General features: G+C 63.0%; 53 protein-coding genes (2 of these 53 running past the window's edge). 26 read left to right on the top strand and 27 right to left on the bottom strand.

The genetic code is table 11. The annotated features are described in order from the left end of the window. The 4 genes from rpsR to IB277_RS03295 form a co-directional block, all read right to left on the bottom strand. Window positions 1–218: the 5' portion of a 30S ribosomal protein S18 gene (gene rpsR / locus IB277_RS03280; protein ID WP_025426448.1), read on the bottom strand. Its footprint begins 31 nt before the window's first position; 218 of the gene's 249 nt are visible here — the first part of the coding sequence; it begins with the start codon at window positions 216–218; the stop codon falls past the left edge of the window. A gap of 26 nt (window positions 219–244) precedes the next feature. Further along, window positions 245–691 (bottom strand): 30S ribosomal protein S6, encoded by a 447-nt coding sequence (gene rpsF, locus IB277_RS03285; RefSeq protein WP_034803973.1) that lies wholly within the window; start codon window positions 689–691, stop codon window positions 245–247. A gap of 274 nt (window positions 692–965) precedes the next feature. Further along, complete coding sequence (locus IB277_RS03290) at window positions 966–1,478, bottom strand: ClbS/DfsB family four-helix bundle protein (protein WP_090294609.1); 513 nt, start codon at window positions 1,476–1,478, stop codon at window positions 966–968. 19 nt (window positions 1,479–1,497) lie between these two features. Beyond that, window positions 1,498–2,541 carry an aldo/keto reductase gene (locus tag IB277_RS03295; protein WP_090294607.1) on the bottom strand — a complete coding sequence of 348 codons (1,044 nt, stop codon included), beginning with the start codon at window positions 2,539–2,541 and terminating at the stop codon, window positions 1,498–1,500. A gap of 339 nt (window positions 2,542–2,880) precedes the next feature. Between IB277_RS03295 and fabD the strand changes: the two genes are divergently transcribed. The 7 genes from fabD (at window position 2,881) to gmk (ending at window position 10,006) form a co-directional block, all read left to right on the top strand. After that, complete coding sequence (fabD, locus tag IB277_RS03300; RefSeq protein ID WP_089043928.1) at window positions 2,881–3,825, top strand: ACP S-malonyltransferase; 945 nt, start codon at window positions 2,881–2,883, stop codon at window positions 3,823–3,825. Between the two features lie 39 nt (window positions 3,826–3,864). After that, window positions 3,865–4,602 (top strand): 3-oxoacyl-[acyl-carrier-protein] reductase, encoded by a 738-nt coding sequence (fabG, locus tag IB277_RS03305; protein WP_034803959.1) that lies wholly within the window; start codon window positions 3,865–3,867, stop codon window positions 4,600–4,602. Window positions 4,603–4,935: 333 nt separating this feature from the next. Next, entirely contained in the window at window positions 4,936–5,172 is a 237-nt protein-coding gene (locus IB277_RS03310; protein WP_003531676.1) for an acyl carrier protein, read from the top strand. Window positions 5,173–5,393: 221 nt separating this feature from the next. Next, window positions 5,394–6,659: a beta-ketoacyl-ACP synthase II gene (gene fabF / locus IB277_RS03315; protein ID WP_034803942.1), complete on the top strand. Its 1,266-nt coding sequence runs from the start codon at window positions 5,394–5,396 to the stop codon at window positions 6,657–6,659. A gap of 463 nt (window positions 6,660–7,122) precedes the next feature. Beyond that, window positions 7,123–8,322, top strand: coding sequence for an endolytic transglycosylase MltG (gene mltG, locus IB277_RS03320; protein ID WP_034803938.1), 1,200 nt, complete (start codon window positions 7,123–7,125; stop codon window positions 8,320–8,322). A gap of 133 nt (window positions 8,323–8,455) precedes the next feature. After that, complete coding sequence (locus IB277_RS03325; protein WP_090294799.1) at window positions 8,456–9,343, top strand: YicC/YloC family endoribonuclease; 888 nt, start codon at window positions 8,456–8,458, stop codon at window positions 9,341–9,343. Window positions 9,344–9,346: 3 nt separating this feature from the next. Continuing rightward, window positions 9,347–10,006: a guanylate kinase gene (gene gmk, locus IB277_RS03330; RefSeq protein WP_034803935.1), complete on the top strand. Its 660-nt coding sequence runs from the start codon at window positions 9,347–9,349 to the stop codon at window positions 10,004–10,006. Window positions 10,007–10,088: 82 nt separating this feature from the next. Here the strand turns inward: gmk and rsmA are convergent, their stop codons facing one another. From rsmA to lptF, 6 genes are all read right to left on the bottom strand, one after another. Then, window positions 10,089–10,916, bottom strand: a complete 828-nt coding sequence (gene rsmA / locus IB277_RS03335) for a 16S rRNA (adenine(1518)-N(6)/adenine(1519)-N(6))-dimethyltransferase RsmA (protein ID WP_089043930.1) — start codon at window positions 10,914–10,916, stop codon at window positions 10,089–10,091. After that, on the bottom strand, window positions 10,916–11,944 hold the full coding sequence (gene pdxA, locus IB277_RS03340) for a 4-hydroxythreonine-4-phosphate dehydrogenase PdxA (protein ID WP_060522124.1): 1,029 nt from the start codon (window positions 11,942–11,944) through the stop codon (window positions 10,916–10,918). Before pdxA ends, rsmA begins: the two co-directional genes overlap by 1 nt. A 13-nt stretch (window positions 11,945–11,957) precedes the next feature. Continuing rightward, window positions 11,958–12,899 carry a peptidylprolyl isomerase gene (locus IB277_RS03345; protein ID WP_034803927.1) on the bottom strand — a complete coding sequence of 314 codons (942 nt, stop codon included), beginning with the start codon at window positions 12,897–12,899 and terminating at the stop codon, window positions 11,958–11,960. Window positions 12,900–13,083: 184 nt separating this feature from the next. Then, window positions 13,084–15,432 carry an LPS-assembly protein LptD gene (locus IB277_RS03350; protein WP_060580928.1) on the bottom strand — a complete coding sequence of 783 codons (2,349 nt, stop codon included), beginning with the start codon at window positions 15,430–15,432 and terminating at the stop codon, window positions 13,084–13,086. Then, window positions 15,432–16,511 carry an LPS export ABC transporter permease LptG gene (gene lptG, locus IB277_RS03355; protein ID WP_034803924.1) on the bottom strand — a complete coding sequence of 360 codons (1,080 nt, stop codon included), beginning with the start codon at window positions 16,509–16,511 and terminating at the stop codon, window positions 15,432–15,434. The genes IB277_RS03350 and lptG overlap by 1 nt, the downstream gene beginning before the upstream one ends. Next, window positions 16,508–17,677: an LPS export ABC transporter permease LptF gene (gene lptF / locus IB277_RS03360; RefSeq protein ID WP_034803922.1), complete on the bottom strand. Its 1,170-nt coding sequence runs from the start codon at window positions 17,675–17,677 to the stop codon at window positions 16,508–16,510. The genes lptG and lptF overlap by 4 nt, the downstream gene beginning before the upstream one ends. 421 nt (window positions 17,678–18,098) lie before the next feature. Here lptF and IB277_RS03365 point away from each other — a divergent pair, with 421 nt between their 5' ends. Together IB277_RS03365 and IB277_RS03370 are read left to right on the top strand one after the other, a co-directional pair. Continuing rightward, window positions 18,099–19,592: a leucyl aminopeptidase gene (locus IB277_RS03365; protein WP_110818459.1), complete on the top strand. Its 1,494-nt coding sequence runs from the start codon at window positions 18,099–18,101 to the stop codon at window positions 19,590–19,592. 35 nt (window positions 19,593–19,627) lie between these two features. Continuing rightward, window positions 19,628–20,077 carry a DNA polymerase III subunit chi gene (locus tag IB277_RS03370; protein ID WP_034803915.1) on the top strand — a complete coding sequence of 150 codons (450 nt, stop codon included), beginning with the start codon at window positions 19,628–19,630 and terminating at the stop codon, window positions 20,075–20,077. A gap of 72 nt (window positions 20,078–20,149) precedes the next feature. On the opposite strand, the gene IB277_RS03375 is transcribed toward IB277_RS03370, so the two are convergent. Beyond that, window positions 20,150–21,076 (bottom strand): Gfo/Idh/MocA family protein, encoded by a 927-nt coding sequence (locus tag IB277_RS03375; RefSeq protein ID WP_090294601.1) that lies wholly within the window; start codon window positions 21,074–21,076, stop codon window positions 20,150–20,152. A gap of 224 nt (window positions 21,077–21,300) precedes the next feature. Between IB277_RS03375 and IB277_RS03380 the strand changes: the two genes are divergently transcribed. Then, entirely contained in the window at window positions 21,301–22,143 is an 843-nt protein-coding gene (locus IB277_RS03380) for a GNAT family N-acetyltransferase (protein ID WP_090294600.1), read from the top strand. 32 nt (window positions 22,144–22,175) lie between these two features. Here the strand turns inward: IB277_RS03380 and IB277_RS03385 are convergent, their stop codons facing one another. Continuing rightward, the gene (locus IB277_RS03385; protein ID WP_110818457.1) at window positions 22,176–24,065 is read right to left on the bottom strand and encodes an ABC-F family ATP-binding cassette domain-containing protein; all 1,890 of its coding nucleotides are present in this window, start codon (window positions 24,063–24,065) and stop codon (window positions 22,176–22,178) included. 312 nt (window positions 24,066–24,377) lie between these two features. Here IB277_RS03385 and IB277_RS03390 point away from each other — a divergent pair, with 312 nt between their 5' ends. From IB277_RS03390 to IB277_RS03400, 3 genes are all read left to right on the top strand, one after another. Further along, entirely contained in the window at window positions 24,378–24,665 is a 288-nt protein-coding gene (locus tag IB277_RS03390) for a hypothetical protein (RefSeq protein WP_034803904.1), read from the top strand. Window positions 24,666–24,810: 145 nt separating this feature from the next. Beyond that, window positions 24,811–25,086, top strand: a complete 276-nt coding sequence (locus IB277_RS03395) for a hypothetical protein (protein WP_060522129.1) — start codon at window positions 24,811–24,813, stop codon at window positions 25,084–25,086. Between the two features lie 90 nt (window positions 25,087–25,176). Continuing rightward, window positions 25,177–25,629 (top strand): MarR family winged helix-turn-helix transcriptional regulator, encoded by a 453-nt coding sequence (locus IB277_RS03400; protein ID WP_060604252.1) that lies wholly within the window; start codon window positions 25,177–25,179, stop codon window positions 25,627–25,629. 10 nt (window positions 25,630–25,639) lie between these two features. Here IB277_RS03400 and IB277_RS03405 read toward each other — a convergent pair whose 3' ends face one another. Next, complete coding sequence (locus tag IB277_RS03405) at window positions 25,640–26,713, bottom strand: GGDEF domain-containing protein (protein ID WP_090294595.1); 1,074 nt, start codon at window positions 26,711–26,713, stop codon at window positions 25,640–25,642. 278 nt (window positions 26,714–26,991) lie between these two features. On the opposite strand from IB277_RS03405, the gene IB277_RS03410 reads away from it, so the two are divergent. Beyond that, window positions 26,992–29,592 (top strand): AMP-binding protein, encoded by a 2,601-nt coding sequence (locus tag IB277_RS03410; protein WP_090294593.1) that lies wholly within the window; start codon window positions 26,992–26,994, stop codon window positions 29,590–29,592. Here IB277_RS03410 and IB277_RS03415 read toward each other — a convergent pair. Next, on the bottom strand, window positions 29,578–30,087 hold the full coding sequence (locus IB277_RS03415; protein ID WP_060522133.1) for a DinB family protein: 510 nt from the start codon (window positions 30,085–30,087) through the stop codon (window positions 29,578–29,580). The genes IB277_RS03410 and IB277_RS03415 overlap by 15 nt on opposite strands. A 148-nt stretch (window positions 30,088–30,235) precedes the next feature. Here IB277_RS03415 and IB277_RS03420 point away from each other — a divergent pair, with 148 nt between their 5' ends. Beyond that, entirely contained in the window at window positions 30,236–30,925 is a 690-nt protein-coding gene (locus tag IB277_RS03420) for a glutathione S-transferase family protein (RefSeq protein ID WP_090294591.1), read from the top strand. Between the two features lie 101 nt (window positions 30,926–31,026). Then, window positions 31,027–31,449, top strand: coding sequence for a nucleoside-diphosphate kinase (gene ndk, locus IB277_RS03425; RefSeq protein WP_034803877.1), 423 nt, complete (start codon window positions 31,027–31,029; stop codon window positions 31,447–31,449). 91 nt (window positions 31,450–31,540) lie between these two features. On the opposite strand, the gene IB277_RS03430 is transcribed toward ndk, so the two are convergent. Continuing rightward, entirely contained in the window at window positions 31,541–32,050 is a 510-nt protein-coding gene (locus IB277_RS03430) for a hypothetical protein (protein WP_034803874.1), read from the bottom strand. After that, on the bottom strand, window positions 32,047–32,607 hold the full coding sequence (locus IB277_RS03435) for a CGNR zinc finger domain-containing protein (protein ID WP_034803871.1): 561 nt from the start codon (window positions 32,605–32,607) through the stop codon (window positions 32,047–32,049). The genes IB277_RS03430 and IB277_RS03435 overlap by 4 nt, the downstream gene beginning before the upstream one ends. Before the next feature lie 67 nt (window positions 32,608–32,674). Here IB277_RS03435 and IB277_RS03440 point away from each other — a divergent pair, with 67 nt between their 5' ends. After that, window positions 32,675–33,571: a branched-chain amino acid ABC transporter permease gene (locus tag IB277_RS03440; protein ID WP_110818456.1), complete on the top strand. Its 897-nt coding sequence runs from the start codon at window positions 32,675–32,677 to the stop codon at window positions 33,569–33,571. 16 nt (window positions 33,572–33,587) lie between these two features. Here IB277_RS03440 and IB277_RS03445 read toward each other — a convergent pair whose 3' ends face one another. The 5 genes from IB277_RS03445 to IB277_RS03465 all read right to left on the bottom strand — a co-directional run bounded on the left by IB277_RS03445 (window position 33,588) and on the right by IB277_RS03465 (window position 37,816). Continuing rightward, entirely contained in the window at window positions 33,588–34,052 is a 465-nt protein-coding gene (locus tag IB277_RS03445) for a molybdenum cofactor biosynthesis protein MoaE (RefSeq protein ID WP_034804281.1), read from the bottom strand. Between the two features lie 4 nt (window positions 34,053–34,056). Continuing rightward, the gene (gene moaD, locus IB277_RS03450) at window positions 34,057–34,317 is read right to left on the bottom strand and encodes a molybdopterin converting factor subunit 1 (protein ID WP_034803865.1); all 261 of its coding nucleotides are present in this window, start codon (window positions 34,315–34,317) and stop codon (window positions 34,057–34,059) included. Continuing rightward, window positions 34,314–34,901, bottom strand: a complete 588-nt coding sequence (gene pgsA / locus IB277_RS03455; protein WP_034803862.1) for a CDP-diacylglycerol--glycerol-3-phosphate 3-phosphatidyltransferase — start codon at window positions 34,899–34,901, stop codon at window positions 34,314–34,316. The genes moaD and pgsA overlap by 4 nt, the downstream gene beginning before the upstream one ends. 129 nt (window positions 34,902–35,030) lie before the next feature. Continuing rightward, entirely contained in the window at window positions 35,031–37,055 is a 2,025-nt protein-coding gene (gene uvrC / locus IB277_RS03460; RefSeq protein ID WP_089043939.1) for an excinuclease ABC subunit UvrC, read from the bottom strand. Next, window positions 37,052–37,816, bottom strand: a complete 765-nt coding sequence (locus tag IB277_RS03465; RefSeq protein ID WP_060522139.1) for an SDR family oxidoreductase — start codon at window positions 37,814–37,816, stop codon at window positions 37,052–37,054. Before IB277_RS03465 ends, uvrC begins: the two co-directional genes overlap by 4 nt. A gap of 368 nt (window positions 37,817–38,184) precedes the next feature. On the opposite strand from IB277_RS03465, the gene IB277_RS03470 reads away from it, so the two are divergent. Next, window positions 38,185–38,823, top strand: a complete 639-nt coding sequence (locus tag IB277_RS03470) for an outer membrane protein (protein WP_060522140.1) — start codon at window positions 38,185–38,187, stop codon at window positions 38,821–38,823. A 60-nt stretch (window positions 38,824–38,883) separates the two neighbouring features. Here IB277_RS03470 and IB277_RS03475 read toward each other — a convergent pair whose 3' ends face one another. From IB277_RS03475 to IB277_RS03490, 4 genes are all read right to left on the bottom strand, one after another. After that, window positions 38,884–39,474: a glutathione S-transferase gene (locus IB277_RS03475; protein ID WP_034803852.1), complete on the bottom strand. Its 591-nt coding sequence runs from the start codon at window positions 39,472–39,474 to the stop codon at window positions 38,884–38,886. 61 nt (window positions 39,475–39,535) lie between these two features. Further along, window positions 39,536–40,252: a ribonuclease T(2) gene (locus IB277_RS03480; RefSeq protein WP_090294587.1), complete on the bottom strand. Its 717-nt coding sequence runs from the start codon at window positions 40,250–40,252 to the stop codon at window positions 39,536–39,538. Between the two features lie 2 nt (window positions 40,253–40,254). Beyond that, the gene (locus IB277_RS03485) at window positions 40,255–40,695 is read right to left on the bottom strand and encodes a hypothetical protein (RefSeq protein WP_034803848.1); all 441 of its coding nucleotides are present in this window, start codon (window positions 40,693–40,695) and stop codon (window positions 40,255–40,257) included. Between the two features lie 51 nt (window positions 40,696–40,746). Further along, window positions 40,747–41,616, bottom strand: coding sequence for a 23S rRNA (adenine(2030)-N(6))-methyltransferase RlmJ (locus IB277_RS03490; protein WP_090294586.1), 870 nt, complete (start codon window positions 41,614–41,616; stop codon window positions 40,747–40,749). Between the two features lie 69 nt (window positions 41,617–41,685). Here IB277_RS03490 and IB277_RS03495 point away from each other — a divergent pair, with 69 nt between their 5' ends. The 5 genes from IB277_RS03495 (at window position 41,686) to IB277_RS03515 (ending at window position 49,482) form a co-directional block, all read left to right on the top strand. Continuing rightward, entirely contained in the window at window positions 41,686–43,821 is a 2,136-nt protein-coding gene (locus IB277_RS03495; protein WP_090294584.1) for a molybdopterin-dependent oxidoreductase, read from the top strand. A 32-nt stretch (window positions 43,822–43,853) separates the two neighbouring features. Beyond that, on the top strand, window positions 43,854–44,747 hold the full coding sequence (locus tag IB277_RS03500; RefSeq protein WP_090294583.1) for a cation diffusion facilitator family transporter: 894 nt from the start codon (window positions 43,854–43,856) through the stop codon (window positions 44,745–44,747). A gap of 43 nt (window positions 44,748–44,790) precedes the next feature. Continuing rightward, the gene (locus tag IB277_RS03505; protein ID WP_060522145.1) at window positions 44,791–45,387 is read left to right on the top strand and encodes an NUDIX domain-containing protein; all 597 of its coding nucleotides are present in this window, start codon (window positions 44,791–44,793) and stop codon (window positions 45,385–45,387) included. A 103-nt stretch (window positions 45,388–45,490) separates the two neighbouring features. Continuing rightward, window positions 45,491–48,100, top strand: a complete 2,610-nt coding sequence (gene mprF / locus IB277_RS03510; protein ID WP_090294581.1) for a bifunctional lysylphosphatidylglycerol flippase/synthetase MprF — start codon at window positions 45,491–45,493, stop codon at window positions 48,098–48,100. A gap of 59 nt (window positions 48,101–48,159) precedes the next feature. Further along, the gene (locus IB277_RS03515; protein ID WP_244546714.1) at window positions 48,160–49,482 is read left to right on the top strand and encodes a virulence factor family protein; all 1,323 of its coding nucleotides are present in this window, start codon (window positions 48,160–48,162) and stop codon (window positions 49,480–49,482) included. A gap of 301 nt (window positions 49,483–49,783) precedes the next feature. Here IB277_RS03515 and purN read toward each other — a convergent pair whose 3' ends face one another. Both purN and purM read right to left on the bottom strand, forming a co-directional pair. Then, complete coding sequence (gene purN, locus IB277_RS03520) at window positions 49,784–50,452, bottom strand: phosphoribosylglycinamide formyltransferase (RefSeq protein ID WP_034803831.1); 669 nt, start codon at window positions 50,450–50,452, stop codon at window positions 49,784–49,786. Then, a complete protein-coding gene (gene purM / locus IB277_RS03525) occupies window positions 50,449–51,519 on the bottom strand; it encodes a phosphoribosylformylglycinamidine cyclo-ligase (RefSeq protein ID WP_060522148.1) in 1,071 nt (356 codons plus the stop codon). The genes purN and purM overlap by 4 nt, the downstream gene beginning before the upstream one ends. A gap of 259 nt (window positions 51,520–51,778) precedes the next feature. On the opposite strand from purM, the gene IB277_RS03530 reads away from it, so the two are divergent. The 3 genes from IB277_RS03530 to IB277_RS03540 form a co-directional block, all read left to right on the top strand. Further along, on the top strand, window positions 51,779–52,900 hold the full coding sequence (locus tag IB277_RS03530; protein WP_090294578.1) for an AI-2E family transporter: 1,122 nt from the start codon (window positions 51,779–51,781) through the stop codon (window positions 52,898–52,900). A gap of 26 nt (window positions 52,901–52,926) precedes the next feature. Next, complete coding sequence (hdaA, locus tag IB277_RS03535) at window positions 52,927–53,616, top strand: DnaA regulatory inactivator HdaA (RefSeq protein ID WP_090294577.1); 690 nt, start codon at window positions 52,927–52,929, stop codon at window positions 53,614–53,616. Window positions 53,617–53,680: 64 nt separating this feature from the next. Further along, window positions 53,681–55,623, top strand: the 5' portion of a protein-coding gene (locus IB277_RS03540; protein WP_034803821.1) for an RNA degradosome polyphosphate kinase. Its footprint extends 244 nt past the window's final position; the window shows 1,943 of its 2,187 coding nt (coding positions 1–1,943); the start codon lies at window positions 53,681–53,683; the stop codon falls past the right edge of the window.

Raw genomic sequence — 55,623 nt, forward strand, 5'->3', positions numbered from 1 at the left:
AAGCGTGCACGCTTGATCGCCTGGGCGAGTTCGCGCTGCTTCTTCTGGGAAACGGCCGTGATGCGGGAAGGAACGATCTTGCCGCGCTCGGAAATGTAGCGCTGCAGAAGACGGATGTCCTTGTAGTCGATCCGCGGAGCGTTTGCGCCCGAGAAGGGGCAGGTCTTGCGGCGGCGGTGGAACGGGCGACGAACCGGAGCGGAAGAAACTTCAGCCATTGTCTTAATCTCCTAAAGCTTCTTGATTACGCACGGTCTTCGCGCGGACGGCGCGGGCGGTCTTCGCGGTCGCCACGGTCCGGACGCGGACCACGGTCGCCGAAGCCACGCTCCGGACGGTCGCCATCGCGGCGCGGACGGTCGTCGCGGTCGCGCTTCTGCATCATGGCAGACGCGCCTTCCTCGTGCTTCTCGACGGCGATCGTCATGTAGCGCAGGATGTCTTCGTTGATGCGCATCTGGCGCTCGATTTCGTGAACAGCCGCTGCCGGAGCATCGATGTCCATGAGAACGTAGTGAGCCTTGCGGTTCTTCTTGATGCGGTAGGTGAGGGACTTCAGGCCCCAGTTCTCGACGCGACCGACCTTACCGCCGTTTGCTTCGAGCACGCCCTTGTACTGCTCGACGAGACCGTCGACCTGCTGCGGCGTGATGTCCTGGCGGGCCAGGAATACGTGTTCATAAAGAGCCATTGTGGCTTGCCTTTCTTGCGTTAATCAGCCCGGACCTCGGCGGCTAAGCCTCAACGACTGTTCTTAGTGGCTGCAGGCAGCCGGCAAGAAAGTGTTGTATCGAGACGGTCGAGAGCGGAGACACGGGAGGCCGGAAAGACGTGCAATCCTAACGGCTCCCCTCGAGGAAGCCGGCCCTCCGTTCAGCCACCAGCCAGAAGACCGGGCATTTCGAACAGCGCGCTTATACGCATTTTTCCGCGGAAGGCAAGGCTTGCCGCGTCTTTTCCGCTTTCTACGCCAGCCCGTTCACCTTTTTCCATTTGCGCAGGCGGCCGTGGGCGTTGGCATAGGGAGAGGAAGTGTTGAACTGGATCATGCGTCCGAGCGTGAATTTTCCGTACCATGGCCGCCCGTAAAGCGTCTGCTCGTCGCGATCCCTGATGAGTACCTCGAGCGTCTCCTTGCTGCGCCTCAGTCTGGCGACAAGCTCGCCCGGCGAAAGAGCGTGGAAGTCCGCATAGAATTTCTGCGCAAGCCGTCCGAGTTCGTTCCATTGATAGCCCGTCTCGGGGAAGTCGACCAGCTCGCCGCGCTGATCGCGATCGATCCATTTGATCACCAGTTCGCCCCAGCCGATGAGGTAGGCGACGAGGTCGCCGACGCTCATCATCGTGCCCTTGGCGTGGCCTTCTAGCGACGGTTCGCGGTAGCGCTCGTCAGGAACCCGTTCCAGCTCGCGCATCAGCCTGGCGAACTGGACGTCGATCGCCGCAAGCAGTTCCGCTTTCGTCTGGGGTACCGGCATCGGCGATCTGGTCTCACGCTCAGATCGGCATCGGGTAGATCCGGTGCAGCCGCCGGATCCCGTTCACGATGTCCTGCGACAGCGTAAGGTCGACGGCGCCAAGGTTGGTCTTCAACTGCTCCATCGAGGTCGCGCCGATGATGACGGAAGCCATGAACGGCCGCGCCAGGCAGAAGGCGATGGCCATCTGCGCCGGATCGAGGCCGTGCTCGCGTGCCAGTTTGACATAGCCTTCGACGGCCGGTTCCTGGTGCGGCGTGAAGCGGCCGCCGAGATCGCCGTTGATCGAAAGTCGCGAGCCCTTCGGCTTCGCGCCATCGAGGTACTTGCCGCTTAAGAGGCCGGCGGCGAGCGGCGAATAGGCGAGCAGGCCCACGTCTTCGTGGTGCGACAGCTCCGACAGGTCGAGGTCGTAGGCGCGGTAAAGCAGGTTGTATTCGTTCTGGATCGAGGCGACGCGCGGCAGGCTATGACGCTCTGCCATGTCGATGAACTTCATCGCGCCCCAGGCCGTTTCGTTGGAGAGGCCGATGGCGCGGACCTTGCCGGCCTTCACGAGGTCGCCGAGCTTGTCGAGGATTGCCCGGAGGTCACTCGCGACATGATCCTTGTCCTGCTTGGACGGGTCATAGGACCAGGCGTTGCGGAAATGGTAGTGGCCGCGGTTCGGCCAATGAAGCTGATAAAGGTCCACATAATCTGTCTTCAGCCGCTTGAGGCTGGCGTCGATCGCCTGGTCGATGCCCTCGGGTGTCGTCGGGTTGCCGTTGCGGATATAGGGGCGGCCGGGGCCGGCGACCTTGGTCGCAACGACGACCTCATCGCGCCGGCCGCGCCTGGCCAGCCATTCGCCGATGAAGCGTTCCGTGTCGCCATAGGTCTCCGGCGAAAGCGGGGTCGTGGGGTAGAGTTCGGCCGTGTCGATGAGGTTGACGCCCTTTTCGAAGGCGTAATCCAGTTGCTCGTGCGCCTCGGCGATGGAGTTCTGTGAACCCCAGGTCATGGTGCCCAGGCAGATTTCCGAGACCTTGATGCCGGTGCGGCCAAGCGTGTTGTAGCGCATCTAGATAAGTATCCTTGTGAAGGGCGGCGCCGACCTGGGAGGGAAGGGGCGCTGGCACCGGGAATGGAGCGGTCGCCTCGACCCTGGTGATCGGGTAGGGCAGAGCGACATCGGGCGGCAAACTTACGCCTTGATTGTTGAAGATCAAGGGCAAAAGGCCTCGTCGGCCGTGTCCGTGCCGGCCTCCAAGCTTGACTCGTCGGTAAGGAATGTGAATGGAGAGGAAGCCGGAGATGTATGGTTTCTGCCTGCATCCCGCTCTAACTCATAAGAACCGATCACTAGGATTTCGTGTCGCGCCGACCCGAAATCCTAGTGATCTAGGGAAGGGACGATCCCATGAGCATTGCATTCACGTTTCCAGGCCAGGGCAGCCAGGCTGTCGGCATGGGCAAGGATCTGGCCGACGCTTTTCCGGAAGCGGCAGCCGTCTTTGCCGAAGTCGATGAAGCACTCGGCCAGAAGCTGTCCGAGATCATGTGGAACGGCCCCGAGGAAACACTGACGCTGACTGCGAACGCCCAGCCGGCGCTGATGGCCGTATCTATGGCCGTCATTCGCGTGCTCGAAGCCAAGGGCCTCGACCTCAAGTCCAAGGTTTCCTTCGTCGCCGGCCATTCGCTCGGCGAATACTCGGCGCTCTGTGCCGCCGGTACCTTCTCCATTGCCGACACGGCGCGTCTCCTGCGCATCCGCGGCAACGCCATGCAGGCGGCGGTTCCCGTCGGCAAGGGCGCAATGGCGGCGATCATCGGCCTTGAACATGCGGATGTCGAAGCCGTCTGCCGCGAAGCCTCCGCGCTCGGTTCCTGCCAGATCGCCAACGACAATGGTGGCGGCCAGCTGGTGATTTCCGGCGAGAAGGCTGCCGTCGAGAAGGCCGCAGCACTCGCTTCCGAAAAGGGCGCCAAGCGCGCTCTGATGCTGCCGGTCTCTGCCCCCTTCCATTCCGCGCTGATGGCGCCGGCTGCCGACGCGATGCGCGAGGCGCTGGCCAAGGTCGAGAAGCGTAATCCGGTGGTGCCTGTCATCGCCAACGTGCTCGCCGCCCCGGTCAGCGATTCCGACGAGATCGCCCGGCTGCTGGTCGAGCAGGTCACCGGCCAGGTCCGCTGGCGCGAGACGGTCGAATGGTTTGCCGCCAACAATGTCACGACGCTTTATGAACTCGGCTCCGGCAAGGTCCTGACCGGGCTTGCCCGCCGCATCGACAAGACCGTCAACGGTATCGCCGTCAATACGCCCGCCGATATCGACGCAGCACTCGCCGCCTTGCTCGCCTGAGCGAACGCCTAGGCGCTCCAGTTATAAGGAATCAAAGAGATGTTTGATCTTTCCGGCCGCAAGGCTCTCGTTACCGGTGCATCCGGTGGTATCGGCGAAGAAATCGCCCGCATGCTGCACGCCCAGGGCGCGACCGTCGGTCTGCACGGCACCCGCGTCGAAAAGCTGGAAGCGCTTGCCAACGAACTTGGCGATCGCGTGCAACTCTTCCCGGCAAACCTTTCCGACCGCGCCGAAGTCAAGGCGCTCGGCGAGAAGGCCGAAGCCGAGCTTGGCGGCGTCGACATCCTCGTCAACAATGCCGGCATCACCAAGGACGGTCTCTTCGTGCGCATGAGCGACGAGGACTGGGATGCCGTTCTCGAAGTGAACCTGACGGCCGTGTTCCGCCTGACGCGCGAACTCACCCATCCGATGATGCGTCGCCGTTTCGGCCGCATCGTCAACATCACCTCCATCGTCGGCGTCACCGGCAACCCCGGCCAGGCGAACTACTGCGCCTCCAAGGCCGGCATGATCGGCTTCTCCAAGTCGCTGGCCCAGGAAATCGCGACGCGCAACGTCACGGTCAACTGCGTGGCTCCGGGCTTCATCGAAAGCGCGATGACCGGCAAGCTCAACGACAAGCAGAAGGACGCGATCATGGGCGCGATCCCGATGAAGCGGATGGGCACCGGCGCTGAAATCGCTTCGGCGGTCGTTTACCTCGCTTCCAACGAAGCGGGCTACGTCACCGGCCAGACAATTCACGTCAATGGCGGCATGGCCATGATCTGATCCGGTTTCCGGGATGGGCCGCCCGCCGAGATTGTGCGGTGGGCGATCTTCAACGTCCCGGGACGCCGCCTGCCAAATGCCTGAAATTCAATGTTGAGCAAGCGAATGACAGGCATTTTCGGACTTTGCGACAGCGTTAAACCGTGTTAATCGGGCCATGACTGTTAGCAGTCGACCGGTCCCGCCAGGTGCCCGGCAGCCTTGGCTGCCTTGGGTTTGCCGCAGTTCCGGTTGGATGGATTGCCGGGTGGGCCGTCTTGGTCTATCAGGCTTACAGAAGAGTACCGGTGCCGGAATAGGCGCCTACAGAAACGAAGGTCGAGGAACTCCGACATGAGCGATATCGCAGAACGCGTAAAGAAAATTGTTATTGATCATCTTGGCGTCGACGCCGAAAAGGTCAGCGAAGGCGCAAGCTTCATCGACGACCTCGGCGCGGACTCGCTCGACACCGTCGAACTGGTCATGGCTTTCGAAGAAGAATTCGGCGTTGAAATCCCGGACGACGCTGCTGACTCGATCCTGACTGTCGGCGACGCCGTCAAGTTCATCGAAAAGGCTCAGGCCTAATACCTTAAAGCGGCTTCGGCCGTGGACGGGCCGCCTAAAGCGGCCCGTTTCAGCCCAGGGAAGTGGGCTATCCCGCGCTGAGCGGGGATTTCGATCAGCAAGCGTTTCCCGCATATCCCTCTGATCGTGAATAAGAACCTTAAAATGGATGCCCGGATCGGGTTCGTTACACGTGGTCCGATCCGGCTCTGAAATGGAAAAGTCAGGGTGGGTCGCGGACTATGAGACGTGTCGTTATCACCGGTACCGGCATGGTATCTCCCTTGGGTTGCGGAACTGAGGCGACGTGGGCGCGCCTGCTTGCCGGGCACAATGCCGCGCGCAAGGTGACCGAATTCGAGGTCGAGGACCTTCCTGCCAAGATTGCCTGCCGCATTCCCTTCGGCGACGGCACCGATGCTACCTTCAATGCCGACGACTGGATGGAGCCGAAGGAGCAGCGCAAGGTCGATCCGTTCATCGTCTACGCGATGGCAGCGGCCGACATGGCGCTGGCCGATGCCGGCTGGAAGCCGGAGAACGATGAAGACCAGATCGCGACCGGCGTGCTGATCGGTTCGGGCATCGGCGGTCTCGAAGGCATCGTCGAAGGCGGCTACACGCTGCGCGACAAGGGCCCCCGCCGCATCTCACCGTTCTTCATTCCCGGCCGGCTCATCAATCTTGCCTCGGGCCAGGTGTCGATCCGCCACAAGCTGCGCGGTCCGAACCACTCTGTCGTCACCGCCTGTTCGACCGGCGCGCATGCGATCGGCGACGCGAGCCGCCTGATCGCGCTCGGCGATGCCGACGTCATGGTGGCCGGTGGTGCGGAATCGCCGATCTGCCGGATTTCGCTCGCCGGCTTTGCCGCCTGCAAGGCGCTATCGACCCAGCACAATGACGATCCGCAGAAGGCCTCGCGCCCCTACGATATCGACCGTGATGGTTTCGTCATGGGCGAGGGCGCTGGCGTCGTCATCCTCGAAGAGCTCGAGCATGCCAAGGCCCGTGGCGCCAAGATCTATGCGGAAGTCGTCGGCTACGGCCTTTCGGGCGATGCGTTTCACATCACCGCTCCGTCGGAAGATGGCGACGGTGCCTATCGCTGCATGCAGATGGCGCTGAAGCGAGCCGGCCTGACGGCTGCCGATATCGACTACATCAACGCCCACGGCACCTCCACCATGGCCGACACGATCGAGCTTGGCGCCGTCGAGCGCCTGGTCGGCGAACACGCGTCGAAGATCTCGATGTCCTCGACCAAGTCGGCCATCGGCCACCTGCTCGGCGCTGCCGGCGCGGTGGAAGCGATCTTCTCGGCGCTGGCGATCCGCGACAACATTGCGCCGCCGACGCTGAACCTCGACAATCCGTCGATCGAGACGAAGATCGACCTCGTGCCGCATGTCGCGCGCAAGCGCGAAATCAACGTGGCGCTCTCGAATTCCTTCGGCTTCGGCGGCACCAACGCCTCGTTGGTCCTGCGCCGCTACACCGGCGCCTGATCGCGCGCCTGGAGCGTCGCTTGAGCCAATTGTCGCGCCGACCGTCAAAGGCGGCGCGATGATCCAGCTTTTGCCGTATTGCTCGCTACAAGCATGTGGTGGGAGGAGGCGTCGTCGCGGAAGACGGCGCTCGCCGACCGCGATGTTCGCGCAAGGCAAATCTGTCAGATTGCCCTTCAGTCATTGCCTGGAATTGCGGTTTGCCGGGTTTTTGCCGCGGGCCGTGGTTCCGGATTAAAGTGTCGGTCGTCCGCCGCGTTCTCTTGAACGGACGGTGATTCGACACATTTCTGTGGTTCTTCGGTGAGATTGCACCGACTGCGGATTTTTGAGTAACTGCGGACGTCGGCCTTCTGGGCGGCACCGTTTTATAAATTTGACCTATGCCTGCCACGGTCCAGTCCGAAATTCGCACCGGAAGCAGGAAGAGAATGAGGCCGCGAATTTCGGGTTCGGGATAATCGTGAGCGACTCAAACGATAACGGCGCGGCGCAATTTGGCCGCAGTGAAAACGCGAGCAACGGACCGATCATTCCGAAATCGGCAAACGAGGCCCTGCGTCCGGAAAAAGTGCCGCAACCGCCGAAACGATCGCGCAAGGCCCGCAGCCAGGTCGTGATCTTCCTGAACTTTGTCATGACCGTCATTGTCTTTGCAGCGCTCGCCGCTGCCGGCACGGTCTATTATGCGATGCACCAGTACGAAAAGCCGGGTCCGCTGCAGGCGAACCAGAACTTCATCGTCCGGGGCGGCGCCGGCATGAGCGAGATCGCCAGCGGGCTCGAGCGCGGCAACATCATCACCGATGCGCGCGTTTTCCGTTTCGTTTCCGAAGCCTACCTCGACAACGAGACGCTGAAGGCCGGCGAATATGAGATCAAGGCCGGCTCGTCGATGCAGGAGGTCATGCAGCTCCTGAAGTCGGGCAAGTCGATCCTCTACTCCGTCTCCCTGCCGGAAGGCCTGACCGTCAAGCAGATGTTCCACAGGCTGGCCGACGATCCAGTGCTCGTCGGCGACCTGCCGACGGAGCTGCCGCCGGAAGGCACCCTGATGCCGGACACCTACAAGTTCACGCGCGGCACCAAGCGCGGCGAGATCGTTCAGCAGATGGCCGCAGCCCAGAAGGTGCTGGTCGGCCAGATATGGGAAAAGCGCGATCCCAACCTGCCGGTGTCGACGGTTGAGGAGCTCGTGACGCTTGCCTCGATCGTGGAGAAGGAAACCGGTCGCGCCGACGAGCGTCCGCGCGTCGCCTCCGTCTTCATCAACCGGCTCGACAAGGGCATGCGGCTGCAATCCGACCCGACGATCATCTATGGCATCTTCGGCGGTGACGGTAAGCCGGCCGACCGGCCGATCCTGAAGTCGGACATCGACAAGCAGACGCCTTACAACACCTATATCATCAAGGGGCTGCCGCCGACGCCGATCGCCAATCCTGGTCGTGCAGCGCTGGAAGCGGTCGCCAATCCGTCGCGCACGCCTGAGCTTTACTTCGTTGCCGATGGCACGGGCGGCCACGTCTTTGCCGAGACGCTCGACGAGCACAATGCCAATGTCCGCCGCTGGCGCAAGGTCGAGGCAGAGCGGGCGGCAGAAGCGGCGAAGGCTGCGGCTGACGCGGGCACCGCCGAGCCGGCAGCCACGCAGCCGCAATAACGCCGGCTGCTGGCGGCGCATAGCCGCGCAGCGGTGCTTGCATTGTGGACGGACGAATCACGGCGCGGATATCCCTTGCGGGATGCCGCGCCGTCGCCTTATTGCTTCTGCTGAAACCGCAACGGAGGTGATGATGCCGCTCCAATCGATGACCGGCTTTGCCCGGAGAGAAGGCAGCAGCGGCCGCCGTCGTTGGGCCTGGGAGCTGCGCTCCGTCAACGGCAAGGGCCTGGACCTCAGGCTGCGCCTGCCGCAGGGGCTCGAGCGCTTCGAGCCCGAGGTGCGCAAGCTCGCAGCGGAGTATTTTTCCCGCGGCAATCTTCAGATCGGCCTCTCCGTCAGCGGCGGCGAGGCGGCCGTCGAGGCCGTGGTCAACCAGGCAGCCTTGACGGCGGTGCTGAACCTGCGCGGCCAGCTCGGTGATCTCGTCGATCCCGCGCCGCTCCGGTTCGACACGCTTCTCTCGATCCGCGGCATCGTCGACTTCCGCGAGCCGGAAGAAAGCGAAGAAGAGCGTGCGGCGCTCGATGCCGGTATCCTGGCAGGTCTGGCGGGTGCGCTCGCCGATTTGCGCGCGATGCGAGCAGACGAGGGCGCGGCACTCTGTCAGATCCTGCTGGGACAGGTCGAGACGATCGAGCGGCTGACGGCGACGGTCGAGTCCGACCCGTCACGTAGCGCCGCTGCGATTGCCGATCGGCTGGCGCAACAGGTAGCTCTGGTGATGGACAACGGCTCGTCGCTCGACCGGGACCGGCTCCACGCCGAAGTCGCTTTGCTCGCCACCAAGGCGGATCTTCGCGAGGAGATCGACCGGCTTGGTTCCCACATCGTTGCCGCCCGGGAGCTTCTGTCGAAGGGCGGTCCCGTCGGGCGCAAGCTCGATTTCCTCGCACAGGAATTTAACCGAGAATCGAATACGATCTGTTCCAAGTCCAACGCGGCCGCTGTGTCTGCCGCCGGCATCGAGCTGAAGGTCGTCATCGACCAGTTCCGCGAACAGGTCCAGAATCTGGAGTAAGGTATGAACCCGGCGACCCCTTCGCCCATCAAGATCGCCCGTCGTGGGCTGATGCTCGTCATTTCCTCGCCGTCGGGCGCAGGCAAGTCGACCATTGCGCGCAACCTCCTGGAAGCCGATCCGGAGATGAGCATTTCGGTCAGCGTGACGACGCGTCAGCGGCGACCAAGCGAGATCGATGGACGGCACTATCACTTCAAGTCGATCCGCGAGTTCGAGGCGCTGAGGTCCACCGACTCGCTGCTCGAATGGGCGGAGGTGCACGGCAACTTCTACGGCACGCCGCGAGATGCGGTCGAGGCGGCCATGGCCGCGGGCCGGGACATGCTGTTCGATATCGACTGGCAGGGCGCTCAGCAGCTCCAGGAGAAGATGGCGGGCGACGTCGTCTCGATCTTCATCCTGCCGCCGTCAATGGCTGAACTGCAGTCACGCCTGCATCGTCGCGCCGAAGACAGCGAAGAGGTGATCGCCACGCGCCTTGCCAACTCGCGCGCCGAGATCGAGCACTGGCGGGAGTATGATTACATCGTGCTCAACGACGACCTCGACCGCGCCTTTGCATCCGTGCGTGCGATCGTCGAGGCCGAACGCCTGCGCCGCGACCGGCGCCCCGGCCTGTTCGATTTCGTCAACGGGCTGCTGACCGAAAACCCGTTCTAAGGCTTCAAAAGAAATGGCTCCGTGAGGAGCCATTTTTGATTCACGCTATTTGTAGCGCGCGCCTTGCGATCCATATGCCCGCTCAGAGGCAGTTGGCCAGGCGACAGAACTCTTCCACCGAAAGTGTTTCGGCGCGTCGCTGCGGGTCGATATCGGCCTTGGCAAGCAGCGCCTCGCCACCGAGTGGCTTCAGGCTCTGCCGCAGCATCTTGCGGCGCTGGCCGAAGGCTGCATGCGTCACTTTCTCGAGCGCCGCGACCGAGCAGGGGATCGGGTTTTCCACCGGCTCCAGATGGACCACGGACGACGTCACCTTCGGTGGTGGCGTAAAGGCCTGCGGCGGCACGTCGAATGCCATCCGCGCCTTTGTGCGCCAACCACAGAGCACGCCGAGGCGGCCATAGTGGTCGTCATCCGCGTCGGCGACGATCCTCAGGCCCACTTCGCGCTGGAACATCAGCGTCAGCGACTGCCAGAAGGGCGGCCAGCGCTCGGGCAGCAGCCAGTTAACGAGTAACTGAGTGCCGACATTGTAGGGCAGGTTGGCGATGATCTTGACCGGCCCATCGTCGGCAAGCGTCTCGAACGACGTCTTCAAAGCATCGCCTTCGATGACCTGTAGCCGATCGGGATAATGCGCGCCGATTTCGGCAAGTGCCGGCAGGCAGCGCGCGTCCCGCTCAATCGCAATGACCTTCTTGGCACCGAGCGCGAGGATGGCGCGGGTGAGGCCTCCCGGTCCGGGGCCGACCTCGATGACCGTTGCCCCTTCGAGCGAACCGGCGGTCCGCGCGATCTTCTGCGTCAGGTTGAGATCGAGCAGGAAGTTCTGGCCGAGCGCCTTCTTGGCATCGAGGCCGTGACGCTGGATGACGTCGCGTAGCGGAGGAAGACCGTCAAGGGCGGCCATCAGCGGGTATCTCCTGGCATATTGGCCGCAAGCGATGCGGCAAGGTCGAGCGCGGCCCGAAGGCTGTCGTCGCGGGCGACGCCCTTGCCGGCAAGGCCGAAGGCCGTGCCGTGGTCGGGCGACGTGCGGATGAAGGGAAGACCGAGCGTGACGTTGACGCTATCGTCGAAGCCGAGCGCCTTGGCCGGGATCAGCGCCTGGTCGTGATACATGCAGATGGCCACGTCGTAGGTGGCGCGTGCGCGATCATGGAACATCGTATCTGCCGGCAGCGGGCCGACCGCATCGATACCCTCCGCACGCAGCCTGTCGATGACGGGCCGGATGACGGCGTCGTCCTCGAGACCGAGCGCACCGTTTTCGCCCGCATGCGGGTTCAGCCCGGCGATCGCGAGCCGTGGCTGTCGAAGTCCGAAACGATTGCGAAGGTCGGCCGCAGTAATCGCGCAGGTGCGGTAGATGAGGTCCGGCGTCAGTTGCTCCGGCACGTCCTTCAAGGGGATATGGATGGTGACGGGAACGGCGCGCAGCTTCGGTCCGGCCAGCATCATCACCGGCAGCACCGGCTGTCCCGTCGCCTTTTCGGCAAGATCGGCGAGATATTCGGTATGGCCCGGGAAGCGGAAGCCGGCGTCATAGAGAACCGCCTTGGCGATCGGGTTCGTGACCACGGCCGAGGCCTGTCCGGCGGTCACCAGTCGCACGGCCGTGTCGATCGCCCCGATCACGGCGCTGGCATTGACGGTGTCGGGCTCGCCGGCCTTGACCGGGGCAGGGCAGGCAAGCGGCAGGACCGGCAGCGCCGTGTCGAAGAGGGAGAGGGCGCCGGCGCAATCCGTCTCGCGGATGGACACCGTGTAGCCGAGCATCGAGGCGCGCGCGGCAAGGACTGCGGGGTCGCCGATGAAAAGGAAGGGGGCCGTCGCATGGTCGCGGCGGCCGAGCCAGGTCGAGAGGCTGATGTCCGGCCCGATACCGGCCGGGTCGCCCATGGTCAGGGCGAGAGGCCCGCCGGTAGTTTCGCGCATGTTTCCGTCGTGATTACTTGTTGACGATTTGCGCCTTCTTGCGCAGCTCCTCGAGGTACTTCTCGCTGTTCGGGTCTTCGCCACCGGCCTTCTTCTTGCCGATATCCTCGGCGCGGAAGACGATTTCGGCGGCGGTGTCGTCGTTGACCTCACGCTTCTTGCAGATCGCCAGGTACTCGACGCCCTTTTCTGTCACGCGGGTTCCGGTGGTGCCATTCTCGCCGGCCTTCTCGATCAGCGGCTTCCATTCGTCAGGCAGCTGCTGGGCAAGCATGCGGCCGAGGCTGCGGATCGACACGTCGCGATAGTTGGCGGCAAACACCTTCGAGGTTTCGCAGCCCGGGAACTGAGCGCGCGAGGCGTTGGCTTCCGCCTGCCGCTTCGCGGTGATCGCGCCGCGCTTCTTCTCGGGAATGACGAAGATCACCTGCTGCAGGAAATACTCGGTGGTCACCGGCTTCTGTCCGCCGCCTTCCATCATGCGCTTGACGAGGTCGGCGCCCTGGAGGCGGTTAGAGCTGCCGTAACGGAAGTTGACCGCACGCGGCCAGCTCATCTGCACGGCGATGAATTGCTTGAAATGTTCGGAGCCGACGCCGGCCTGATCGAGAATCTTGCCGAGCTGCTCGGTCGAAAGCTTGTTGCCCGAGGCGAAGCGCGCATAGGCGGCATCGACTTCCTGCGTGCTGACGGACTGGCCGATGCGTGCGATCTCGGCACGCTTGAGAACTTCGTCGACGAGTTGCTTCTTGGCTTCGTCGTTGCCGCCCTTCTGGCGCTGCAGGCGAAGGAAGGCCACGCGCTTGGCGATGTCGCCGGAGGTAATCACCGTGTTGTTGACCGTTACCTTGACCGTGCTCGCTGCTGCCTGAGCTCCGGAGCATATTGCAACGCTCAAGGTGCCGGCCAAAGCCAGTACCGACAGTGTCCTCAAGATCGACATTTTCCCGCCCATTCTCTTTTCCTATATCCCGGACTATCACCGTCGACAGGCTTTGTCCGCCTGCCGGCCTTGCGCCGTTGCCTTATCTTGTCGGAGGGAATGCATAATACATGCGGCCAAACGATGACAAGACCGTTTGACGGTGCCGATATCGACGAATGGGCGAACTTTTGACCCGCCCACTCGCTTGACGATATCAATAATAGTCGAGCTCTTCGAACTTGGTGTCGCCGACGTTCACGTCGCCGAGTGTACGGAAGCTGATTCTCGCGCCGATCGACCAATCGTTCGCGACATTGGCATCGGTATCGCGTTCCTGCTTGTAGACGATCGAGAACAGCGTGTCCTGATCGTCGTAGGTGATGCCGAAACCGTTGCGTGAGATGACATCCTTGTTGATGTCATAGGTGATCGCGCCGAACACCGACCAATAGTCGTGGAACCGGTAGGCGGCGGCGGTCTGGATTTCGTCCTGGTTGGACAGAGATCCGTAGAGCGGCTGCGCTTCGATGCGCGTATAGGTCATCGCGGCCTGCCAGGTCGTGCCGAGATAGCCGACGGTGGTATCGGCACGGCGCAGCGACAGGTCCTTTTCGTCGAGGCGGCCGGAAACGCTCGCCATCAGACCGGACGGTGCGTCGATGCCGAACATGGCAACGTAGTCAGAGCTCTTGGTCTCAAGACCGGAATTCGCCCCGGCCTTGACCAGGTCGTCCGTCGCAAACGAGTTCAGGCCACCCAGATGGAACGACTGGCCAACGATGCCACGCAGGCCGTAGCCGCTGTCGAAGGTCCCCGTGTAGCGGAAGCCGACATTGGCGCGCGTGCCGCCCTCGATCCGGTCGAAACCGGAGAACTTGTCACGGTCAAAGAGGTTCGTTGCGTCGAACACGAAGCTCTGCGCGTCTTCGTTCGGCAGGCCGCCGGCATATTGCTCGTTCGGGCGCGCGTAGAGCTGTGCGATCGGCTCGACGACGTGACTGCTGTCCTCACCGACGAACAGGATCGGGTAGCGGGCTTCGAGGCCCGCGGTCAACATGCGCCGCGTTGCCGCATCGCTCGTGTTGAAGTCGCCGGTATAGGCCGGACCGGGATTGTCCATGTTCAGCCCGATGGCATCGCCGCGCGCTGCCAGCAGCGGCGTGAGGACCAGGCCGCCCGGGGCGATGAAGGTGCGCTTCCACTCGAGTTCGCCGGTCAGGCGGTGCGAGGTGCCTTCTAGGCCGCGGAAGCGGACCACGCCCGGTTGGGTAAACGCGTCGAGCCGGTTGCGCTTCACGTTCGTGAAGTTGAACGTCGCGGAAAGCTCGCCGCCCAACACGGGATCAGGCGCCTTGTAGGAATAGTCGAGGACCTGCGCCGCCGGCTGCTGGTTTTCCTCGATGCTGTTGGCGTCGGCGTCCTGAATGTCGAAGTAGAAGGCGCGCAGATCGAAGTAGTTCCGCTTGCCGAGCCCCGTCAGGTAGGCCTGGTTGGTATAGGTGGTGCCGTCGAACGTCGACAGCTCGTAGGTTTTGGCGAAGTTGGCGTCGGACTGGACGAGTACGTTCCAGCCGAAGGTCCAGCGCGGATTGATCTCGAACTCAGCCTTCGACGCGATCATGCCGCGATTGGTATGCATCGCGTCGACGGTGCCGGGCGTGAACTTGCCCTTATCGAGCTGGCTGATGCCGGCGAAGTTCAGCGTATGGAAGCCGTTGTGGAACCGCTGGCGGAATTCTCCCTCCAGCAGGAAGCCCTGTCGCGTCAGGCCGGTAAGCGTCGCCGTCGCGTCCATATAGGGCGAGATCGCCCAGTAGTAGGGGACGCCGACGCCAACTCCGAGTTTCTGGGCCGAGCGGAACGTCGGAAACAGGAAGCCGCTCTTGCGCTTGACCGTATGGTCAGGCAGCTCCATGACCGGAATATAGGCGATCGGCTTGCCGAACAGCTCAAAGCGCGCGTTCTCCAGACGGATGGTCCGCGTGCGGCCGTTCTGGATGACGCGCTGGGCCTTGATGTGCCACAGCGAGCGATGTTCCGGCTTGGTCGAGCACGGCGTGCAAGCCGTATAGACGGCCTCGTTCAGGATGAATTCTTCGCCGTTCCGGCGCTCGCCGCTCGTGGCAGCAAGCCGCGTCAGATCGGTGGTTTCGATGCGCATCTGCTCGAGGAAACCGTCCCCGAAATCGTCGGTGACATCCATCTTGTCGGCATAGACGACATTGCCGCCCGGCTCAATGAACTGGATTTCCCCGGATGCATAGATGCGGCCATTCTTCTGGTCGTACTCGACCTGACGGGCCACCATCTTGTAGCCGCCGTAATCGATCTGCACGTTGCCGCGCACGATCACTTTTTCGGCGTCCTTGTTGTAGACGAGCTCATTGGCGGACAGAAGCAGCTTGGCGTCTTCCGGCATGTTCGGGCGCAACGAATCGAGGCGGTCCGAAGCCTGCTGCGCCATTGCAGGCGCACTCATTCCCATGGCAAGTGTCTGCAGCGCCACGCCTGCAAGCAGGGCAGCGTTGATCAGCCTTATACGTTTGCGGTTCACTACCGCCACTAGCCATCCTCCTGATTTAAAAGAATCGTCGAGCCCAGCGCCATCGCTACAACAACTGGCAACCAGGCTGCAACGAAAGGAGGCACAATGCCGCTGCTCCCGAATGCTTTGACAAGCACGGTGACGACATAAAGCACGAAGCCTGAAAGGATGCCACCGAGAATTACGGAGCGCGATTGGTTAAACCGGCTAAATTTCAGCGACACACAAGCGGCGATCAGCGTCATGGCGACGAGCAGCAGCGGCAACGACAACATTGAGTGGAATTGAGTTTCCATGCCGTTGGTCGAAAAACCGAAGGAGCGGGCCACTTCGATCTTGCGCGGCAGGTCGAAAAACTGAATGGAATCAGCCTTTGCAAGACGTTCCTGAACAAACTCCGGCTTAAGATTGGTGGCCAGCTGTGCTGTTTTCAAACGTTGCGGAAGCTGTCCGTTGCGCGTTTCCGTGACGTCGTTAAGAAGCCAGTAACCATCTTCGAGTTTCGCCGACGCCGCATCCTGTCTCAGAATGATCGTGCCCTGTGGATCAAAGTGGATGACGGTGACGTTGAGAAGCGTCGTGCCGTTGTCCTGAACCGAGCGCGCGCCAATGATCGTGTCCGTGCCGTTATAGATCTGCCGCAGCCACGGGATCGAGCCGGCATCGGCGTTCCGCGTGGAGCCCCATTCGGCCAAAAGCGCCTCGCCGCGCTTCGTTCCCCAGGCAGCAAGCGGGTTGAGCGCCACGACCGCCAGCACGCCGAAGAGGAAGGAGCCGAGGATGAAGGGCCGCAGGAACTGCCAGACGGAGATGCCGGCTGCGCGGGTCACGACCAGCTCGTAGCGGCGGTTGAGCGAAATCAGCGCCGCCATGGCCGAAAACAGCGCGACGAAGGGTATCGTCTGCTGCAGGATCAGCGGGATTCGGAGCGCGGTCATCAACAGGGCGCCGGAGATGCTGTAGCGCGGCAGGTTTGCCAGCCGGCTTGCCTGTTCGCTGAAGTCGATGATGAAGACCAGCGAGAAGATCCCGACGAGGAACCAGAACGTCGTGATAACGTAGCGCATGAAGAAGTAGCGGCCGAGCGTGCCCATCATGACGGCTGCCCTTTCTCGGCGTCAGGCCGCATCAGGCGCAGGCGAACCAGGAGTTCCTGCAGCTTTTCCTGCCCGGTCATCGGAATGTCCAGTCGCCTGTTGCTGACGAGCTGGTGAATGCAGAGGGCGCCCGCCATCAGCGGCACGGCATACATCAACGGCACGAACCACACGGAGTCCTCGGCGCTGTTGCCGGCATAGAACGTCATCCAGCGGATGAGCAGGGCCGTGCCGAGCGCGCTGACCATCGGATGAAGCCGCGCTTCGCGATGGGAGCGTGCGTCACTGCTGAAGACCAGCGCAATCAGGCCGAAGAGCAGCGGGAAGGTCCATTCCGTGAAGCGACGGTTGAGTTCGGCGGTAAAGGCGAGCGGATTGTTCTTGTAGACGTGATCTTCCGGGTCCGGATTGATCAGGCCGGGAAGGTCGCGGTCCTTCGCTCGAATGGTCGCCTCGCGCGTCGTCTTGGTCATGTCGGCGAGATCGAAGGCATATGAGTCGAACTTGATGATCGACACGCTACCGTCGGGGAGCTTGCGCTGCACTTCCCCGTCTTTCATCACCAGCGCCGAGCTCTTGTCGTCGATGGCGCCTTCGCGGGCATAGTAGACGAGCTCGAAGCTCGGATTGCGCGAATCGGCGACGAAGATGCCCTGCAGCACGCCGCCGCCCCGCCGCGCGCCAACCTGGACGTATAGATTGTCTGCGACCTTGCGGAAGGTGTTCTCCTGCACGACGGACGACAGCAGATCGGCGTTGGCGGTCGCAAGCATCTTGCGCAAGGCCATACGCGAATAGGGCTCGACGAAATTGTCGACCACGAAGGAAAGCACGCTGAGGCCCAATGCCAGGTAGACCACCGGCCGGATGATCGCCATGCGCGAGCTGCCGGCGGCGTTGAGCACCGTCAGCTCCGAATCGGTGTTCATCGTCGTCAGCGTTTGTGTGACGCCGATCACCAGCGCAAACGGCAGGATGATCGTGATGACGGAAGGCAGGATGAGGGTCGCCACTTTGGCGAAGGCGAGCACGGATTGGCCGTTGTCGGTGACGAGGTTGACGTTGGTCAGCGCCTGAGTCGTCCAGGTGATGCCAAGCAACGGCAGGAGCGTCGCGAGGAACATGATCACGGCACGCCGGAATATGTAGCGTTCGATCAGCTTCATGCCCGTGTCCGGTCCAAAATCCTGCTCATGTTTCTGTTCCGGCGGCGGTTATCGAACCGGATTTCGCCCATGTCCGTAAACCGAAGCCCGGTTCTTTGCCAGCCACCCGTGCTGCTCGAATTGTGCAGCAACAGGGATAATTTAAGGCGAAGAACCTCGGTTAACCGCATGTAAACATCTGCGGGCATCTTGCCAAGCGGTTGAAAAGCGAGAAGGGTGCCGGCCACAGCTTTGACGGTGGCGAATGATGCGAATATTTGCCACTGTAACCGCCCGGTAACAGGCCGGCTTGCCATAAGCCTTGCCGTGTCGTCCGGTTGCGTTGTGCGGCCTAGATCCCCTTGGGCTGGCGCTCGATCTCCCGGAAAGATCCATTCGATCCAAAGGGTTGCGTCCAGACAGGAAATACCCGGAGTTTTCAATGTCGATGAAGTTTGAGTTCACCTTTGCCAAGTCCCATAAGCCGAGCGGTGGCGTCGCCGTTCTGCTGAAGAGCGCGGGCGCGTCGGCGGCTGCCGGCGCCGATGTCGCCGACCCCGAGAACGTCGTCGCAAGGGCGGCGAAGATCAAGAAGTTTACCGGCAAGGCGTTCTCCTCCCTCGACATCGTCGCGCCGCATGGCTCGCCCGCCGATCGAATCGTCGTGCTCGGTCTTGGAGACGCGGATGCGCTGACGGACCATGACTGGCTGAAGGCGGGCGGAGCCGTCGCTGCGAAGCTTGGTTCGGTCGACAAGGTGACGGTCTTCATCGACGCGCCCGACGCCAACGTGACCGGAAAGGCGGCAGCGGACTTTGCACTCGGCATGGAGATGAATGCCTACGCCTTCGACAGCTACAAGACCAAGAAGGCCGACGACGACGCGAAGCCATCCGGCAAGCCGACCAAGGTGACGATCGTCACCGGCACGGTCATCGCGGCGAAAAAGGCGTTCACGGCGGCGCAGGCCGTTGCCGAAGGCGTGTTCCTCGCCCGCGATCTGGTGAACGAACCGGCCAACGTGCTGGGCCCGGTCGAGTTTGCCGCCAAGGCGAAGGAGCTGGAAAAGCTCGGCGTCGAGGTGGAGATCCTCACCGAAAAGGAAATGAAGAAGCTCGGCATGGGCGCGCTGCTCGGCGTCGCGCAAGGGTCGAGCCGTCCACCGCGCCTCGTCATCATGCAGTGGAAGGGCGGCAAGTCCAAGGACCGTCCGCTCGCCTTCGTCGGCAAGGGCGTCGTCTTCGACAGCGGCGGCATCTCGATCAAGCCGGCTGCCGGCATGGAGGAAATGAAGGGCGACATGGGTGGTGCGGCCGCCGTCACCGGCCTCATGCACGTGCTCGCTGCCCGCGAAGCCAAGGTCAACGCCATCGGCATCATCGGCCTTGTGGAAAACATGCCCGACGGCAGTGCGCAGCGCCCGGGTGATATCGTGACCTCCATGTCCGGCCAGACGATCGAGGTGATCAACACCGACGCCGAAGGCCGTCTCGTGCTTTGTGATGCGCTCTGGTACTGCAACGATCGCTTCAAGCCGCAGGCGATCATCGATCTCGCGACCCTGACCGGCGCGATCATGGTCGCACTTGCAACGCATCATGCCGGCCTGTTCTCCAACGACGACCGTCTGGCGGGGCAGCTTCTTGCCGCTGGCATCGCGACGCACGAGCCCCTGTGGCGCATGCCGCTCGGCCGGGAATACGACAAGATGATCGACAGCAAGTTCGCCGACATGAAGAACACCGGCGGCCGCCACGGTGGCGCGGTGACCGCGGCGCAGTTCCTCAAGCGCTTCGTCAAGGATACCCCCTGGGCGCATCTCGACATCGCCGGCACCGCCATGGGCGCGCCGACCGACGAGGTCAACCAGTCCTGGGGTTCGGGCTTCGGCGTGCGGTTGCTCGATGAGCTGGTGCGGGCGAGCTACGAGGCCTGAATGCCGGACATGATGAAAGGCGGGAGGCAATCGGCATGACCGAGATCCTGTTCTACCACCTGACGGAATCGAAGCTGGAAGACGCTCTGCCGCCGCTGCTCGACAAGAGTGTCGAGCGCGGCTGGCGAGTGGTCGTACAGACGGTCGATGCAGACCGCCGCGATGCGCTCGATACGCATCTCTGGGTCTATCGTGACGAGAGTTTCCTCCCGCATGGCACTGATGCCGGGGACTTTGCGGCGGATCAGCCGGTGTTGCTCGTCGCCGACGACGGCAATGCCAATGCGGCGACGGTGCGTTTCGTGATCGATGGCGCGAGCCCGCCTGACGTTTCGGCCTATGAGCGCATCGTCTTCATGTTCGACGGCTATGACCAGGAACAGCTGGAAGGCGCGCGCGGCCATTGGAAGCGGCTGAAGGGCGAGGGCCACACCTTGACCTACTGGCAGCAGAACCGCGATGGCCGCTGGGAAAAGAAGGCCTGAGTTTACAAGCGTTACGACAAAAAAGCCCGCGGACGAGACCGCGGGCTTTTTGTTTCCGGCATGTCCGGAAGATCAGTCGTGGAAGGCCTCGACGAACTTGCGCTTGCCGAGCATGAAGGCATCTGCGACGTGGCGCAACGGCGCCAGATCGACGTCCGACTTCCCGGCTTTGACGATTTCGGCGAAGCGCCGGTAGAGCATCGGATATTCCTGCTCCGGCTCCTCGTGCACGAGCTTGCCATCGACGGAGAGCTTGGCGCCGCCTTCCGACAGCACCATCTCGCCCGCCGCCGTGCGGGCAACGATGTCCCAGCTCTGCTTGCCGGTCTGGCGCCAGTCGAATTCCGCCGCGACCGGCAATTTTTGGCCGTCGGTGAAAGTGATGTTGGCGGCGATCGGCGCGTCACGATTTTCCGGGAATTCGAGCACGGCCGACGTTACGAACAGCGGGCGTGGCAGGATGTGGGTGACGATCGACAACGCGTTGATGCCCGGATCGAAGATCCCGAGGCCCCCGGCCGCCCAGATCCAATCCTGGTTCGGGTGCCAGTGCCGCACGTCTTCCTTCCAGATGACCTGGACATCCTTGATCGGCGTCGTTGCCAGGAAGGACTTTGCAGCTTCCACGGCCGGCGCGTAGCGGGAGTGCCAGCTTGCAAACAGCGACAGCCCCTTCGATGCTGCCAGCGCCTCGAGGTCCGCGACCTCGCTGAGCGTCGCGCCCGGCGGCTTTTCCAGGAACACGTGCTTGCCGGCGTCGAGCGCGACGCGAGCTGCCTCGTAGCGATACTGCGGCGGCATGCAGAGCGACACGGCTTCGATCGCAGGAACCGCGTCGAGCATCGCCTCGATCGATTTGAAATTGTCGATGCCATCGACCGTCCCATGTCGGCTCGCGGCGGCAATCAGCTGATAGTCGCTGTTCTTGGCGATCGCCGGCAGGTGCTGGTCGCGAACGATCTTGCCGATGCCGACAAGCGCAATTTTGATGGGGGCCATGGTGTTCCGCTCGATTTGTATGACTTATTGTCGGCTCTTGTAGCAGATTGCACACCGGGAGCAAGCCGCCGCTCCGCCCGGGACTATGACATCGATGTCGATGGAATCGACAGATTGTCATTCCCTCTCAACGTCGCCGCACTAACTCTACCGGTGGACGTGCGGTGCCGTCCCGTCAACTGGACTGACATGGGCGGTCTGACCACCCGAACGAGGAGTGAACGATGCAGCAGCAGATCCGTCGGGCAAGCCGAGCCGACCTCGACATCATGATCGAGTGGGCCGCGGAAGAGGGGTGGAACCCCGGCCTCGGCGACGCGGGGCCTTTCTGGGCAGCCGACCCTGAGGGCTATTGGGTGGCGGATGGAGAGGGGGCGCCGGTCGCCGCGATCTCACTGGCGCGGTACAACGAAAGCTTCGGCTTTCTCGGCTTCTTCATCACCCGGCCGGATCATCGTGGCAGGGGCATTGGCCGACAGCTGTGGCAACAGGCGATGTCGGTTGCCGATCGGCGCATCGTCGGTCTGGACGGCGTGGTCGCGCAGCAGGAGAACTATAGCCGGTCCGGCTTCGTCTACGCCCACGCGAACATCCGCTACGGCGGCATCATCGACGTGGTCGAGCCGCCGGGCGCGGATCTGCTGGAGGTCGCGCCGGTGCACATGCCGCTCCTCATCGACTATGATCGCCGCTTCGTCCCGACGCGTCGCGAGGTGTTTCTGCGCGAGTGGCTGAAGGCGAGCGACGGGCGGCGCAGCATCTTGCTGCTGCGCGATGGCGCGGTGGCGGCCTATGGGACGATCCGGGCCTGCCGCAACGGCTTCAAAATCGGGCCGCTCTTTTCCGACACCGAGACCGGCGCCGATCTGGTCTTTCGCAAGCTTGCCGCCGGCGTCAACGGCAGCGAAGTATACCTCGACATCCCTGAACCGAACGCCTCGGCCAAGGCACTTTGCGATCGCTACAATCTCAAGCCCGTGTTTGAGACCGCGCGCATGTATCGTGGGCCGGATCCGGGGCTGCCGCTGGCGCGAATCTACGGAATTACCACTTTCGAGCTGGGCTGACGGAGGGGAGGCGACGGCGGGGCCGGCTTCTGTCAGCCGGCCATCGCGTCTTCATATTCGGCGGAAAGTTCGAGCCATTGCTCTTCGGCTTGCGTGAGTTTCGCTGCCGCGTCGGAGCGTTCCTTGGCCTTTTGTGCAGCCTTGGCCGGCGACTTTTCGTAGAGCGCCGGATCGGCAAGTTCCACATCAAGTGCCTGAATCAGTTTCTCCAGCTTTCCGGTCAAGGATTCGATTTCGTTGATCTTCTTGCGCAGCGGCGCCAGCGAGGCGCGCTTGTCGGCATTGACCTTGCGCTGGTCCGCCTTCGAAAGGCTGTCGTCGACGCCGGTCGGCCTCGGCTTCTCGTCCTTCGCCTTGGGGCCACCGACGATCAGGCTGCGGTAGTCTTCGAGGTCGCCGTCATAGCTCGTCACGGTACCGTCGCGCACCAGCCACAGCCGGTCGGCCGTCGCTTCGATCAGGTGCCGGTCGTGTGAAATCAGGATCACGGCGCCGGAATAGTCGTTGAGCGCGGTGATCAGCGCGTTGCGGCTGTCGATGTCGAGGTGGTTGGTCGGCTCGTCGAGGATCAGAAGGTTCGGCGCGTCGAAGGCGGCAAGGCCCATCAGCAACCGCGCCTTTTCGCCGCCGGAAAGATCCTTGGCGGGCGTTTCCATCTTTTCCGTCGCAAGCCCCATCTGCGCCACGCGTGAGCGCACCTTGGCTTCAGGCGCTTCCGGCATGCGCCGGCGCACATGCTCGACCGCACTTTGCGTCGGGATCAGGTCGTCGAGCTGATGCTGGGCAAAGAAGCCGACCTTGAGATTGGGAGCGATCTTCAGTTCGCCCGCCTCAGGCGCGAGGCGACCCGAGATGAACTTGGCGAAAGTGGACTTGCCGTTGCCGTTCGAGCCGAGCAGCGCGATCCGGTCGTCCGTGTCGATCCGGAGGTTCAAGCGCTTGAGGATGGGCTTGCCGGGCTCGTAGCCGACGGTACCGCCGGTGACGGCGATGATCGGCGAAGCCGCTTCCTTCTCCGGGTCCGGGAAGGAGAAGCCCTGGACATGATCTTCGATCACGGCCGCAATCGTGCCCATGCGCTCCAGTGCCTTGACGCGGCTTTGCGCCTGGCGCGCCTTGGTGGCCTTGGCCTTGAAGCGGTCGATGAAGCTCTGGAGGTGCTTTCGTGCTGCGTCGTTCTTGGCTTTCGCCTTCATCTGCAGCTCGTCGGCTTCCGCCTTCTGCCGCTCGAACTGGTCGTAGGGCCCACGATAGAAGGTGAGCTTCTTCTGGTCGAGATGCACGATGGCGTTGACCGCGGTGTTCAAGAGGTCCCGGTCGTGGCTGATGATGATGACCGTGTGCGGATAACGGCGGATGTAATCCTCGAGCCACAGCGTGCCTTCAAGGTCGAGATAGTTGGTCGGCTCGTCGAGCAGCAGTAAATCCGGCTCGGAAAAGAGTACGCCCGCAAGCGCCACCCGCATCCGCCAGCCACCGGAAAACGACGAGGCGGGACGCAGCTGTGCTTCATGGTCGAAGCCGAGGCCGGCGAGAATGCTTGCAGCACGCGCTTCGGCCGAATGGGCGCCGATGTCGGCAAGCCGCGTCTGGATCTCGGCAATCCGGTGCGGATCGGTCGCGGTCTCGGCTTCGGCGACCAGCGCCGTGCGCTCCTTGTCCGCCTTGAGCACGATCTCGATCAGCGGTTCTTCTGTGCCGGGCGCTTCCTGCGCGACCTGGCCGATGCGCGCGTTTTTGGGTAGCGCGATCGTGCCGGCTTCCGACGCGAATTCGCCGGTTATGATGCGAAACAGCGTGGACTTGCCAGCGCCGTTTCGGCCCACGAGCCCCGCCTTCGTGCCCGCCGGAAGCGTCACGGATGCGTTTTCGATGAGGAGACGTCCCGCGATGCGGGCGGAAAGGCCGGAAATCTGGATCATTGCGGCCTTTTGCCCGGACTTGGCCGGGAAGGCAAGAGGCGTCGGCGTGCTGTTGCCACCGCTGTGGCGGGGCGGGAATTCAAGAGGTCATTGTTATCGATTTTTGAACAAGGCGTTCCGACAATCGATACTACACATCCTCATCGTGAGGGACCATCTCAATAACGGAAGGGCGGGGAACGCTCTTCTGACCGCCTCGATCGACCGAACGCCAGTGGCAGAGGCCCCGCGTTCCGAGGGACGACCGATCCGGCCAAGGACATTTTTGATGAAACCTCGTTCAGCCGAACGAGCCTCCCAGGAGTGAAGACCATGAAAACCGCAATCCAGACCGCTCTTTCCGCCGCTCTCGTTGCAACCGCTATCCTCGGTGGCGCTTCTGCTGCCTTTGCCGGCGGCAGCTACTATGAAGGCGTCAGCCCGACGCCGCTCTATACCGAGCGCACGCCGGCCGTCACCGGCAAGTCGTCCTTCACCATCGGCAGCTCCGAAGCCGGCTATGTCGATCGCACCAACACCGGCTCGGTCGCAAACTTCAGCGTCGCGCCGAAGAGCGTGATCGGCGGCGAAGGCGAATACTACCAGGGCATTTCGCGCTAACGGCGATGAATGAGGGGGCGCGGGTTTTGGCCCGCACCCCATTTCAAGGGATTTGATGGATCACCGTGATGATCCTATGAGGCGACCCCAAGCGCCTATGCGGGGCCTAGTCCCCGACCTTCTACCTCCACCAAGGAACAGATTGATGAAGAAGTCCTTTGCCGCAATCCTCGTTGCGGCGGCCATGCTCGGCGGCGCGTCCGCCGCTGTCGCAGGCGGAAGCTACTACGAGGGTGTGAGCTCCACGCCGCTCTTTACCGGCCGCGCCGAAGCCTCCGCCGGCACCGGCGTGTCCGCGACCGCAAGCCGCGGCGACTACTATGCGGGCATCGAAGACAGATCCGTCGACAAGACGGCAACCGGCGCGATCGCCAATGGCGGCGCCAGGGCTTTCGGCGAGGCCGACCAAAACAAGCAGTAAGTCACGCCAGACGGTTGACCGAACAACCCGGTCCCGCCCACGCGGGGCCGGGTTGTTTCGTTTTGGCGTTGCCAAATGAGGTACATTGCCATGACAGAAAAAGTCGAAGTCGCCGAGCGGCTCTTCGAGCTCTACCACTGCGTTCATCGCCTGGTGAACGCATCGATGTCGGAGGAAGGCGTTTCGCTCGCGCGCAGCAAATTCCTGTTTTATCTGAACACGCTCGGCCCCTGTCGCTGCGCGGATATCGCCTCGGCGCTCGGCTTTGCGGCCAGAACCGTCACCGAAGCGATCGATGGCCTGGAGCGGGACGGCATGGTCCTGCGCGAACCGGATCCGGAAGACCGTCGCGCGAAGATCATCTCGATCACCGACCGCGGTCGGCTGGCGCTGGAGGCGGCACTGCAGCCGCGCCATCGCACGATCGATGAGCTGTTCTCAGCGCTCGACGATTGTGAACGCACCGAATTCTTCCGGCTGCTCGGCTGTCTGCGTGAAAGGGCGTCGGAAATCGACGAAAGCCGTCACCCGGTCGCCGCCTGATTTGCAAGCGTCAAGCGGCGCTCTGGCCGTAGCCCCTGCCGCGGCCGAGGGCCGCCGAATAGCACAGGATGCCGGCGCCATCGCGTGCGCCGGCGAGGGCCTGCTCCGCCTGGGTCAGCAGATCGGCGCTCGTCGATGCCGGTTGCGCAAGGGTGATGCCGGCCGCAAGCGAAAGCGTCTCGGCTGTGTGCGCCCGTCCGGGGAGGGTGACCGTCAGTTCCTTCACCGACTGCCGCAGACGCCGGGCAATGGCCTCGGCATTTTCGGTGCTGACATCCCGGCACACGAAGGCAAACTCCTGCTGGCCCACGCGGGCGACGAAATCGTCCTTCTTGATCGACTTGCGAAACAGCGTCGAGAGCTTGGCAAGCGCCTTCGCGGCGACCGTGCCGCCGTGGTGCTCCGCCATTTCGCGCAGCCCTTCCACCGAGGCAAGAAGCAGGGCAACCGGCTGGTCTGCCTGTTCCGCTTCGAGGATCGAGTCGAGTTTTGCCGTCAGCGCCAGGCGGTTCGGCAGGCCCGTGGCCGGGTCGCGGGTCAGGGATCGCCGGCTTTCGGCAAGCTCGCCCTCGAGTTCGGCGAGACGTGTCATGCTGGTTTCCAGCGCCTGCTGGAGAGCGCCTTCTTCATTCGTCAAACGGCCAGCCGCTTCCCGCAGTCGCGCGGCGTCGTCGGCGAATTCGGACATGCCTGCAACGGGGTCCGTGGCCAGGCGGCCGGCGAAATGGTCCAGTTCATCCTTGAAGCTCTGTTTCTGCAGCAAGGCGAGCCTGAGCTTTCCGGCAATCTCGACAAGCGCTTCCTGGCCAGCGGCTCTCGCGCGGTCCGCGGCAAGTGCTGCATGGGAGATGAGGTGATGCCTGAGACCCAGGGCATCCAGCGCATCCTGCTGCGGGTTGTGCCCGAGTGCGGCGAGTTCGCGGGAAAGCTCCGGCAGGCGACCGGATAGCGCCTCGTAGACAAGCTCGTAATTGCGGGGCAGGGCCGCGATCCCGTGCGCCGACATCGCATGCGCCACCTTCAGAATGATCGCCGCCTGCCTCGCCTGCGATCGGCTGGCATCCGCTGGAACTTGCCTGTTCATTCTGTCGTGGCCCCCGGTCGCTTCTCGATCTCTGGATTGATAAGCCGCCACTATGAGAAGGCCGCATTTAAGGGAGTCTGAAGATTTCGGGCTCTGGGCGATTCCCGCCCGGTATGGTTGCTAAATTCCATCGGCCCTCCGTCCACCGCAACCGCATGTCGCGGGGGAATGGACGGTCGTCAACTGTCGCCATCTTTATACTTGACGCCTTTAGTCACCAATTATATTCGGCGCTGCTAAATCGGGCATCGAGCCCGGGCAAACAGCGACGGTCAAGCATGTCCCTCTCGTTCATTGCGGATCTGGCGAAATGGGGCGACCGGCCGGCGCTGGTCTTTTCCGGGCAACGGATCGTCACCTATCGCGAACTCCATGAGCGGGTCACCCGCCAGGCACTTGCCTTTCGCGGTCCGCGCGGGCTGGTAACGATCGAGGCCGAGCTTTGCGAGCATGCGATTGTCGCCTATCTGGCAGCGCTCGCCGCCGGGCATGCCGTCGCCATGCAAGCCCCGAAGAACGGCGCTGCCGGCTCCTGGGTCGATGCCTTCGAGCCAGACTTCGGCTTCCGTCGCATCGATGGCCGCTGGCGCACGGAGCATCTGCGACAAGGCGATCGGACGCCCCATGACGAACTGGCCCTCATGCTCTCGACATCGGGCAGCACCGGTTGCGGCAAGGCCGTGCGTCTCTCGCGGGAAAACATTTCCGCCAACGCTGTGGCGATCGCGGACTATCTCGGCCTGACGGCGGAAGATCGCGGCTGCTTGATCCTGCCGCTCCATTATTCCTACGGCCTGTCGGTGCTGAATTCTCACCTGGCCGTCGGCGCCAGCCTCTATATTCCCGGCGGCTCCATCCTCGATGCCGGTTTTCTCGATGGTCTCGCGGAAAGCGGAAGCACGAACCTCTCGGGCGTGCCCTACTCCTACGAGCTGCTGGAAAAAGTGGGCTTCCGCGACCGTCGCTTCGCCAAGCTGCGTTTCATGACTGTCGCCGGTGGCCGCTTGAGCGCTGATGTCATCCGACTCTACAACGACCATCTCGGCACCCAGGGTGTGGCTTTCTTCGCCATGTACGGCCAGACCGAGGCCACCGCCCGCATCGCCTATGTGCCGCCGGCTCAGCTTTCCGGCAACGAGGACAGGATCGGCGTCGCCATTCCAGGTGGACGCCTTCTGATCGTGAGCGAGAGCGGCGTGCCGATCGAAAGCGACGGCGTGGCTGGCGAACTCGTCTATCGCGGCCCGAACGTCATGATGGGCTATGCCATTTCACGGGATGACCTCTGCCGCGGCGCCGACCTTGCCGAATTGCGGACCGGCGACCTGGCCATGCGCCATGCCGACGGCCTGTTCCAGATCGTCGGCCGCATGAAGCGGATCTCCAAGATCGCCGGGCTCAGGATCGCGCACGATGTGCTGGAAGCGGGGCTCGAGGCGCGCGGTATCACCGCTGCCGTTGTCGGCGACGATGCCGGCCTTCACGCCTTTTACGCCGGCAGCCGCGATGTCGAAGAGATCAGGCGGCTCTTGGCGCAGGCAAGCGGGCTGACATTGGCCCACCTGAAGGCGACGCCCCTTGCTGAGATGCCGCGGCTTGCCAGCGGCAAGATCGATTACAACGCACTGAACATGGCAGCCCGCCAGGCGGCGGCCAGTGGCGATGATGATAACGGCGGTATCGAAGGGCTCTTTGCCCAGGTCTTCTATCCAAAGCGGGTGAAGCGGTCCGACAGCTTTGTCTCGCTCGGCGGCGATTCGTTGCGCTTCGTTCAGCTGTCGATCGGGCTGGAAAAGGCGCTGGGGCAAGTTCCGGATGCCTGGGAGACCTTGCCGATCGCCGAGCTATCGCTCCAGGAACGGCGCGAAACTGCCACGCGACGGATCGGCACGGACCTCTTGATCCGTGCGCTTGCCATTCTTCTGGTCGTCCTGCACCACGAGGTCCTGTGGCCGATCCCCGGCGGGTCGGCGGCCATGGTCGTTCTCGCCGGCTTCAGCCTTGCGCGCTTTCAGATGGGACCGCTGCTTGCAGGCGACGGCTGGGCGATCCTGCGGCCGCTCGCGCAGGTGCTGATCCCCTATTATCTGATCGTTGCGGCCTATGCGGTCGCCTGGGGTGAGGTGCCCTGGGCCTCGGTCTTTCTCGTCGGCAACTTCGGCGTGGCCCTGCCGGAAACGCACGGCATGGTGCCCTATCTCTACTGGTTCATCGAGGCCTATTGCCAGATGATGGTGGTCTTCGTCGGGCTCTTTGCCGTCCCGCAGTTTCGCCGTTTCGTGTCGGCAAAACCCTTCGCCGCCGGGATGGCCTTGCTTCTGGCCGCGCTTGTTACCCGTCTGGCGCTGCCACTCGTCTGGCCGATCGGCAATCGCCAGATCTTTACGCTGCCATGGATCTTCTATCTCGCCGTCATTGGCTGGTGCGCCGCCGTTGCGGAAACGGCCAGGCAGCGGCTGCTGTTGATGCTGGCCGGCACGGGGGCCTTCCTGTTCTTCGGCCTCTACGAAGGAGTCTGGATCGGCACGAAGATCAAATATCTGCTGCAGATCGCCGTCCTGGCAGCGCTGCTTTACCTTCCACGCGTCAGTCTGCCGCGCTGGTCGGCTCAGCTCATCCTGCCCCTGTCGGCGGCGGGTTTCCACATCTACATCCTGCACCGCTTCGTGCCGGAATTGCTGATGGTGCCGATGCAGCCGGCCTTGCCGCCGGCGGCTTTTTCGCTGCTGTCGATCGTCGGCGGCGTGGCGCTCGGCCTCGTCGCATGGCTCGGCCAGCGTCAGCTCTTGAAGAAGCTTACCGCATGGCGCGGGCGTGAGATCCGGCCACTGCGGCTGTTCGGCTTCGAGGCGTTACGCTCGCCGTTACGCCCACTGTGATCCTTGGGTCCTCAGAAACTGGGCCAGGTCCAGTATCAGGGACGGGCGCCCGAGCGCGGTGAGCGTCGCGTGCGCCTGACCGCGATGGTGGGTCTGGTGGTTGAAGAAGTGGCCGAGCGTCGGCGCCAGCCTCTGCGCGACGGCCGCCGGATTGGTGAGCGTTCTGTAGCTAAGCAAAGCGCCAAGGCGCTCGTCGCTGAGGTTGTCGATCCAGGCGATGATGCGTTCGTCCTCGGCCGCCCGCGCGGCGGTAAGCCCGGCGAGGTCCTCGTGCAGGGTCGTGTCGAGTGAAGCAGGGGTATTGCCCTCGCCTGTGAAGCGCTTCATCCAGATGCGGTCGGCAACGAGGATATGATTGAGGGTTGAAAGCAGTGAGCCGAAAAAGGCGCCGCGGTTTTCCCGCAATTCGGCATCGGTCAGCTCCGCAGCAGCAGCATAGACGAGGCGGTTCGCCCAGCGGTTATAATCGGCGAACATGCGAAAATGATCAAGCATCGGCTACCTTCCTGATGGCTGCGGTTGCGGATGGCGACGCTAACCCGGAACCGCATTCCTGTGTCTGATATCATTCATGAAATTTACTGATTTGATGACGCGGCGGATATGTCGTTCAAGAGGACGCCAATCGTCCCGGAGAGTTTGCATGACTAGAAAGCTCTATTCGCTGTGTGGATCCGACAGGGGGCGTCCCTTCTCGCCGCATGTGTGGAAGACCGCGATGTCGCTGGCCCACAAGGGGCTCGACTTTGACACCGTGCCGACCGGTTTCACCGAAATCCGAGCGATCGAGGACGGGGCGACGAACCTGGTGCCGTTGCTGCGGGATGGAGAAAAGCTCGTGAAGGACAGCTTCGAGATCGCCCTTTATCTCGAACGGACCTATCCGGACCGTCCGGCGCTCTTTGCCGGCGAGGGGGCGATGGCGATCTCCCGCTTCGTCGAGGGTTGGTCGCAGACGACGCTGCACCCGGCCGTCACCCGCATCATTATCCGGGACATTCACGACCGGCTGGACCCCGTCGATCAGGCCTATTTCCGCGAGAGCCGGGAAAAGCGCTTCGGCACGTCGCTCGAGGCCGTGGCCGAAAGTGGCGGATCCTCTCTCGCAACCTTCTCGGAAAAGCTCGAGCCTTTGCGCCATCTGCTGAAGATTCAGGATTTTCTGGGTGGTGCAACGCCGCTTTTCGCCGACTACATCGTCTTCGGCGCGTTTCAATGGGCGCGCATCGTCTCGCCGCAGCGCCTGCTTCAGCCGGGTGATCCCGTCACCGCCTGGTTTGAGCGCTGCCTCGATCTGCATGGCGGGCTCGGGCGCAGTGTGACGGCTGCGTGAAACCCGCCTGGCCTAAGCCGAATCATCGGTGAACCCCCTTGTTTTGCGCGGAATTGGCGGCTAATGAACCGCCACTTCTCAAGAAACAAGGGATTGAGCCAATGGCTATTGAACGTACCTTCTCGATGATCAAGCCGGACGCGACCAAGCGCAACCTGACCGGCGCCATCACCAAGATGCTCGAAGATGCCGGCCTGCGCGTCGTCGCTTCCAAGCGCGTCTGGATGAGCCGTCGCGAAGCCGAAGGCTTCTACGCCGTTCACAAGGAGCGTCCGTTCTTCGGCGAACTGGTCGAGTTCATGTCCTCCGGCCCGACCATCGTTCAGGTTCTCGAAGGCGAAAACGCAATCGCCAAGAACCGCGAAGTCATGGGCGCCACCAACCCGGCAAACGCTGACGAAGGCACGATCCGCAAGGTTCACGCTCTCTCGATCGGCGAAAACTCGGTTCACGGTTCGGATGCTCCGGAAACCGCTGCTGAAGAAATCGCCTACTGGTTCTCGGGCACCGAGATCGTTGGCTGATTCAAAATCTTCGGTTCGAGCCATAGCGGCTTGAATTGACTCAGGATTTGAGCCGGAGCGGAAACGCTCCGGTTTTTTGTTGCCCGGTCTCTCAGACGGGGCACTTCGCGGTCTCGAAATGGGCTGGTGCCTTGCCGCCGCTGAAGACCGCCGGGTTCTTGTCGTAGGCCGGGCCCTCGACCAGCGGTTTGGCCGGCATGATGTCCTGATCGACATCGGAGACGACGGTGGTCTCAAGCTTCTGCAGTGACTGGCCTTCGGGGCCTTTGACCTCGATCGACACCGTATAGGGGCGATCCTTCTTCACGCAGGTGACATCGGGGCTTTCCAGCACCACCTTCTCCAACTTCGGAAAGAGCTTGCGCTCCAGTGTCAGCGCGTCGCCGCCGGCCGGATTTTCGAAGCGCGCCACCACGATGCTGCCGTCGGGCACCGCCTCGGCCTTGGTCAGCGTGACCATGTAGGTCGCATAGGCGAGGCGGTAGTTGAAGACGAACATCTTGCCCGTCAGCTTCAGCGGATCCGGGCCGCTCTCGCGCTGACATGCCGCAGCGGCAAGTGCGATGGCAAGTGTGGCCAAGATCCCGAATGTCCTTGTCATGGGCCTGCTTCTTCCCTGTTGCGGTGATAGTGGCGCTTGGCTTTGGTGCGGTTGCCGCAGACGGCCATGTCGCACCAGGTGCGGCTGCGGTTGCGGCTGCGGTCGAGAAACAGCCAGCCGCAATTCGGGCAGATCTTCAGCCGATCGGGCTCGGGGTTGGCGGCAAGCGTGAGCGCCGATTGCGCCGTTGCGGTGTCGAGCGAAAGCAGGCCGCCCTGGTGCGTCGAGCCGCGCAAGACGCCGGCGATGGCTTCCAGCAGATCCGCCAACAGTTCCGGCCGGCCTGTGTCCGAGATCTCTGCGCGAAAATGCCGGTCGGTCGCTTCGCGCAACTGCAAGAGCCGGTCACGGTTCTCCGCGGCGACAGGCGCAAGCGCGCCGAAGCGTACACTCTCCGCGCTGTAGCGGTTGGCGGCTTCTGCAAAGGAATGGAGTGCGACGACATCGGCGAAGCGGTCGATCCGGCGTTCGGGATCGAAACGCAGGACGATGGAATTGGCGACATCCAGTGCCAGGGCGCCGCCGGCAAATCGATGGGCTGTCCAGGTGAAGGTCATGCAAAAATCCTAACTGGCAAAATCGATTTTACCAGTTATATTGATCTTGTCACGCTCCGGATGCGCCATGCTCTATTTTCTGCAGCAGCTCGCCAATGCCGTTCCCGTCGCAGCGCTCTACGCGGCGCTGGCCTTTGGCTACGCGATCGCCTTTGCCGTGACCCGCCGGGCCGATCTCACCTATGGTGCGCTCTTTGCCTTCTCGGGCCAGATCTTTGTGCTGTTTGCTGCTTTCGGCTGGGACCGGCTGTGGCTGGTGCTTCCGGCCGCCCTTGGTCTCGGTACGGCGGCTGCCCTGACTTTCAGTGTTGGTGCCGGGCTCGTCGCCGGGCGGTATGTCATGCGGCCGTTGGCCTTCTCGTCGGCCAACACCGTCGTCGTCGCCTCGCTCGGCTGCCTGCTGGTGCTGATGGAGACGGCACGGCTTGCCTCGGAGACCCGCAGCCTGTGGCTGCCGCCGTTCCTCAATGCCAACATCGTCTTCTGGGATGATCCGCGTTTCCCGGTCACGTTGACCGTCATCCAACTCGGCAATACCGCGCTGATGGCGGCGTTGGTGGCGGCCGGGCACTGGTTCCTGACCCATTCGCGGGCAGGGCGGTTCTGGCGGGCCGTCTCCGAAGACCGGGGGGCTGCAGCGCTTTGCGGGGTCGACGCGGCCACTGTCTACATCGCCGCCTATGGCGCGGCGTCCCTGATTGCCGCCTTTTGCGGCATCCTCGCCGCGTCCTACTACGGCAACATGGATTTCGGCACAGGGCTTACTTTCGGCGTCAAGGTACTGTTCATCGCCGCCATCGGCGGCCAGGCCTCGCCGCTCTATGCAGCCCTCGGCGCTGCCGCGGTCGGCCTGCTCGAAACACTATGGAGCGCCTATGGGCCGATCCTCTGGCGCGACTTTGCGATCTTCGGATTTCTGGTGATCGTGCTGGCGGTGACGCGCAAGGAGAAGGTCATTCCCTGACCTCAAGGAACGGCGGCTACTTCGACCAGCGGTCCCGTGCGGTGTCGTCGGCATCCTTGGCGCTGACCCAGCCGCCGGTCGTGCCGTCGCCCAAATGTTCCTTCTTCCAGAAGGGAGCCGATGTCTTCAGGAAATCCATGATGAAGTTAGCGCCGTCGAAGGCGGCCTGCCGGTGCCGCGAGGCGGCAACGACAAGCACGATGTTCTCGCCGGGAAGGATCTTGCCGTAGCGGTGGATGGCGGTGGCCGCCTGGAGCGAGAAGCGCTCGACCGCCTCCTGGCAGATGCGTTCGATCTCCGCCTCGGCCATGCCGGGGTAGTGTTCCAGTTCGAGGGCGGCAAGCGTGCCTGCCTCGTCGCGGCAAAGCCCGGAAAAGGTGGTGATGGCGCCGATGTCGGCACGCCCGGCCGAAAGCTTGGCGACCTCGCTATTGAGGTCGAAATCCTCGCGCTGGACGCGCACGGTCACCGGCGCGCGCATGGCCTCAGCCACCCGTCATCGGCGGAAACAGGGCGATCTCCCGGGCGCCGGCGATCGGCTCCTTGTGGTCGACATGTTCCTGGTTGATGGCCGCGCGGATGACGTTTTCATGTTCGAGCGCCGCCTCGTATTCCTCGCCGAGCGTCTTCAGGTGCTGAAGCAGATCGGCAATGGTGACGACACCGGCGGGAAGGTCGAGGGTTTCCTCGCCCTTGCCGATACGCTCGCGCACCCATGAGAAATAGACCAGGTTGACGGTGCTCATTCGTTGACCACGTGCTTGAGGCCGGCGCGGAAGTAATCGTAGCCCGAATAGAGCGTGATCGCGGCGGCAATCCACAGGAGCACGATACCGGCTTCCGTCGTATAGGGCAAAATCTTGTCGCCGGCCGGGCCGGCAAGCAGGAAGGCGATGGCGACCATCTGGATCGTCGTCTTCCACTTGGCGATGCGGGTAACGGGAACGCTGACCTTCAGCGCCGCCAGATATTCGCGCAGGCCCGAGACCAGGATTTCACGGCACAGAATGATGATCGCAGCCCAGATCGACCAGCCGGCGATCGTGCCGTCGGCGGCGACCAGCAGCAGGATGGAGGCGACCAGCAGCTTGTCGGCGATCGGATCGAGCATCTTGCCGATGTTCGATGTCTGCTTCCAGATGCGTGCGAGATAGCCGTCGAAGAAATCGGTGATTGAGGCAACGGCAAAAAGCGCCACTGCCGTCCAGCGCGCGAAGTCCGAACTGTGCAGCCGTCCTTCGACGAAGAAGCAAAGGACGATCAGCGGCACGATCAGGATGCGGAAATAGGTGAGCAGGTTCGGGATGCTGTAGGCGACGGGCGTGGGCATGGATTCGTGTTCTCTGGTTCGTCAGGTACAGAAATGACTTTGCTGGCCGGAGGTCAACAGGTCATCGTCGTCAACTGTCATATTTGCCCTATCGCATGTGAACGCCGGGTGAATTGTGACATCAGGTTTTCATTTCCCGGCATCGTCGTGGAAATGTTCGTAGACCAGCCGCGCCACCGTTTCGGAAATCCCGGCGACGGCCATCAGGTCGTTGATGCCGGCGCGCGAGACGGCTTTGGCGGTGCCGAAATGCGTGAGCAGCGCGCGCTTGCGCGTCGGCCCGATGCCGGCGATCTCGTCGAGCGGGTTCTTGACCATCTCCTTTTTGCGGCGAGCCCGATGCGAGCCGATCGCGAAACGGTGCGCCTCGTCGCGCAGCCGCTGGATGAAATAGAGCACCGGATCGCGCGGCGGCAGCGTGAAGCTGTCGCGACCGAGCGCGAAGAAGCGTTCGCGGCCGGCGTCGCGATCGACGCCCTTGGCGACGCCGATCGCCGTCACGCAGTCCTCGACATCGAGCTCCTTGAGGATGGCGCGCACTGCGGTCATCTGTCCCTGGCCGCCGTCGATGAGAATGACGTCCGGCCAGGCGGGGAAAGCGGCATCGTCACCGACCTCCACGCTCCGGTCCGGTTTGCCCTCTTCCTTCAGCAGCCGCGAGAACCGCCGCGTCATCACTTCGCGCATCATACCGAAGTCGTCGCCCGGGGTGATGTCGGTCGATTTGATGTTGAACTTGCGGTACTGGCCTTTGACGAAGCCTTCTGGCCCCGCCACCACCATGCCGCCGACGGCATTGGTGCCCATGATGTGCGAGTTGTCGTAGATCTCGATGCGGCGCGGCGTGCGCTCCAGCTTGAAGGTTTCCGAGAAGCCTTCGAGCAGGCGTGACTGGGAGGCTGTTTCCGCCAGCTTGCGGCCGTGCGCCTCGCGCGCATTGGCGAGCGCGTGATCGACGAGATCCTTCTTTTCGCCGCGCTGCGGCACCTGGATCGCGACCTTGTATCCGGATTTTTCGCTGAGCGCCTGGCCGAGCAGTTCCTGCTCTTCCACCGCTTCGCAAAGCAGGATCTGCCGCGGACAGGGCTTGTCGTCGTAGAACTGTGCGAGGAATTGCGAGAGCACCTCGGCCGTCGGCAGCGACGGGTCGGCCTTCGGGAAATAGGCGCGGTTGCCCCAGTTCTGCCCGGTGCGGAAGAAGAACACCTGGATGCAGGAGATGCCACCCTCGTGGTGGATCGCAAAGACGTCGGCTTCCTCGACGCCAGAGGGGTTGATGCCCTGGTGGCTCTGGACGTGGCTGAGTGCGGCGAGGCGGTCGCGGTAAAGCGCTGCCCTTTCGAAGTCGAGGTTCTCGGCTGCCTCGCCCATGGCGGCAGCGATCGTCGCCTTCACCGCTTGGCTCTTGCCCGAGAGGAAGTCCTTGGCCTCCTGAACGAGTTCCGCATAGCCTTGATCGCTTATTTCGCCGGTGCAGGGCGCCGAACAGCGCTTGATCTGGTAGAGCAGGCAGGGGCGCGTGCGCGTCTCGAAGACGCTGTCGGTGCAGGTCCGAAGCAAAAAGGCGCGCTGCAACGAATTGATCGTGCGGCCGACCGCGCCGGCGGACGCGAAGGGACCGAAAAAGTCGCCCTTGCGGCTGCGTGCGCCGCGATGCTTGTAGAGTGCCGGCGCGCGGCTGTCGCCGGTCACCAGAATATAGGGAAACGACTTGTCGTCGCGCAAAAGCACGTTGAAGCGGGGCCTCAGGCGCTTGATCAGGTTCGCTTCGAGCAGCAGCGCCTCGATCTCGGTGCGCGTCGTCACGAACTCCATGTTCGCGGTCTCGCGCACCATGCGGGCGATGCGGTTGGAATGACCGCGCCCCTGGGCATAATTGCTGACGCGCTTCTTCAGGCTGCGCGCCTTGCCGACATAGAGAACGTCGCCGGCCTCGTTGAACATGCGATAGACGCCGGGGCCATTCGGCAGCAGCTTGACGAAGGCCTGGATCAGCTCCGCACCCTTCAGTCCCTCGGTCTCCGAGTGATTCTCGTGCCACTCGACGACGGGCGCAACGCCGCTCACGTCAGACACTTCGATCAGGTCGTCGTCGTCTTCCGCTTCGCTGCCATCATAAAGGATGCCGCCGTCGGCCGGCACGCGTCCATTCATTCCACTATCTCCCTGATGTCGGGCGTTTCCCAGGCGAGGTGCTGGCCCCCGTCCAGCGCAATCATCTGTCCGGTAATCGACGGCGTGTCGAACAGGAAGCGGATCGTCCGTCCAAATTCGTCGAGCGTCGGCCCGCGCTTCAAGATCAGCGCATCGACCTGCGCCTCAAAATCCTTCGGGTCCTGCCGTTCGTTCGGCAGCGTCGGTCCGGGGCCGATGCCGTTGACGCGGATGCGCGGGGCGAGTGCCTGCGCCATCGTCCGGGTGGCCGTCCAAAGCGCCGACTTGGACAACATATAGGAATAAAAGCGCGGATTGGGAGCCCAGACGCGCTGGTCGATCACATTGATGATAAGCCCGCTGGCGTTGGCCGGCAGTTGCGCGGCGAAATCGCGTGCCAACAGGGAAGGGGCTTTCACATGCAGCGCGAAATGCTGGTCCCAGACCCCTTCGTCGAAGGCATCGAGGCTATCCTTCTTGAACAGCGACGCATTGTTGACGAGCAGATCGATCGGCCCGAGTGCTGCTGTCGCGCGCTCGATCAGTGTCGATGTCGCGCCCGTATCCGTAAGGTCGGCTCGAATCGCGACGGCATTCGTTCCCGTCTTCTTCAGGGTTTCGGCCAGGGCCCGCGCTTCGTCAAACGAGGCATCGGCATGAATGGCGACCGCAAAGCCGTGGGCGGCCAGGTCCTCCACTATAGCTTTACCGATCCTCTTGGCGCCCCCGGTTACGAGAGCCGCCTTCAGTGCTTTCTTCAACGTTTTATCCCGCTTTTTCGAATCTTCGCGTCAGCGGACGAAGATATAGGGAAGAAACGCGGGGCTGAAACACTCCCTGACGATTCCTTGCCCAAAAATTAATGGAATTGGCGTAAATTGTATTATTTTGCGTACTCATAGTATAGCTTTCGTTAATCTTGATTTATGGTTAACAAATCTCCTGTGGCGCCAAAGCAACATCAAACTTCGGGCGCGTTTGTGCCACCAAAATTTCACATTTTGGCTCTTGTGAATCCGCATTTGCTGGCCAATTTCAGCTCAACCGGGCGGGTTAAATTAAGAGTTGCCTGATGTTTCACTGTGGGACCCCAAGCCCTCGGCGCATCGGGACGAAAAGGAGAATGTTTATGCGTACGCTCACCACCACCCTCATGGCTTCGGCTGTGTCCCTCATCGCCTTCCAGGCCGCCCAGGCTGCAGACGCGATCGACGAAGTTCCGGCAGCTCCGCAGGCCGAATACAGCGAGCCGGCAGTCAAGAACTGGTCCGGCGCCTATGTCGGTGGCACCGCCGATTGGAAGCATGGCCAGCACGATGCGACCGGCAGCAACACCGCAGCCGGCTTCGGCGGCGGCCTCTATGGTGGCTACAACGTTCAGGACGGCCAGATGGTATACGGCGGCGAAGCCGATATCGGTTACTCCGGCCAGGATTCGACTAAGGGCAACCTGCGCATGAAGCAGGGCGTCAACGGCTCGCTCCGCGGCCGCGTCGGTGTCGATCTGAACCCGGTCCTCGTCTACGGTACCGCAGGTCTTGCCGTCGGCCAGACCAAGGGCACCGTCGGCGGCGCTTCCGACAAGAACACCATGGTCGGCTGGACCGCAGGTGTCGGTGCTGAAACCTTCGTCACCGACAACATCACCGCACGCGTCGAGTACCGTTACACGGACTACGGTTCGAAGGACTTCCGCATGGGCAGCACCAAGGTCTCGTCCGGCTACGACGAGCATGCTGTTAAAGTCGGTATGGGCGTGAAGTTCTGATCGGCTTCTGCCGGATCAAAGAAAAGGCCGGGGAGACCCGGCCTTTTTTGTGTCTGCACGTTAGGCCTTGAACTTGGGGTAATCCGGGAAGTGTTTTTCGAACTTCGCCGGCCAGTTCTTCAGCTTGGCACGCCCCTTCTGCCATTCGCCGGCAAACCGCAACTCGATGTAGCGCAGCATCGCCGCGAGTGCGAAATGGCCTGCATTGAGCTTGGCCCCGGTCTTCGGCAGGTTGGCATTCAGATGGTCGAGGCTGCGCTCGACCTTTTCCCATTGCCGGTCGATCCAGGGCTGGTGCACCTTTTCCGGCGGATGGGAGCGTTTCTCGTAGACGATCGACAGCAGGCTGTCACAGACGCCGTCGCATAGCGCTTCCAGCAACTCGACGTCGGTGCGCTTTTCGGCGTTCCTGGGATAGAGCTTGCCCTTGGTCTCCCGGTCGATGAAATGCATGATGGTACGGCTGTCGTAGAGCGCCCGTCCGTCGTCGAGAATCAGCGTCGGGATCTTGCCGAGCGGATTGTTGTCGATCAGCTCCGGCGGGTTGGCATTGGTGTCGGTCAAGACACTTTCGGCCGCATAGCCCGCATAATGCGCCGCCATGCGCACCTTGTTCGAATAGGGCGAGGCGGGCGAGTACAAGATCTTCATCGGGCGTCTTTCCTTCCAGGGATTGCGAGATGGGTTTCTGACAGGCGCCTTCTGCGGCTGGTCAAAGCGCCGGGGGCAGCGACACGCTTTCCTTTCGGCAGGCCTGGCGATCGACCGCCGGGCAGGCGCGGAAATTGAGCGACTTGTCGAAGCAGATCCGGATTTCCTCGAGCCGACTACCCTCGCAGGTCACGGCGACCGCGTCCTTCGTCATGCCGGGATTCTTGGCAACGAGCGCATCTTCGATGGCGGCGACGCGCAGGCCCTTTTCTTGCGGGGGAGGTGCGAGCTCCGATGGCAGCGTCAGCCGGTCCCACGCCGCGCGCGTGACGGCGAAGTATTCCTCCTGACTGAGGCCGGAGCAGGTCCCGTGCTTGCGCCATTGGTGGCCGATCAGGCCCATCGATGGAATGAGGTCGAGATATTGCTTGCCGAGCGACGACGGCACGCGATCGGACTGGCGTGTCGGGCAGAAGTCCGGATAACCCCGTTCGTTCTGCGGCCACAGGCCATGCACGATCAGGCCGCGATTGCCGCCGACTTCGCACTGGCTGGATTTTCCCTTGGGGTCATTGTCGCCGCACCAGGTCGGCGACCAGGAAAGCGAGAGCACATAGAAATCGAAGACGCTGCCGACCGGCACCGTAACGGCCGCCTTCGTGGCTTGCGTTCCCGTCGCCGTCGGCGCCTTTTCAGTGTTCTGATCGCTGCAGCCAATGAGGGCTGCTGCAACGAAAAGCGCCGGCAGAAGCCGGCGCGTTTTCCGGAATGATCTCATGATTAACGGAGCGAAGCGCAATAGGCGCCGTAGACATACCAGGGATCGAGGCCGCCGACGCAGAACTCGATGCTTCTGCCGACGCCGGCAAAGCCCCACGGGCGTTCGATGAGGTAATAGAGCGCACGCTGTTCGCCGTTGGTCATCACAGCGGTTCCGTAGCAATATTCACGCTCGACGAGATGCGTCTCGTCGCGGAACTCCTGCCGATTCTGCCCCATGTCGCGGATCTCGGCGATCGAGAGATTGGCGTGCAGGTAATTTGCATCCCGATACTCGAAACGGGATGTGATGAAGCCGAGAACCGAGGATTCGCTGCAGACCCCGGCGTTGTAGGATTGCGCCTGGCTGCTGCCGATGTAGTCGGCGGCAATGGCGCCCGGCGCCGTAGCGCCGGCGAGGGAAAGCGAAATGAGAAGCGTGGCGGCGAGCGTGCGAGTCATGGGCGTCTCCCTATGTCGTCGCATGAGATTGCGGTGCGTCGCGCCCGTCCGTCAAGCCCCTCGGGTTGTCTGTTCTTCCCCGCGCAGCCAGAAGCAGCGACTGGACGCGAAACGATCCTGCCCCAACCGGCTTTTCAGGAACGGCAGCAGCAGGTCGAGCTCGCTCTTCAGCGTGAAGGGCGGGTTTACGATGATGAGGCCGGAACCGGAAAGCCCTGTGGTTTCCCGGTCGCTTCTGACGGACAGTTCGGCGCAGAGCATCTTCGGGATGTCCAGCGCCTTCAGCGCCTCATGAAACGCTTTGATCGGCGCCCCCTGCTTCAGGGGATACCACAGGCAATAGACGCCGCCGGTAAAGCGGCGGTAGCCGCGCGCAAGGCCATCCACCAGCCGTTCGTATTCGCCCTCCTTTTCGAAGGGTGGGTCGACGAGAATCAATCCGCGCTTTTCCTTCGGCGGCAGGTGCGCGCCCAGCGCCAGCCAGCCGTCGAGCTCGGTGACGCGGCTCTGGAAATCGGCGTCGAACAGCCGGTGCAGCGTTTCGTAGTCGTCCGGATGCAGCTCCATCGCCGAAAGCCGGTCCTGGGGTCGGAAGAGCATGCGCGCGAGCTTCGGCGAGCCGGGGTAAAGCGTCAGCTCGGAGCCGGGGTTCAGCGCGCGGATGGAGGACAGGTAGGGGGTGAGGATCACCGCGATCTCCGGTGGCAGTTCGCCCTCGAGCAGCCGGCCGACGCCGTCGCGCCATTCACCGGTCTTCTGCGCTTCCTCGCTGGAGAGATCGTAGAGCCCGATGCCCGCATGGGTATCGAGAACGCGGAACGCTTTCTCCTTCTGCTGGAGATAGGTGACGAGCCGCGCCAGCACTGCGTGCTTCAGGACGTCGGCAAAATTGCCTGCGTGATAGATGTGCCGATAGTTCATGAGCGCCGCCGATGGCTGTGATCAATAGTTGCGATGGGTGGGCGATTGGCTCTTTGAGCCGAAATGCCGATGCCATATAGAAAAGCCATGAACGTTGCGACCCCCATCAAAGCAGAAAAAACCATCGGCCACTCGGTCTGTCCGCACGATTGTCCCTCGGCCTGTGCCCTGGAAGTCGACCTGACCGCCGAAGGGCGGATCGGCCGTGTGCGCGGTGCAGCCGCCAATACCTACACCGCCGGCGTGATCTGCGCCAAGGTGGCGCGGTATTCCGAGCGCATCTATCATCCCGACCGTCTGATGGTGCCGAAGCGCCGCAAGGGAGCCAAGGGCGAGGGCGGCTGGCAGGAGGTGAGCTGGGAGGCCGCGCTCGACGAGATCGCCGATCAGTTCATTCGCGCCGAGCAGAAATATGGCGCCGAGACCGTGTGGCCATACTTCTATGCGGGCACCATGGGCCAGGTGCAGCGCGACTCGATCGACCGGCTGCGTCACGCCAAGCGCTATTCCGGCTTTTTCGGCTCGATCTGCACCAACATGGCCTGGACCGGCTTGAGCATGGCGACCGGCGCCTTGCGCGGCCCCGACCCGCGCGAAATGGCCAAGGCCGATTGCGTGGTGATCTGGGGCACGAATGCGGTTGCGACCCAGGTCAACGTGATGACCCATGCGGTGAAAGCCCGTAAGGATCGCGGCGCGAAGATCGTCGTCATCGACATTTACGACAACCCGACGGTCAAGCAAGCGGACATGGGCCTGGTGCTTAAGCCGGGCACCGACGCAGCACTTGCCTGCGCCGTGATGCACATCGCGTTTCGCGACGGCTACGCCGACCGGGCCTACATGGCGAAATTCGCCGACGATCCGGCCGGCCTTGAAGCGCATCTGAAGTCGCGTGGGCCGGAATGGGCGTCGGCGATCACCGGCCTTTCGGTCGAGGAAATCGAGGCCTTTGCAAAGTTGGTCGGCACGACGCCGCGGACCTATTTCCGGCTCGGCTACGGTTTCACGCGCCAGCGCAACGGTGCCGTCGCCATACACGCGGCGGCATCCGTGGCGACCGTGCTCGGCTCCTGGAAACACGAAGGCGGCGGTGCCTTCCACTCCAACAACGATATCTTCAAGCTCGACAAGCGCGAGTTGATCGGCTCGGCCTTTCACGATCCGGATGTGCGCATGCTCGACCAGTCGCAGATCGGCCGGGTGCTGACCGGCGACGCCGAGGCGCTGCGCCACCGCGGGCCGGTGACGGCGATGCTGATCCAGAACACCAATCCCGTGAACGTCGCGCCGGAGCAGCGGCTGGTGAAGCGCGGCTTCCTGCGCGACGACCTCTTTGTTGCCGTGCACGAGCAGTTCATGACCGATACGGCTGCTGTTGCCGATATCGTGCTTCCGGCCACCATGTTCCTGGAGCATGACGATCTCTATCGCGGCGGCGGCCATCAGCACATCCTGATCGGCCCTAAGGTGGTAGAACCACCCTCGACCGTGCGCACCAATCTGTTCGTCATCGAGGAACTGGCCAAGCGCCTTGGCGTTGCCGATCATGCCGGCTTCGGCCTGACCGAGCGTGAGCACATTGATCGGCTGCTCGCCAACTACGGCATCGGCTACGAAGAGATGAAGGGCCAGAAGTGGCTCGACTGTCAGCCCGCCTTCGAGGAGGCGCACTATCTCAACGGCTTTGGCCACCCGGACGGCAAGTTCCGCTTCAAGGCGGATTGGACGGGGACGCCGGCGCCGAACCGGCCGCCGAAGTCGATGGGCATTCAGGGGCCGCACCAGTCGCTGCCAGAGTTTCCTGACCATGTCGACCTCATCGAGGTTGCCGACGCCGGGCACCCGTTCCGGCTGGCGACCTCTCCGGCTCGATCCTTCCTGAATTCGACCTTTGCCGAGACACCGTCTTCGATCCAGAAGGAAGTGCGCCCGGAAGTGATGGTTCATGCGGAAGATGCCGCAGAACTCGGCATTGCCGATGGCGATGTCGTCCAACTCGGCAACGTCCGCGGCGAGGTGCGTCTGCATGCGAAGATCGGTGGCGGCGCCCGTCGCGGCGTCGTCATCGCCGAGGGCCTGTGGCCGAATGGCGCGCATCTCGACGGGGAGGGCATCAACGTGCTCACCGGCGCCGATGCGGTGGCGCCCTATGGTGGTGCCGCCTTTCACGACAACAGGGTCTGGGTAAGGTTGGCGCGCTAAGTCAGGTTGTAGAACGGCAGACGGAACCTCCCATGAGCGGCGACCACCACCATGCAGATGTCACGAGCACGCCGGTTTCAAGGCTCTGGGCCTCGCTTGGCCTGACCGGCGGCTTCATGCTGGCCGAAGTCGTCGGCGGCATCCTGACCGGCAGCCTGGCGCTGATATCCGACGCCATGCACATGCTGACCGACACGGCGGCCCTTGCGATCGCGCTCGTCGCGATCCATGTCGGCCGTCGCCCGTCAGACCTCTTGCGCACCTATGGCTACGCCCGCTTCGAGATCCTGGCTGCCGCCTTCAACGCGCTGCTCCTGCTCGGTGTCGCCTTCTACATCCTCTATGAGGCCTGGAAGCGGTTGTCCGAGCCGCAGGAGATCCAGTCCGGCGGCATGCTGGTGATTGCCGTCGTCGGCCTTCTCGTCAATCTCGCCTCGATGCGGCTGCTCACCAGCCACAAGGACGAAAGCCTCAACGTCAAGGGCGCCTATCTCGAAGTCTGGTCGGACATGCTGGGCTCGCTCGCCGTCATCGTCGGCGCGGTGGTCATCTGGTTGACCGGCTGGCAGTGGGTGGATTCGCTGCTCGCTGTCGGCATCGGCTTCATGGTCTTTCCGCGCACCTGGGTGCTGCTGAAGGAGTGCGTCAACATCCTGCTCGAAGGCGTGCCGCCGGGCATGCGCCTCGCCGATGTCCACGCGACGATTGCCGCCGTTCCCGGTGTTGCCTCCGTGCATGACCTGCACCTCTGGGCGATCACCCAGAGCCAGCCGTCGCTGACCGCCCATGCGGTACTTGCCGACGGTGCCGATGCCGAGACCGTGCGCCGCGCAATCGAGGAGCAGTTGCGCGCGACGTTCGACCTGCACCACACGACGCTGCAGATGGAGCGGGAAGATCGCGCGGCAGCGGAACATATCCACTGATGGCTGAAAGGGCGGGATTGCACTCGCCGGAGAAGGAAGTTGCATGAGCACCCAGCATGACCCACGCGTCAGGATCGTCGGCCGCCGCACGCTGTGGAAGGGCTTTGCGCACCTGGAAGAGGTGACGTTCGAACAGCAGATGTCCGATGGCGCGACCGTGACGCTGAAGCGGGAGATCCACGACCATGGCAATGCGGCGACCATCCTGCTCGTCGATGCCAGGCGCCAGAGCGTCATCCTGGTGCGGCAGCTTCGCGTTCCCGTTCTGCTCCAGGGCGACCCGGCTTATCTGATCGAGGCGGCCGCCGGGCTCCTCGACGGCGACACTCCGGAAGAGGCGATCTGCCGCGAGGCGCTGGAGGAGACCGGCTACCACGTCCAGGACGTTATCCACCTCTTCGATGTCTATATGAGCCCGGGGGCGCTGACCGAGCGCACGAGCTTCTTTGCCGGCCACATCGATGCCACCGAGAAACGCGGCGACGGCGGCGGGCTTGCGCATGAGGGCGAGGACATAGAAGTGCTGGAAATCCCATTCGACGAAGCCGTTGCAATGATCGCGACCGGAGAGATCTGCGATGCCAAGACAATCATGCTCCTGCAGTGGGCGCAGCTCAACCGACAGCAGCTGTTTGCCTAAGGGATTGTTTTATAAGAGTATAATTTATTACCGATATTTCACTTTTTGATCCGTATCGGGTAAGCTAAAGCGCTGATGTCCTCATTATCGACATGGGCGCTTCATGACATCCTCCCTACCGGAACGTGCAACCGACGACGAGCAACAGGCGGAGGGAGGCTGGTTCTCCTTCCTGCGTCGCAATCGCCGTTATCTATCGGCTGCGGGTACGCTCTTCGTAATCGCCCTTTTCGGCTTTGCGATCTTTCACCTGACGTCCGAAGTCCAGTACGACGAGGTCGTCCAGGCATTGGCGGATACCAGTTGGATCTCCGTCGCGGCGGCGGTATTCTTCACCGCATTGAGTTTCCTCGCGCTCACCTTCTATGACGTCAGCGCGCTTGATTACGTCAAGCGAAAGCTGCCCTATGCCGATGTGGCGCTGACGGCGGCCTCGGCCTATGCGGTCGGCAATACCGCGGGGTTCGGGGCGCTCAGTGGCGGCGCCATCCGCTACCGCTCCTATTCGCGCCTTGGCATCGAGCCTGAGAACATCGCCCGCATCATCGCCTTCGTGACGCTCGCCTTCGGGCTCGGGCTGCTGGCGGTGACTTGCCTCAGCCTGCTTGCCGTCGGCGAGTATGTGGCACCGATGACCGGGATGGATCCTCTGATATTGCGCGTAATCGCGGCCGTGATCCTCGGCGGTCTGTTCACAGTGTTCTTTCTTGCCCGTGACGGGCGCGAGGTCAGCATCGGGCGTCTGACGCTTCGGCTCCCGGATTCGCGCACCGTTTCGCGCCAGTTCCTGGTGACGGCGCTCGATCTCGCCGCCTCGGCGACCGTTCTCTATGTTCTTCTACCCGCCGGCACGATCGGCTGGCCGGCCTTCCTTGCGGTCTATTCGCTGGCCGTCGGCGTTGGCGTCTTGAGCCATGTGCCGGCCGGTCTTGGCGTCTTCGAGACGATCATCATCGCGACGCTCGGCCACAATGCCGATGTCGACACCATTCTTGGTGCGCTGGTGCTCTACCGCGTGATCTATCACGTGCTGCCGCTCGTGATCGCGATCGCCGTCGTCATCGGCATCGAACTCCGCCAGCTGTCCGGTCATCCGGTTGCCTCCAGCGTGCGGCGCATCGGCGGCCGCATGACGCCGCTGCTTTTGGCAACGCTCGGCATCGTGCTGGCGATCATGCTGGTTCTTTCCAGCGTGACCCCGACGCCCGACGAGAACCTGGCATTCCTCGAAGGACTGCTGCCCTTGCCGATCGTTGAGGGCGCCCACTTCCTCGCCAGCCTGCTCGGCCTTGCCCTCGTGGTCGTCTCGCGCGGACTGGCGCTGAGGCTTGACGGCGCCTGGTGGGCCTCGATCGTGATCGCGATCGCCGCGCTGCTGCTGTCGTTGATCAAGGCGATCGCCGTGGTGGAAGCGGGCATGCTGGCCTTCTTCCTGGTGGGGCTCATCGTCAGCCGCCGCCTGTTCGTGCGGCCGGCCTCGCTGTTCGGGCAGGCGCTGACGGTGCCATGGCTGACGGCGCTCGGGGTCATCTGCCTGGGCGCGCTGGTCGTGCTGCTCTTCGTCTATCGCGATGTCGAATACAGCCATGAGCTCTGGTGGCAGTTCGAATTCTCCGCCGAAGCCCCCCGCGGTCTGCGCGCGCTTCTCGGCGTGACGATCGGCGCGAGCATGCTTGCGATCTGGAGCCTGATGCGCCCGGCAACCGGATCCGCCGAGCCTGCCTCCGACGACGCGATGGAGCGGGCGCTTTCGATCGTCGAGGCGCAGGATATGTCCGATGCCAATCTGGTGCGCATGGGCGACAAGAGCCTGTTGTTTTCCGCCGACGGCCGAGCCTTCATCATGTATGGCCAGCGTGCTCGTTCCTGGATCGCGCTTTTCGATCCCGTCGGCCCGATCGATGCCTGGCCGGAGCTGATCTGGCACTTCATCGAAAAGGCGCGCGCGGCCGGCTGCCGGGCGGTTTTCTACCAGGTCTCGCCCCTGGGGCTTGCATACTATGCCGATGCCGGGCTGCGCGCCTTCCGGCTCGGCGAACTCGCGCGCGTCGACCTCGCCCGCTTCGAGCTGAAGGGGGGCAAATGGGCGAACCTGCGCCAGCAGGTGAGCCGCGCTCAGCGGGACGGGCTAGAGTTCCGTGTCGTAGCGCCCGAAAACGTTCCGGACGTCATGCCTGACCTGACCGCGGTCTCCGATGCCTGGCTCGCGCATCACAATGCCAAGGAGAAAGGCTTCTCGCTCGGTGCCTTCGATCCCGAGTATCTTCGCGAGCAGCCGGTGGCGATCCTCACCTGTGGTGGGCGTACGGTCGCATTTGCCAATATTCTGGTGACGGCGACCAAGGAGGAGGGGACCGTTGACCTCATGCGCTTTTCGCCGGATGCGCCGAAGGGCGCGATGGATTTTCTCTTCGCTCAGGTGATGGAGTATCTGAAGGCCGAGGGATACCGTACCTTCAACCTTGGCATGGCGCCCCTGTCGGGCATGTCCACGCGCCAGATCGCGCCGGTCTGGGACCGGGCCGGGCGCACCTTCTTCGAACACGGCGAACGTTTCTACAACTTCAAGGGCTTGCGCGCCTTCAAGTCGAAGTTTCATCCGCAGTGGCAACCGCGCTATCTTGTCGCCAGTGGCGGCATCAATCCGATCCTCGCCCTGATGGATGCGACATTCCTGATCGGCGGCGGTCTCAAGGGAGTGGTGAAGAAATGATCCCTGTCGCGAACGCCTGGAAATGCCTGACTTCGGCGGCGCTGCTGCTCTCCGCATCGATGTTCCCCGCTCTCGCAGAAGACGCGCCGAAGAGCTACGATACCGGGATGATCCCGTCGCCGCGCATCATGCTGCCGAAGGAAAAGGCGGCCGCACTTGTTGTGCTGCTGTCGGACGCCGCCGGCTGGACGGACAGGGAGCAGGCGATCGCCGATACGCTCACCGATGACAAGACAGTCGTTGTCGGCATCGACCTCAAGGCCTATCTCGCTTCACTCGCCAAGGATGATGGCGACTGCATCTACATGGTCTCCGACATCGAATCGCTGAGCCAGCAGGTGCAGCGTGCCGTCGGCACCGACGCTTACCAATTGCCCGTCGTCGCAGGCGTCGGTGCCGGTGGTGCGCTGGCACTCGCCATCGCTGCCCAGACACCGCCTGCCACCATCGGCCAAACACTTGCGATTGATCCGGAGGAGGGGATCGCGCTTGAAAAGCAACTCTGCACCCCGGCCGAAAAGGTGAAGAAGGGCGACCGCATGGTCTACGGCCTGACCGACGGCGCATTGCCGGATCCGGTTTCCGTCGTCTTTTCACCTGCGGCATCGGCCGACGGGCGCGCCCATGTGGCGGCATTGATCGCCAAGCATCCGGACGTCGAGCAGGAGGACAGTGACGACGACGCCTATACGACGCTGTCCGATCACCTCACCGATATCATCGACAGCGAGCGCGACGCCGGCAATCCGTTCGGCTTGCCCCTGACCATCCTTGACGCAAAGCCGACCCGTGACACGATGGCGGTGATCTATTCGGGCGACGGTGGCTGGCGCGACATCGACAAGGAAGTCGGCGACGTGCTGCAGCAGCAGGGCGTACCGGTCGTCGGCTTCGATTCCCTGCACTACTTCTGGTCCGAGCGCGATCCGCAGGTGACGGCGGACGACCTTGCCAAGGTGATGAGCTACTACCGCAAGCACTGGAACGTGCGAAACGTGCTCCTCATCGGCTATTCCTTCGGTGCCGACGTGCTGCCGCGAACCTTCAACCTGCTGCCGGCCGGCGAAAAGGCCCATGTTCGTCAGGTGACCTTGATGGCCCTCTCGCACATGGTCGATTACAAGGTCTCTGTGCTGGGTTGGCTAGGGGCTTCGGGCGACGGCAAGGGTGGTGATCCGCTCGACGATATCAAGCGCATCGACCCGGCGCTGGTGCAATGCATCTACGGCACCGACGAAGAGGACGATGCCTGCCCGCAACTGAAGGGCACCGGCGTCGACGTCATCGGCATCGACGGCGGCCACCACTTCGACGAGGATTATCCGGCGCTGACACGGCGCGTGCTTGATGCCCTCGATCGCCGGCTGGCTTCGGCGAAGTGAACGGTCGGTGTGTGGGGGCGTGGGGCTTACCCCCCTCTGCCCCGCCGGGGATCTCCCCCCACAAAGGGGAGATCGGCTAGACGCGGCCACCCGCTACAACTGAACGAGATTGCCCGCCGGCTCGATGTTGACGATGGGGGTATCCTTCTGCGCCAGATAGAGTTGCCACCGGCGAACCGGTAATGACCGCCGAGTGGTCGCCATCTGCTGATCTCCCCCTTGCGCGGGAGATACCCGGCATGACAGAGGGGCGTTAACCGCGTGAGATGCGCTGCGGTCGGGACAAAGCAACCCGGCGTGATTACGCAGCCGGCGAAATCAGCGTACCCGTCGCCTCGCCTAGGCTCTTGCTCACAGCGCGACCGCCTTCCATGCGTATCTTGCCCTCGGCCATCAGCCGAAGCGCCATCGGATAGGTGCGGTGCTCGACGGTCAGCACTCGGGCAGCAAGGCTGTCGGACGTGTCTCCGGGCACGACTGGAACCACCGCCTGCGCCAGGATCGGGCCTTCGTCCATGCCTTCGGTGACGAAGTGCACGGTGCAGCCGGCGACCTTCATGCCGGCGTCGATAGCCCGCTGATGGGTGTGCAGGCCGGGGAAAAGCGGCAGCAAGGACGGATGGATGTTGAGGATGCGTCCCTCGTGGCGCTGGATGAACGTCGCCGACAGCAGACGCATATAGCCGGCGAGGCAGATGATGTCCGGCGACAGCCGGTCGAGCTCGGCAAGGATTGCCGCTTCGTGGGCGTCCTTGCTGTCGTAGTCCTTGCGCAGGAAAGCGCGCGTGGGGATGCCAAGCGCCTCGGCTTTGGCGAGGCCGCCGGCATCCGCCTTGTCGGCGATGACGGCGACGATCTCGGCCGGGAAATCCGGCTCGGCCGTTGCCTTTGCGAGCGCCAGCATGTTGGAGCCGCCACCAGAGATGAAGACGACGACCCGCTTCTTGCCCGTCGAGACTTCCGTCGTCATAGGGCCAGGTTGCCCTTGTAGATCGTGCCGGCTGCACCTTCGTCGCGGGCGACCATGCGGCCCAGCGTAAAGACGGTTTCGCCTTCGCCGGTCAGCACAGACGTGACCTCCGCAGCCTTGTCGGCCGGGACGACGGCGATCATGCCGACGCCGCAGTTGAAGGTGCGCAGCATTTCATTGGCGGCAACGCCGCCGGTCTGGGCGAGCCAGGAGAACACCTTCGGCGCCTTGATCGCGTCGAGGTCGATCTCGGCAGCGAGGTGCTTTGGCAGCACGCGCGGAATGTTCTCAGGGAAACCGCCGCCGGTGATGTGAGCGAGCGCCTTGATCGAACCGGTCTCGCGGATCGCCTTCAGGAGCGGCTTCACATAGATGCGCGTCGGCGTCATCAGGAGATCGGCAAGCGTACCTTCGCCGAACGGAGCAGGAGCATCCCAGGCAAGGCCCGAGAGCGTGACGATCTTGCGCACCAGCGAATAGCCGTTGGAATGCACGCCGGAAGAGGCGAGGCCGAGGATGACGTCGCCTTCGGAGATGTCACCGGCCGGCAGCAGCTGACCGCGTTCGGCAGCGCCGACGGCAAAGCCCGCGAGATCGTAGTCGCCGCCCGAATACATGCCGGGCATTTCGGCCGTCTCGCCGCCGATCAGCGCGCAACCAGATTCGCGGCAGCCCGCAGCGATGCCGGCGACGATCGCGGCACCCTGGTCCGGGTCAAGCTTGCCGGTCGCGAAATAGTCGAGGAAGAAGAGCGGTTCGGCGCCCTGGACGACGAGGTCGTTGACGCACATGGCGACGAGGTCGATGCCGACGGTGTCGTGCTTGTTGGCGTCGATGGCGATCTTCAGCTTGGTGCCGACGCCGTCATTGGCGGCCACCAGAACCGGGTCGGTGAAGCCCGCGGCCTTGAGATCGAAAAGACCGCCGAAGCCGCCGATTTCGCCGTCGGCGCCGGGCCGCCGGGTCGAGCGCACATGCGGCTTGATCTTCTCGACCATCAGGTTCCCGGCGTCGATATCAACGCCCGCGTCGCTATAGGTGAGACCGTTCTTTCCCGACTGGCTCATGCTCGTTCTCCAAGGCTCGTCGTGCGACAGGTATTTTGCGGATGCGATTGGCACGGCAGGCAAGGGAGTGCAAGCCGAGAGCAGGCCTTGGCGGCGTTTTTTCACCATTTTGCCCATATCCCACGGCGCAAGCCAGTCAGCTTGGCTATAAACTGGATGACTGCACCGGTCGGACTTGACCGTTACGCGCACCGCCCCCTATCTCCTTGACAGGGTTGTGATACGCAACAGTGGCGAGCGGCGCCTCACGAGGAGTGTCATGGATATCAAGGTCAGCGGTTCCGGATTGCAGCGCCAGGTCATTTTCTGGCTACTGGTGCTTGCCGCCTTCATTGCTTTCCTCATGGTTTTCAGCTCGATCCTGCTGCCATTCCTGGCCGGCATGGCGCTTGCCTATTTCCTCGACCCGGTCGCAGACCGCCTGGAGCGGTTCGGCTTGAGCCGGTTGATGGCGACGGTCGTGATCCTGATCGGCTTCGTCGTCGTCTTCGTGCTGGCCCTCATGGTCATCATTCCTGTCGTCGTCAGCCAGGCGGCCGATTTCATTGCGAACATCCCCGGCTATGCCGCCAAACTGCAGGTGCTCGTCAACGAAGCGCAGACGCGGCTGATTCCCGATTGGCTCGCGAGCCAGATGCCATCGCTGAAGCAAAGCTCCGGCAAGCTGCTCGAACAGGGCGCGGCCTTCGTCGGCACGCTCTTCCAGCAGATCTGGAACTCCGGCGTGGCGTTGCTCGACGTCATCTCGCTGCTGGTCGTCACCCCTGTCGTCGCCTTCTATATCCTGCTCGACTGGGACCGGATGGTCGAGAAGGTCGATAGCTGGGTTCCGCGCGACTACGTCTCGGATGTGCGCCAGATCGCCCGCGACATGAACGCGACGATCGCCGGCTTTGTGCGCGGGCAGGGCTCGCTCTGCCTCATCCTTGGTCTTTATTACGGGATCGGCCTGTCGCTGGTCGGTCTCAATTTCGGCCTGCTGATCGGTCTCTTCGCCGGCATGATCAGTTTCATTCCCTATGTCGGATCCATGGTCGGCCTGGTGCTTGCCGTTGGCGTCGCACTGGTCCAGTTCTGGCCGGACTATCTGTGGCTCGGCCTCGTGCTTGCCGTCTTTTTCAGCGGCCAGTTCATGGAGGGCAATATCCTCCAGCCGAAGCTGGTGGGCAAAAGCGTCGGCCTGCATCCGGTCTGGCTGATGTTTGCGCTGCTTGCCTTCGGTGCACTGTTCGGTTTCGTCGGTCTTCTGGTCGCGGTGCCCGCAGCAGCCGCCATCGGCGTGCTTGTCCGCTTCGGCATCCAGCGCTACCTTGATAGCGACCTCTATCACGGGCACGGCAAGGCCGTGGAAAAGAAGGCGAAGAGCGACAAGGCCGCCTGATTTCCGACGATTGTCCCGAGTACAGCATGACAAAACGCCCATTTGAACAAATCCCCCTGGCTTTCGGCCACGACCCGGCGACGGGTCGTGAGGACCTGCTCGTCTCCGACAGGCTGAGCGCGGCCATCGCCATCGTCGATCACTGGCCGGACTGGCCGGCGCCCGTGGTCATCATCGCCGGCCCGGTCGGCTCGGGAAAATCGCATCTCGCCAGCATCTGGAAGGAGCGGGCAAGAGCGGAAGTGATCCACCCGCTCGCCGGTTCCGATGCCGCGTTGATCGCGGCCGAAAGACCTGTTCTATTCGAGGATGCCGATCGCAGCGGCTTCGACGACACGACGCTGTTCCACGTCATCAACAACGTGCGCCAGCACGGCACCAGCCTGCTGATGACGACGCGGCTCTGGCCGATGTCCTGGCCAGTGACGCTGCCGGACCTGCGCTCGCGCCTGAAGGCGGCGACCGTGGTCGAGATCGGTGAGCCGGACGACGAATTGCTGACGCAGGTGCTGATCAAGCTCTTTGCCGATCGCCAGCTTTTCGTCGACGAGCGGCTGGTGGGCTACATCGTCCAGCGCATGGAGCGCTCGTTGGAGGCGGCGCAGACGATCGTCGAGCGCATCGACCATCTGGCGCTGGCCCGCGGCACGAAGCTTTCACGCGCGCTCGCTTCTGAAGTTCTCGAAGAACTGGGAAATCAGCGTCGGTCCGATTGACTGTCACAGAACCGTCGTCAAACTGAGATAGCCGGTGCAGCCGGAGCAATGGGATCTGAAAAGCATGGATAACGCGCTATCTGCGGTGAACGAAAACCAGGCATCGGCGGAGGACGTCGACCTGCTGACGAGCCCGCAGCGCTTCATCAACCGCGAATTTTCCTGGCTGCAGTTCAATCGCCGCGTGCTCGAGGAAACGCTGAACACGGCGCATCCTCTGCTGGAGCGTGTTCGCTTTCTGTCGATCTCTGCCGCCAACCTCGACGAGTTCTTCATGGTGCGCGTCGCCGGCCTCGAAGGCCAGGTGCGCCAGGGCCTCTCGATGCGTTCGCCCGACGGCAAGACCCCGGTCGAGCAGCTCGAAGACATCCTGAAGGAAATCGACAATCTGCAGATGGAGCAGCAGGCCTCGCTCGCCGTGCTTCAGCAGTATCTCGCCAAGGAAGACATCCTGATCGTTCGCCCGGCCTCGCTTTCGGTGCAGGACAGGAGCTGGCTTGCCAACGAGTTCGATCAGTCGATCTTCCCAGTGCTGACACCGCTCTCCATCGACCCGGCGCATCCGTTCCCCTTCATTCCGAACCTCGGCTTTTCGATGGGCCTGCAGCTCGTCAGCAAGACCGGCCGCGAGCCAATGACGGCGCTCCTGCGTCTGCCGGTGGCACTCGACCGCTTCATCCGGCTGCCCGACGTCAAGAACGTCATCCGCTACATCACCCTCGAAGACATGGTCAGCCAGTTCATCGACCGGCTGTTTCCGGGCTATGAGGTCAAAGGCTCCGGTACCTTCCGCATCATTCGCGACAGCGATATCGAGGTGGAAGAAGAGGCGGAAGACCTCGTTCGCTTTTTCGAGACCGCGCTGAAGCGCCGTCGCCGCGGTTCGGTGATCCGCATCGAGACCGATTCGGAGATGCCGGCGTCGCTGCGCCAGTTCGTCGTGCAGGAACTGGGCGTCCCGGAAAACCGGATCGCCGTCCTGCCGGGACTGCTGGCACTCAACACTTTGTCCGAAATCACCAAGGCTCCACGCGACGATCTGCGCTTCGAGCCGTACAATCCGCGTTTCCCCGAGCGCGTGCGCGAGCATGCCGGCGACTGCCTGGCGGCGATCCGCGAGAAGGACATGGTGGTGCATCACCCCTACGAGTCCTTCGACGTGGTCGTGCAGTTCCTGTTGCAGGCAGCGCGCGATCCTGAAGTCGTCGCCATCAAGCAGACGCTTTACCGCACGTCGAACGACAGCCCGATCGTGCGCGCCCTGATCGACGCCGCCGAGGCCGGCAAGTCGGTGACGGCGCTGGTCGAGCTCAAGGCCCGCTTCGACGAGGAGGCCAATATCCGCTGGGCGCGCGACCTCGAACGCGCCGGCGTCCAGGTCGTCTTCGGCTTCATCGAACTGAAGACCCACGCCAAAATGTCGATGGTGGTGCGGCGCGAAGAGGGCAAGCTTCGGACCTATTGCCATCTCGGCACCGGCAACTATCACCCGGTCACCGCGAAGATCTACACCGACCTGTCGTTCTTCACCTGCAACCCGGTCATCGCCCACGACATGGCGAACATCTTCAACTTCATCACCGGCTACGGCGAGCCGGAGGCGGGCATGAAGCTGGCCGTCTCGCCGCACACGCTGCGCCCGCGCATTCTCAGGCACGTCGACGAAGAAATCGAGCATGCCAAGGCCGGGCGCCCGGCGGCGATCTGGATGAAGATGAACTCGCTCGTCGATCCGGAGATCATCGACGCGCTCTATAAGGCGAGCCGTGCCGGCGTCGAAATCGACCTGGTGGTGCGCGGCATCTGCTGCCTGCGCCCGCAGGTCCCGGGGCTCTCGGACAATATCCGTGTCAAGTCCATCGTCGGCCGATTCCTCGAACATTCCCGGATATTCTGCTTCGGCAACGGTCACGGGCTTCCGTCGGAGAATGCCCTTGTCTATATCGGCTCGGCGGATATGATGCCGCGCAATCTGGATCGGCGGGTCGAGACGCTCGTGCCTCTCAT

It is taken from the genome of Ensifer sp. ENS07 (genome assembly GCF_014852185.1).
In the GTDB taxonomy this organism is placed as follows: Bacteria; Pseudomonadota; Alphaproteobacteria; order Rhizobiales; family Rhizobiaceae; genus Ensifer; species Ensifer adhaerens.

What these genes read in the sequence shown, in the direction of transcription:
- rpsF (WP_034803973.1), bottom strand. Translation starts at nt 691, where the DNA reads ATGGCTCTTTATGAACACGTATTCCTGGCCCGCCAGGACATCACGCCG.
- IB277_RS03290 (WP_090294609.1), bottom strand. Translation starts at nt 1,478, where the DNA reads ATGCCGGTACCCCAGACGAAAGCGGAACTGCTTGCGGCGATCGACGTC.
- IB277_RS03295 (WP_090294607.1), bottom strand. Translation starts at nt 2,541, where the DNA reads ATGCGCTACAACACGCTTGGCCGCACCGGCATCAAGGTCTCGGAAATC.
- fabD (WP_089043928.1), top strand. Translation starts at nt 2,881, where the DNA reads ATGAGCATTGCATTCACGTTTCCAGGCCAGGGCAGCCAGGCTGTCGGC.
- fabG (WP_034803959.1), top strand. Translation starts at nt 3,865, where the DNA reads ATGTTTGATCTTTCCGGCCGCAAGGCTCTCGTTACCGGTGCATCCGGT.
- IB277_RS03310 (WP_003531676.1), top strand. Translation starts at nt 4,936, where the DNA reads ATGAGCGATATCGCAGAACGCGTAAAGAAAATTGTTATTGATCATCTT.
- fabF (WP_034803942.1), top strand. Translation starts at nt 5,394, where the DNA reads ATGAGACGTGTCGTTATCACCGGTACCGGCATGGTATCTCCCTTGGGT.
- IB277_RS03325 (WP_090294799.1), top strand. Translation starts at nt 8,456, where the DNA reads ATGCCGCTCCAATCGATGACCGGCTTTGCCCGGAGAGAAGGCAGCAGC.
- gmk (WP_034803935.1), top strand. Translation starts at nt 9,347, where the DNA reads ATGAACCCGGCGACCCCTTCGCCCATCAAGATCGCCCGTCGTGGGCTG.
- rsmA (WP_089043930.1), bottom strand. Translation starts at nt 10,916, where the DNA reads ATGGCCGCCCTTGACGGTCTTCCTCCGCTACGCGACGTCATCCAGCGT.
- pdxA (WP_060522124.1), bottom strand. Translation starts at nt 11,944, where the DNA reads ATGCGCGAAACTACCGGCGGGCCTCTCGCCCTGACCATGGGCGACCCG.
- IB277_RS03345 (WP_034803927.1), bottom strand. Translation starts at nt 12,899, where the DNA reads ATGGGCGGGAAAATGTCGATCTTGAGGACACTGTCGGTACTGGCTTTG.
- lptG (WP_034803924.1), bottom strand. Translation starts at nt 16,511, where the DNA reads ATGATGGGCACGCTCGGCCGCTACTTCTTCATGCGCTACGTTATCACG.
- lptF (WP_034803922.1), bottom strand. Translation starts at nt 17,677, where the DNA reads ATGAAGCTGATCGAACGCTACATATTCCGGCGTGCCGTGATCATGTTC.
- IB277_RS03365 (WP_110818459.1), top strand. Translation starts at nt 18,099, where the DNA reads ATGTCGATGAAGTTTGAGTTCACCTTTGCCAAGTCCCATAAGCCGAGC.
- IB277_RS03370 (WP_034803915.1), top strand. Translation starts at nt 19,628, where the DNA reads ATGACCGAGATCCTGTTCTACCACCTGACGGAATCGAAGCTGGAAGAC.
- IB277_RS03375 (WP_090294601.1), bottom strand. Translation starts at nt 21,076, where the DNA reads ATGGCCCCCATCAAAATTGCGCTTGTCGGCATCGGCAAGATCGTTCGC.
- IB277_RS03380 (WP_090294600.1), top strand. Translation starts at nt 21,301, where the DNA reads ATGCAGCAGCAGATCCGTCGGGCAAGCCGAGCCGACCTCGACATCATG.
- IB277_RS03385 (WP_110818457.1), bottom strand. Translation starts at nt 24,065, where the DNA reads ATGATCCAGATTTCCGGCCTTTCCGCCCGCATCGCGGGACGTCTCCTC.
- IB277_RS03390 (WP_034803904.1), top strand. Translation starts at nt 24,378, where the DNA reads ATGAAAACCGCAATCCAGACCGCTCTTTCCGCCGCTCTCGTTGCAACC.
- IB277_RS03395 (WP_060522129.1), top strand. Translation starts at nt 24,811, where the DNA reads ATGAAGAAGTCCTTTGCCGCAATCCTCGTTGCGGCGGCCATGCTCGGC.
- IB277_RS03400 (WP_060604252.1), top strand. Translation starts at nt 25,177, where the DNA reads ATGACAGAAAAAGTCGAAGTCGCCGAGCGGCTCTTCGAGCTCTACCAC.
- IB277_RS03405 (WP_090294595.1), bottom strand. Translation starts at nt 26,713, where the DNA reads ATGAACAGGCAAGTTCCAGCGGATGCCAGCCGATCGCAGGCGAGGCAG.
- IB277_RS03410 (WP_090294593.1), top strand. Translation starts at nt 26,992, where the DNA reads ATGTCCCTCTCGTTCATTGCGGATCTGGCGAAATGGGGCGACCGGCCG.
- IB277_RS03415 (WP_060522133.1), bottom strand. Translation starts at nt 30,087, where the DNA reads ATGCTTGATCATTTTCGCATGTTCGCCGATTATAACCGCTGGGCGAAC.
- IB277_RS03420 (WP_090294591.1), top strand. Translation starts at nt 30,236, where the DNA reads ATGACTAGAAAGCTCTATTCGCTGTGTGGATCCGACAGGGGGCGTCCC.
- ndk (WP_034803877.1), top strand. Translation starts at nt 31,027, where the DNA reads ATGGCTATTGAACGTACCTTCTCGATGATCAAGCCGGACGCGACCAAG.
- IB277_RS03430 (WP_034803874.1), bottom strand. Translation starts at nt 32,050, where the DNA reads ATGACAAGGACATTCGGGATCTTGGCCACACTTGCCATCGCACTTGCC.
- IB277_RS03435 (WP_034803871.1), bottom strand. Translation starts at nt 32,607, where the DNA reads ATGACCTTCACCTGGACAGCCCATCGATTTGCCGGCGGCGCCCTGGCA.
- IB277_RS03440 (WP_110818456.1), top strand. Translation starts at nt 32,675, where the DNA reads ATGCTCTATTTTCTGCAGCAGCTCGCCAATGCCGTTCCCGTCGCAGCG.
- IB277_RS03445 (WP_034804281.1), bottom strand. Translation starts at nt 34,052, where the DNA reads ATGCGCGCGCCGGTGACCGTGCGCGTCCAGCGCGAGGATTTCGACCTC.
- moaD (WP_034803865.1), bottom strand. Translation starts at nt 34,317, where the DNA reads ATGAGCACCGTCAACCTGGTCTATTTCTCATGGGTGCGCGAGCGTATC.
- pgsA (WP_034803862.1), bottom strand. Translation starts at nt 34,901, where the DNA reads ATGCCCACGCCCGTCGCCTACAGCATCCCGAACCTGCTCACCTATTTC.
- uvrC (WP_089043939.1), bottom strand. Translation starts at nt 37,055, where the DNA reads ATGAATGGACGCGTGCCGGCCGACGGCGGCATCCTTTATGATGGCAGC.
- IB277_RS03470 (WP_060522140.1), top strand. Translation starts at nt 38,185, where the DNA reads ATGCGTACGCTCACCACCACCCTCATGGCTTCGGCTGTGTCCCTCATC.
- IB277_RS03475 (WP_034803852.1), bottom strand. Translation starts at nt 39,474, where the DNA reads ATGAAGATCTTGTACTCGCCCGCCTCGCCCTATTCGAACAAGGTGCGC.
- IB277_RS03480 (WP_090294587.1), bottom strand. Translation starts at nt 40,252, where the DNA reads ATGAGATCATTCCGGAAAACGCGCCGGCTTCTGCCGGCGCTTTTCGTT.
- IB277_RS03485 (WP_034803848.1), bottom strand. Translation starts at nt 40,695, where the DNA reads ATGACTCGCACGCTCGCCGCCACGCTTCTCATTTCGCTTTCCCTCGCC.
- IB277_RS03490 (WP_090294586.1), bottom strand. Translation starts at nt 41,616, where the DNA reads ATGAACTATCGGCACATCTATCACGCAGGCAATTTTGCCGACGTCCTG.
- IB277_RS03495 (WP_090294584.1), top strand. Translation starts at nt 41,686, where the DNA reads ATGCCATATAGAAAAGCCATGAACGTTGCGACCCCCATCAAAGCAGAA.
- IB277_RS03500 (WP_090294583.1), top strand. Translation starts at nt 43,854, where the DNA reads ATGAGCGGCGACCACCACCATGCAGATGTCACGAGCACGCCGGTTTCA.
- IB277_RS03505 (WP_060522145.1), top strand. Translation starts at nt 44,791, where the DNA reads ATGAGCACCCAGCATGACCCACGCGTCAGGATCGTCGGCCGCCGCACG.
- mprF (WP_090294581.1), top strand. Translation starts at nt 45,491, where the DNA reads ATGACATCCTCCCTACCGGAACGTGCAACCGACGACGAGCAACAGGCG.
- IB277_RS03515 (WP_244546714.1), top strand. Translation starts at nt 48,160, where the DNA reads ATGTTCCCCGCTCTCGCAGAAGACGCGCCGAAGAGCTACGATACCGGG.
- purN (WP_034803831.1), bottom strand. Translation starts at nt 50,452, where the DNA reads ATGACGACGGAAGTCTCGACGGGCAAGAAGCGGGTCGTCGTCTTCATC.
- purM (WP_060522148.1), bottom strand. Translation starts at nt 51,519, where the DNA reads ATGAGCCAGTCGGGAAAGAACGGTCTCACCTATAGCGACGCGGGCGTT.
- IB277_RS03530 (WP_090294578.1), top strand. Translation starts at nt 51,779, where the DNA reads ATGGATATCAAGGTCAGCGGTTCCGGATTGCAGCGCCAGGTCATTTTC.
- hdaA (WP_090294577.1), top strand. Translation starts at nt 52,927, where the DNA reads ATGACAAAACGCCCATTTGAACAAATCCCCCTGGCTTTCGGCCACGAC.